Annotated in this window: 44 protein-coding genes; 21 read left to right on the forward strand and 23 right to left on the reverse strand. The window is 45.7% G+C overall.

Features of this window, described 5'->3' with window-relative positions; translation table 11 throughout:
* Positions 1-218 precede the first annotated feature (218 nt).
* Complete coding sequence (locus QUA78_RS22325) at positions 219-587, reverse strand: Lin0512 family protein (protein ID WP_172193088.1); 369 nt, start codon at positions 585-587, stop codon at positions 219-221.
* Between the two features lie 388 nt (positions 588-975).
* On the opposite strand from QUA78_RS22325, the gene QUA78_RS22330 reads away from it, so the two are divergent.
* Complete coding sequence (locus tag QUA78_RS22330) at positions 976-1,890, forward strand: branched-chain amino acid transaminase (RefSeq protein WP_333303543.1); 915 nt, start codon at positions 976-978, stop codon at positions 1,888-1,890.
* A gap of 187 nt (positions 1,891-2,077) precedes the next feature.
* Here QUA78_RS22330 and fghA read toward each other — a convergent pair whose 3' ends face one another.
* Together fghA and QUA78_RS22340 are read right to left on the reverse strand one after the other, a co-directional pair.
* Entirely contained in the window at positions 2,078-2,932 is an 855-nt protein-coding gene (fghA, locus tag QUA78_RS22335) for an S-formylglutathione hydrolase (RefSeq protein WP_333303542.1), read from the reverse strand.
* Between the two features lie 199 nt (positions 2,933-3,131).
* On the reverse strand, positions 3,132-4,241 hold the full coding sequence (locus QUA78_RS22340; protein ID WP_333303545.1) for an S-(hydroxymethyl)glutathione dehydrogenase/class III alcohol dehydrogenase: 1,110 nt from the start codon (positions 4,239-4,241) through the stop codon (positions 3,132-3,134).
* Positions 4,242-4,319: 78 nt separating this feature from the next.
* Here QUA78_RS22340 and QUA78_RS22345 point away from each other — a divergent pair, with 78 nt between their 5' ends.
* The 4 genes from QUA78_RS22345 to QUA78_RS22360 all read left to right on the forward strand — a co-directional run bounded on the left by QUA78_RS22345 (position 4,320) and on the right by QUA78_RS22360 (position 8,565).
* Positions 4,320-5,003: an SDR family oxidoreductase gene (locus QUA78_RS22345; protein ID WP_333303541.1), complete on the forward strand. Its 684-nt coding sequence runs from the start codon at positions 4,320-4,322 to the stop codon at positions 5,001-5,003.
* Between the two features lie 144 nt (positions 5,004-5,147).
* A complete protein-coding gene (gene fni, locus QUA78_RS22350; RefSeq protein ID WP_333303540.1) occupies positions 5,148-6,197 on the forward strand; it encodes a type 2 isopentenyl-diphosphate Delta-isomerase in 1,050 nt (349 codons plus the stop codon).
* A 287-nt stretch (positions 6,198-6,484) separates the two neighbouring features.
* The gene (gene sppA, locus QUA78_RS22355; protein WP_333303539.1) at positions 6,485-8,305 is read left to right on the forward strand and encodes a signal peptide peptidase SppA; all 1,821 of its coding nucleotides are present in this window, start codon (positions 6,485-6,487) and stop codon (positions 8,303-8,305) included.
* Positions 8,306-8,442: 137 nt separating this feature from the next.
* Complete coding sequence (locus tag QUA78_RS22360) at positions 8,443-8,565, forward strand: hypothetical protein (RefSeq protein WP_333303538.1); 123 nt, start codon at positions 8,443-8,445, stop codon at positions 8,563-8,565.
* A 103-nt stretch (positions 8,566-8,668) separates the two neighbouring features.
* Here the strand turns inward: QUA78_RS22360 and QUA78_RS22365 are convergent, their stop codons facing one another.
* Positions 8,669-8,938, reverse strand: a complete 270-nt coding sequence (locus QUA78_RS22365; protein WP_333303537.1) for a GlsB/YeaQ/YmgE family stress response membrane protein — start codon at positions 8,936-8,938, stop codon at positions 8,669-8,671.
* A gap of 299 nt (positions 8,939-9,237) precedes the next feature.
* On the opposite strand from QUA78_RS22365, the gene QUA78_RS22370 reads away from it, so the two are divergent.
* Complete coding sequence (locus tag QUA78_RS22370; RefSeq protein WP_333303536.1) at positions 9,238-10,425, forward strand: tetratricopeptide repeat protein; 1,188 nt, start codon at positions 9,238-9,240, stop codon at positions 10,423-10,425.
* 124 nt (positions 10,426-10,549) lie between these two features.
* On the opposite strand, the gene QUA78_RS22375 is transcribed toward QUA78_RS22370, so the two are convergent.
* On the reverse strand, positions 10,550-11,260 hold the full coding sequence (locus QUA78_RS22375) for a carbonic anhydrase (protein ID WP_333303535.1): 711 nt from the start codon (positions 11,258-11,260) through the stop codon (positions 10,550-10,552).
* A 367-nt stretch (positions 11,261-11,627) separates the two neighbouring features.
* On the opposite strand from QUA78_RS22375, the gene QUA78_RS22380 reads away from it, so the two are divergent.
* Positions 11,628-12,443, forward strand: coding sequence for an MOSC N-terminal beta barrel domain-containing protein (locus QUA78_RS22380; RefSeq protein WP_333303534.1), 816 nt, complete (start codon positions 11,628-11,630; stop codon positions 12,441-12,443).
* Positions 12,444-12,462: 19 nt separating this feature from the next.
* Here QUA78_RS22380 and ylqF read toward each other — a convergent pair whose 3' ends face one another.
* Entirely contained in the window at positions 12,463-13,317 is an 855-nt protein-coding gene (gene ylqF, locus QUA78_RS22385) for a ribosome biogenesis GTPase YlqF (RefSeq protein ID WP_333303533.1), read from the reverse strand.
* 172 nt (positions 13,318-13,489) lie between these two features.
* Positions 13,490-13,903: a universal stress protein gene (locus QUA78_RS22390; RefSeq protein WP_333303532.1), complete on the reverse strand. Its 414-nt coding sequence runs from the start codon at positions 13,901-13,903 to the stop codon at positions 13,490-13,492.
* Positions 13,904-14,087: 184 nt separating this feature from the next.
* On the opposite strand from QUA78_RS22390, the gene QUA78_RS22395 reads away from it, so the two are divergent.
* Positions 14,088-15,287 carry a phosphoglycerate kinase gene (locus QUA78_RS22395; RefSeq protein WP_333303531.1) on the forward strand — a complete coding sequence of 400 codons (1,200 nt, stop codon included), beginning with the start codon at positions 14,088-14,090 and terminating at the stop codon, positions 15,285-15,287.
* 191 nt (positions 15,288-15,478) lie between these two features.
* Positions 15,479-16,195 carry a pentapeptide repeat-containing protein gene (locus QUA78_RS22400; protein ID WP_333303530.1) on the forward strand — a complete coding sequence of 239 codons (717 nt, stop codon included), beginning with the start codon at positions 15,479-15,481 and terminating at the stop codon, positions 16,193-16,195.
* Positions 16,196-16,421: 226 nt separating this feature from the next.
* Here QUA78_RS22400 and QUA78_RS22405 read toward each other — a convergent pair whose 3' ends face one another.
* The 4 genes from QUA78_RS22405 to QUA78_RS22420 form a co-directional block, all read right to left on the reverse strand.
* Complete coding sequence (locus QUA78_RS22405; protein WP_445302379.1) at positions 16,422-17,153, reverse strand: response regulator transcription factor; 732 nt, start codon at positions 17,151-17,153, stop codon at positions 16,422-16,424.
* 247 nt (positions 17,154-17,400) lie between these two features.
* The gene (locus tag QUA78_RS22410) at positions 17,401-18,744 is read right to left on the reverse strand and encodes an EAL domain-containing response regulator (RefSeq protein ID WP_333303529.1); all 1,344 of its coding nucleotides are present in this window, start codon (positions 18,742-18,744) and stop codon (positions 17,401-17,403) included.
* 585 nt (positions 18,745-19,329) lie between these two features.
* A complete protein-coding gene (locus QUA78_RS22415; RefSeq protein WP_333303528.1) occupies positions 19,330-19,596 on the reverse strand; it encodes a hypothetical protein in 267 nt (88 codons plus the stop codon).
* Positions 19,597-19,676: 80 nt separating this feature from the next.
* Positions 19,677-21,578: a serine/threonine-protein kinase gene (locus QUA78_RS22420; RefSeq protein WP_333303527.1), complete on the reverse strand. Its 1,902-nt coding sequence runs from the start codon at positions 21,576-21,578 to the stop codon at positions 19,677-19,679.
* Positions 21,579-21,881: 303 nt separating this feature from the next.
* Here QUA78_RS22420 and QUA78_RS22425 point away from each other — a divergent pair, with 303 nt between their 5' ends.
* From QUA78_RS22425 to QUA78_RS22435, 3 genes are all read left to right on the forward strand, one after another.
* Positions 21,882-23,411, forward strand: a complete 1,530-nt coding sequence (locus QUA78_RS22425) for a phenylacetate--CoA ligase family protein (RefSeq protein WP_333303526.1) — start codon at positions 21,882-21,884, stop codon at positions 23,409-23,411.
* An 85-nt stretch (positions 23,412-23,496) separates the two neighbouring features.
* Positions 23,497-23,913, forward strand: a complete 417-nt coding sequence (locus QUA78_RS22430; protein ID WP_172187789.1) for an element excision factor XisH family protein — start codon at positions 23,497-23,499, stop codon at positions 23,911-23,913.
* Entirely contained in the window at positions 23,901-24,236 is a 336-nt protein-coding gene (locus QUA78_RS22435) for a XisI protein (RefSeq protein WP_333399022.1), read from the forward strand. The genes QUA78_RS22430 and QUA78_RS22435 overlap by 13 nt, the downstream gene beginning before the upstream one ends.
* Positions 24,237-24,276: 40 nt before the next feature.
* On the opposite strand, the gene QUA78_RS22440 is transcribed toward QUA78_RS22435, so the two are convergent.
* Both QUA78_RS22440 and QUA78_RS22445 read right to left on the reverse strand, forming a co-directional pair.
* Positions 24,277-25,014: a Uma2 family endonuclease gene (locus QUA78_RS22440; RefSeq protein WP_333306264.1), complete on the reverse strand. Its 738-nt coding sequence runs from the start codon at positions 25,012-25,014 to the stop codon at positions 24,277-24,279.
* A gap of 153 nt (positions 25,015-25,167) precedes the next feature.
* The gene (locus QUA78_RS22445; protein WP_333306262.1) at positions 25,168-26,262 is read right to left on the reverse strand and encodes a Rho termination factor (modular protein); all 1,095 of its coding nucleotides are present in this window, start codon (positions 26,260-26,262) and stop codon (positions 25,168-25,170) included.
* A 172-nt stretch (positions 26,263-26,434) separates the two neighbouring features.
* On the opposite strand from QUA78_RS22445, the gene QUA78_RS22450 reads away from it, so the two are divergent.
* Complete coding sequence (locus QUA78_RS22450; RefSeq protein WP_333399023.1) at positions 26,435-26,665, forward strand: hypothetical protein; 231 nt, start codon at positions 26,435-26,437, stop codon at positions 26,663-26,665.
* On the opposite strand, the gene QUA78_RS22455 is transcribed toward QUA78_RS22450, so the two are convergent.
* The 4 genes from QUA78_RS22455 to QUA78_RS22470 all read right to left on the reverse strand — a co-directional run bounded on the left by QUA78_RS22455 (position 26,660) and on the right by QUA78_RS22470 (position 30,865).
* On the reverse strand, positions 26,660-27,589 hold the full coding sequence (locus QUA78_RS22455) for a ParB N-terminal domain-containing protein (RefSeq protein ID WP_333306258.1): 930 nt from the start codon (positions 27,587-27,589) through the stop codon (positions 26,660-26,662). The two genes, QUA78_RS22450 and QUA78_RS22455, sit on opposite strands and share 6 nt — an antisense overlap.
* A complete protein-coding gene (locus QUA78_RS22460; protein WP_333306256.1) occupies positions 27,589-29,091 on the reverse strand; it encodes an AAA family ATPase in 1,503 nt (500 codons plus the stop codon). Before QUA78_RS22460 ends, QUA78_RS22455 begins: the two co-directional genes overlap by 1 nt.
* Before the next feature lie 182 nt (positions 29,092-29,273).
* Positions 29,274-30,326 (reverse strand): fatty acid desaturase, encoded by a 1,053-nt coding sequence (locus tag QUA78_RS22465; RefSeq protein ID WP_333306254.1) that lies wholly within the window; start codon positions 30,324-30,326, stop codon positions 29,274-29,276.
* Between the two features lie 257 nt (positions 30,327-30,583).
* A complete protein-coding gene (locus QUA78_RS22470; protein WP_333306252.1) occupies positions 30,584-30,865 on the reverse strand; it encodes a hypothetical protein in 282 nt (93 codons plus the stop codon).
* Positions 30,866-30,985: 120 nt separating this feature from the next.
* On the opposite strand from QUA78_RS22470, the gene thrC reads away from it, so the two are divergent.
* Both thrC and purU read left to right on the forward strand, forming a co-directional pair.
* A complete protein-coding gene (thrC, locus tag QUA78_RS22475) occupies positions 30,986-32,110 on the forward strand; it encodes a threonine synthase (protein ID WP_333306250.1) in 1,125 nt (374 codons plus the stop codon).
* A gap of 183 nt (positions 32,111-32,293) precedes the next feature.
* The gene (gene purU, locus QUA78_RS22480; protein WP_333399024.1) at positions 32,294-33,148 is read left to right on the forward strand and encodes a formyltetrahydrofolate deformylase; all 855 of its coding nucleotides are present in this window, start codon (positions 32,294-32,296) and stop codon (positions 33,146-33,148) included.
* Between the two features lie 150 nt (positions 33,149-33,298).
* Here purU and QUA78_RS22485 read toward each other — a convergent pair whose 3' ends face one another.
* Complete coding sequence (locus QUA78_RS22485) at positions 33,299-33,913, reverse strand: hypothetical protein (RefSeq protein WP_333305925.1); 615 nt, start codon at positions 33,911-33,913, stop codon at positions 33,299-33,301.
* A gap of 146 nt (positions 33,914-34,059) precedes the next feature.
* Here QUA78_RS22485 and QUA78_RS22490 point away from each other — a divergent pair, with 146 nt between their 5' ends.
* Positions 34,060-35,085, forward strand: coding sequence for a YihY/virulence factor BrkB family protein (locus QUA78_RS22490; protein ID WP_333305927.1), 1,026 nt, complete (start codon positions 34,060-34,062; stop codon positions 35,083-35,085).
* 44 nt (positions 35,086-35,129) lie between these two features.
* Here the strand turns inward: QUA78_RS22490 and QUA78_RS22495 are convergent, their stop codons facing one another.
* Entirely contained in the window at positions 35,130-35,294 is a 165-nt protein-coding gene (locus tag QUA78_RS22495) for a hypothetical protein (protein WP_172187764.1), read from the reverse strand.
* Between the two features lie 22 nt (positions 35,295-35,316).
* Between QUA78_RS22495 and QUA78_RS22500 the strand changes: the two genes are divergently transcribed.
* Positions 35,317-35,979 (forward strand): hypothetical protein, encoded by a 663-nt coding sequence (locus QUA78_RS22500; RefSeq protein ID WP_333305931.1) that lies wholly within the window; start codon positions 35,317-35,319, stop codon positions 35,977-35,979.
* A gap of 166 nt (positions 35,980-36,145) precedes the next feature.
* Here QUA78_RS22500 and QUA78_RS22505 read toward each other — a convergent pair whose 3' ends face one another.
* The 3 genes from QUA78_RS22505 to QUA78_RS22515 all read right to left on the reverse strand — a co-directional run bounded on the left by QUA78_RS22505 (position 36,146) and on the right by QUA78_RS22515 (position 37,954).
* On the reverse strand, positions 36,146-36,838 hold the full coding sequence (locus tag QUA78_RS22505) for an MAE_28990/MAE_18760 family HEPN-like nuclease (protein ID WP_333305933.1): 693 nt from the start codon (positions 36,836-36,838) through the stop codon (positions 36,146-36,148).
* A 106-nt stretch (positions 36,839-36,944) separates the two neighbouring features.
* On the reverse strand, positions 36,945-37,478 hold the full coding sequence (locus QUA78_RS22510) for a DUF262 domain-containing protein (protein WP_333305935.1): 534 nt from the start codon (positions 37,476-37,478) through the stop codon (positions 36,945-36,947).
* A gap of 227 nt (positions 37,479-37,705) precedes the next feature.
* The gene (locus tag QUA78_RS22515) at positions 37,706-37,954 is read right to left on the reverse strand and encodes a hypothetical protein (protein WP_333305937.1); all 249 of its coding nucleotides are present in this window, start codon (positions 37,952-37,954) and stop codon (positions 37,706-37,708) included.
* Positions 37,955-38,146: 192 nt separating this feature from the next.
* Between QUA78_RS22515 and QUA78_RS22520 the strand changes: the two genes are divergently transcribed.
* The 3 genes from QUA78_RS22520 (at position 38,147) to QUA78_RS22530 (ending at position 39,237) form a co-directional block, all read left to right on the forward strand.
* Positions 38,147-38,323, forward strand: coding sequence for a ribbon-helix-helix domain-containing protein (locus tag QUA78_RS22520; RefSeq protein WP_333305939.1), 177 nt, complete (start codon positions 38,147-38,149; stop codon positions 38,321-38,323).
* Between the two features lie 157 nt (positions 38,324-38,480).
* The gene (locus tag QUA78_RS22525) at positions 38,481-38,771 is read left to right on the forward strand and encodes a hypothetical protein (RefSeq protein WP_333305941.1); all 291 of its coding nucleotides are present in this window, start codon (positions 38,481-38,483) and stop codon (positions 38,769-38,771) included.
* 7 nt (positions 38,772-38,778) lie between these two features.
* Positions 38,779-39,237 carry a hypothetical protein gene (locus QUA78_RS22530; protein WP_333305943.1) on the forward strand — a complete coding sequence of 153 codons (459 nt, stop codon included), beginning with the start codon at positions 38,779-38,781 and terminating at the stop codon, positions 39,235-39,237.
* Between the two features lie 80 nt (positions 39,238-39,317).
* On the opposite strand, the gene clpB is transcribed toward QUA78_RS22530, so the two are convergent.
* Positions 39,318-41,933, reverse strand: coding sequence for an ATP-dependent chaperone ClpB (gene clpB, locus QUA78_RS22535; RefSeq protein WP_333305945.1), 2,616 nt, complete (start codon positions 41,931-41,933; stop codon positions 39,318-39,320).
* Positions 41,934-42,128: 195 nt separating this feature from the next.
* Between clpB and QUA78_RS32955 the strand changes: the two genes are divergently transcribed.
* Positions 42,129-42,230: a type II toxin-antitoxin system RelE family toxin gene (locus QUA78_RS32955; RefSeq protein ID WP_445302406.1), complete on the forward strand. Its 102-nt coding sequence runs from the start codon at positions 42,129-42,131 to the stop codon at positions 42,228-42,230.
* The last annotated feature ends 110 nt before the right edge of the window (positions 42,231-42,340 follow it).

The following is a 42,340-nucleotide window of genomic DNA, read 5'->3' on the forward strand; positions in this document are numbered from 1 at the left end:
TTATCATTATTATTCCATAATATTTCTATCCCAAGAGGTATTGACAAAATCTACTCCCTTCTAACTTGTTACCAATGAGATCTCCGGGGCACCCTACAACTTAGTCTAAATTAATCATTTTTTAACAGACAGGCGTTCCATCCCCGATCGCGGAAACAAGGAAGTGCGATCGGGCGATCGTACTTCACCGCAGATTTATTCAAACAATACAAAATTAATTAGTCTTCAGTTTCCACAAAAACACTCACAGCCGCCACAGCGATTAGCATTTCATCATTTTTATCATTCAGAGAAGCGATCGCCCTGCCTGCCACAATCATGCCCCCTTGCTCCACAATCAGAGTTTTGCTGCCAAAAGGTAGCACCGCCAACACCTCCTCGGCCCGCACTTGTTCCGGGTAAGGAACAGCCACCTTAACCTCAACAATCATCTGATTGGGGTCGCTCAAACCAGCCACTTCCCAGACGCCTAGGAGAGCATTATTGGCGATCGCATTCCGTACAGCCCTTGCACAGGCTACAGTCGGTTCCTGCCCGTGCTGGTCTATACCCATCCCCATTTCAATGATGAAACATTTGCGTGCCATAGTTGCCCCTTGGTTGATTTTTGTTTGTAGTCGATCGCACTTTTTCCCAAAACAATTATCAACCAAACAGACCGCTCTTGATATTATTTTATAAATAGATATAACCAGATAATAATCCCAGTTAAAAAAAACAATGCAACTGTGCGCGATCCAAACTTATAGCAGTTCTCAATCTTGGTGAGGTATGCCCTATGCCCTATGCCCTATGCCCTATGCCCTATGCCCGCTTATCGAGAGCACCTCATGTTACTGAGAAAGGCTATATATCGAATCAGTCATTTCCAATTCTTCAATTCTTTAATCTCAAATCTAAAATGGTATAACTTATGGTAATATAACCAAATTCACCATTCCTCGCGGACTGCAAAACTCATCGCCAGCTTGAATCATGGATAGTTTTCTGCCAATTGCCTACTTTCAAAACCAATTTCTCCCATTTACCGACGCCAAAATTTCCATAGCCACCCACGCACTGCACTACGGAACCGGAGTTTTAGGCGGGTTGCGGGGAATTCCCGACCCCCAAAATGCCGATCGAATCTTGCTATTTAGATTAGACCGCCACTGTCAAAGATTAAGTCAAAGTGCCAGATTCCTCCACTGCGATTTACCAGCCAGCAAAATCCAACAAATAATTATTGATTTTGTCCAGAAAAACCAACCCACAAAATCATTTTATATCCGCCCTTTCGTCTACACATCCAGTTTAGGAATTGCCCCCCGACTGCACAACGTAGAAACCGACTTTTTTGTTTACGGATTAGAACTCTCAGACTATTTGCCCAAACAAGGAGTCAACTGTAGAATTAGCTCTTGGTACCGCCAAGAAGACCGCAGTTTGCCCTTAAGAGGTAAAATTAGCGGTGCTTACATCACGTCAGCTTTAGCCAAAACAGAAGCAGTAGAATCCGGCTTCGACGAAGCAATTATGATGAACACTCAGGGAAAAGTCAGCGAAGCTTCAGGAATGAACATATTTGTCGCCAGAAACGGTAAATTAGTTACTCCCGGTTTCGATCAAGATATTCTCGAAGGAATTACCAGAGACAGCGTTATAACTATCGCTAGAGACTTAGGAATTGAAGTCATAGAAAGACCCGTTGATAGATCGGAACTGTTGATTGCAGACGAGATTTTCCTCTGCGGAACCGCCGCCAAAATTACGCCAATTAACCGAGTTGAAAACTATCAATTGCCCAAAAACCGACCCATCACCGAAAAGATTTTGGACAAACTAACCGGGATTATCGAAAATCGCGACAGCAAGTATAAAGACTGGGTATTTCCGATCGATCTTAATTAACCGAAAATACCTGTCGTAGAAGCGAGTTCACTCGTTACCAGGCAGAGCCTGGTAAAGCAGATCGGGAGGCTCTGCCTCCACATTTCATGGCAGCCATTCGAGGCAGAGCCTCTGGATATCGGTTCCCAGGCAGAGCCTAAGAACCAGTTGTTGTGGAGCAGGCATCTTGCCTGCTTCCTGCTAGGAACTACCCGCACAAAACAGCAGCATGATGCCGAATGTGATCCTCCATAAAACTTGCTATAAAATAATAGCTGTGATCGTAACCTTCCTGCATCCTTAAAGTTAGCGGCTGTCCCGCTTTTCCACAAGCTTCCGCGAACACTTCCGGCAACAACTGCCCATCAGCAAGAAACGAATCAGCCGTCCCGCAGTCAATCAGAATCTGGCGGTTATATTGCGCTGCCACAACCAATTCGCTAGCATCCCAAGCCCTCCAAATATCTTGGTCGCTGCCGAGGTAGTTTGCCAACGCTTTTTGTCCCCAAGGGCAGCGCATTGGCGCGGAAATAGGCGCAAAAGCGGAAACTGAAAGATAGCGATCGCCATTTTTCAAAGCGCAAATTAACGCCCCGTGTCCGCCCATCGAATGACCGAAAATCCCTTGTTTTTCCGGTATCGCTGGAAAATTTTCGGCGATTAAATTCGGCAATTCATCAACCACATAACTGTACATTCGATAGTGAGCCTTCCAAGGTGCGGCTGTCGCATCCACATAAAAACCCGCACCACTTCCTAAATCCCAATCGTCATCTTCCCCAGGAATGCCAGTCTGGCGCGGGCTAGTGTCGGGCGCAACCAGCATTAACCCGTATTTTGCCGCAAATTGTTGCGCTCCCGCTTTTGCCATAAAGTTCTCTTCTGTGCAGGTTAAACCTGATAGAAAATATAGGACGGGTACGGGTTGAGATAAAGCTTGCGGGGGCTGGTAAACAGCGAATTTCATCTCACTCTTGCAAGCGGAGGATTGATGACTGTAAAAGCCGAGTTTGCCACCGAAACTTTTATGTTCTTTGTGCAGTTTTAGGGATTCTGATATCATATTAATTCTATTTCTTTTGTGAATTAGATTTTTTTTATTAACCGCAGAGGGCGCAGAGGACGCAGAGGAAGAGAGAATAGAGAAAATAAAAGTTATGGTGCGCATTACGCACCTTACCGCTTAATCTTGCATCTTCCCTCGAACCTCTATCGGTTAAATCCCATACATCGATTGTTGCCGAACTTCTTACTTCAAAAAGTCAAAAAGTCAAAACTGTACGAATTACTTCACCTTTGTGCATTAAATCAAAGGCTTCGTTAATTTGGTCGATCGGCATTACCCGAGATACCAGACTGTCAATATCAATTTTACCGTCCATGTACCAATCAACAATCTTAGGAACATCAGTTCTGCCTTTTGCCCCCCCAAAAGCCGTGCCTTTCCAAACTCTGCCAGTTACTAGCTGAAACGGGCGGGTACTAATTTCTTGACCCGCTCCCGCTACCCCGACAATTACGCTCACACCCCAACCTTTGTGGCAGCATTCCAAAGCTTGACGCATCACATTAATGTTGCCGATACATTCAAAACTGTAATCAGCTCCGCCTTTGGTTAAATCTACTAAATAAGGCACTAAATCGCCTTCCACTTCGCGAGGATTGACAAAGTGAGTCATGCCGAATTTTTCCGCCATCTCTCGCTTGTCGGGGTTCAAGTCTACGCCGACAATCATGTTAGCTCCCACCATACGAGCCGCTTGAATTACATTCAAACCCACGCCGCCCAAACCGAAAACTACCACATTAGAACCAGGCTCTACTTTCGCCGTATTGATGACAGCGCCGATGCCAGTTGTTACGCCGCAGCCGATCAAACAAACTTTATCAAAAGGAGCATCTTCGCGAATTTTTGCTACCGCAATTTCTGGCAATACTGTATAATTAGCGAAGGTAGAAGTTCCCATGTAATGGTAAAGTTTCTGCCCATCTATAGAAAACCTACTCGTGCCGTCGGGCATCACTCCCTGGCCTTGAGTCACGCGAATTGCTTGACAGAGATTTGTTTTGCGGCTCAAACAATATTCGCAGTTGCGGCATTCGGGAATGTAGAGAGGAATTACCCGATCGCCCACTTTGACACTCGTTACTCCCGGCCCAACTTCTGCGACAATCCCGGCTCCCTCGTGGCCTAAAATAGCCGGAAACAAACCTTCAGGATCGGCGCCGGAAAGAGTGTAAGCGTCAGTGTGACAAACACCCGTAGCTTTAATTTCCACCAGCACCTCTCCAGCCCTCGGCCCATCCAGATCCACTGTTTCAATGCTCAAAGGTTTGCCGGCACTGCGAGCAACTGCTGCTTTTACTTTCATGCTTTCTCCCTGCGATCGATTTGTCAATTGACCAGTCAATATGTATTGTATTACTTAATGTCAAAATTCAGCAAATCTATGACAAAATTAATTGTAATTACCGGAGTTAGTCGCGGTCTTGGTCTTGCCATGACCGAAAAGTTTATTGAATTGGGACATAGAGTTGTGGGATGCGCCCGTTCTTCCGAAGCGGTGGAAAAACTCAACCAAAAATATAGTACGCCCCACCATTTTACTTGTTTGGATGTCACCAACGACGAGCGAGTAAAAGCTTGGGCAACAGAAATTATGGCAAAAAAGGAGCCACCCGATTTGCTCATCAACAATGCAGCTTTAGTCAACCATCCCGCACCGCTTTGGTTAGTCAGCAGCGAAGAATTTTCCCAGCTAATAGATGTTAATATTAAAGGTACGGCTAATGTAATTCGCCACTTTGTCCCGGCAATGATTGCTCGAAAAAACGGCATAATTGTCAACTTTAGTTCTGGTTGGGGAAGGTCAACTTCGCCGGAATTTGCGCCCTATTGCGCTTCTAAGTGGGCAATAGAAGGACTTACGCGCTCGCTCGCTCAAGAATTGCCCGCAGGTATGGCAGCAGTTTCTTTGAATCCGGGGATAATTCACACGGATATGCTGGACATTTGTTTCGGCGAAGATGCGGCAAGTTACACATCAGTCAAAGCCTGGGTGCAAAAAGCAGTTCCTTTTTTACTCAAGTTAAAACCTTCCGATAACGGAATGCCGCTGACTGTTCCTGGATAATACAGCAACCCTGGCAGGATTTGCGAACATCTCTCTTTTCTTCTCCTCTGTGCCCTCTGCGCTCTCTGCGGTTCATTAAAAAATTCAAAAATGAAATAAAATTGCTATATTCCCAAATCACAACTCTTTCCCCAAATAGCCACTGTGAACTTGCCGCTAACCTCCCCGTCGCAAACCGAAACCCGCAAAGCAGACCACCTGCGGATCTGCCTCGAAGAAGACGTACAATTTCGCGAAACTACCAGCGGCCTCGAACGCTACCGTTTTGAGCACTGCTGTTTGCCAGAACTCGATCGCACGGAAATCGATTTAACCTCCACATTTCTCGGCAAAAAACTAGCCGTTCCCCTGCTAATTTCCTCAATGACCGGCGGCACAGAATTAGCCCAGACAATCAATTATCGCCTCGCCGATGTCGCTCAAGAATACAAACTGGCAATGGGAGTCGGTTCCCAGCGAATCATCGTAGAACAACCTCAACTAGCTCCTACATTTGCCGTCCGGCGCCGCGCTCCAGATATTCTGCTATTTGCCAATATCGGAGCCGTTCAATTAAACTACAATTATGGTTTGGAAGAGTGCCAAAAAATTGTTGATATTTTAGAAGCAGACGCACTAATTTTGCACCTCAATCCGCTGCAAGAGTGCGTTCAAACCGAAGGCGATACTAACTTTAAAGGACTGCTAGATAAAATTGCCACATTGTGCGATAAATTACCAGTACCAGTTATTGCTAAAGAAGTCGGCAACGGTATTTCAGGAAAGATGGCACAGAAATTGCTCGCCGCCGGGGTAGGTGCGATCGACATTGCCGGGGCCGGAGGTACTTCTTGGGCAAAAATAGAAGGAAAGCGAGCTAAAGATGGCAAGCAGCGCAGGTTGGGCGCAACCTTTGCCGACTGGGGAATACCGACAGCCGAGTGCATTGTCAGCACCCGCGCCGTAGCGCCGGATGTTCCTCTGATTGCCTCTGGAGGCTTGCAGAATGGGTTGGATGCAGCGAAAGCCCTCGCCCTCGGCGCGGATATTGCGGGACTGGCGCGGCCGTTTCTGCAAGCGGCAGCGGAATCGGAATCAGCCGCAGGCGTTCTAGCTGAGGTCTTAATTGCAGAAATCGCCACAGTGATGTTCTGTACGGGCTGCGGTAATTTGGATGAGTTAAAACATTCTGGGGTTTTGGAAAGGTTAAGATAAAAGTGAGTCAGCAGTCAACAGTCATTAGTCAGCAGTCAACAGTCATTAGCTAATAACTAACGACAGCGGATAATTGCTAAATCCTAGTTGCAGGAATTACCAATAATATCGTTTCCGCTGGTATCGGAATAATATTTTTCCGAGTGCAGTGCGAGCGACCCGCTCGCACGCTCGGTATCGTTCCGCTATAAGCGGATTCGATCTAACTAATAACTAATGACTAAGGACTAATGACTAAGGACTAATGACTAATAACTAATGACTAATTACCAATAACCAATTATCTAATGAGAGATTTCCTAAAATATACCTGTGCAAGTTTGCTGGGAACCTTCCTCGGATTGTTGCTGCTGGGCAGCATAGGATTAGGGGGACTGGTACTGCTAATTGCTGTCGCGGCATCGTCGTCTAAAGATTCAGGCCCGCAAGTTAAAGATAAGTCTGTATTGGTATTAGACCTTTCTTTAAATATCACTGACAGCAAACCGAGCCGCAGCACTAGCGCGGCGATTGAAGAAGTGCTTTCGGACGATTCCGGCGATACAGTGACGCTGCGGACTGTTTTAGACGCGATCGAATCTGCGAAAAAAGACCCGAAAATCGTTGGCATTTATCTCGAAGGCAGCTCAGATTCGAGCAGCAGCGGGTTTGCCAATCTCAAAGAAGTTCGATCGGCATTGCAGCGTTTCCGAGATGCCAAAAAACCCATTTTTGCTTACCAGATGGACTGGACAGAGCGAGATTATTACCTCGGTTCCGTTGCTAATACAATTGCAATCAACCCTTACGGGGCTTTGGAACTCAACGGTTTTAGCAGTCAGGCAATGTTTTTCACCGGTGCTTTGGAGAAATACGGTCTGGGAGTCCAAGTGACTCGTGTCGGCAAATACAAGTCAGCCGTTGAGCCGTTTTTGCTCACAAAAATGAGTCCCGAAAATCGCCAGCAAACTCAAAAGTTGCTCGGAGATATGTGGGGAGAATACCTGAAAACTGTCGGGCCGAACCGTAAAGTGACTGTTCCGCAACTGCAAGCGGTTGCAGATAAGGGCGGAACTTTGATGGCTGACGAAGCTCTCAAAAGCAAGTTAGTTGATAAAGTTGTATACTTTGACGAAATTGCGAGCGAACTTAAAAAACTTACAGGAACCGATCGCGAACACAAATCTTTCAAGCAAATTAGTTTGAAAAACTACGCCAGAATTGCTGACGATAAAAACTCAACTCGCGCTGACAAGAAAAACCAAATTGCTATACTTTACGCCGAGGGAGAGATTGTAGACGGGGAAGGGGGCCCGACTCAAGTAGGAGGCGATCGCATCGCTCAAGAAATGCGGAAAATCAGAGAAGATGACGACGTAAAAGCAGTTGTTTTTCGGGTCAACAGTCCCGGAGGCAGCGCGACGGCGGCCGAAGTCATCGGGCGCGAAGTTATGCTGACGGGCAAAAAGAAACCAGTTATCGTTTCGATGGGCAATTTAGCAGCTTCCGGCGGCTATTGGATTGCGATGGGTTCCAGCCGCATTTTTGCCGAACCCAATACGATTACGGGTTCTATCGGCGTTTTTGGAATGCTGTTCAACGCCCAAAAGTTGGCTGCTAACAACGGCCTGACTTGGGACGTTGTGAAAACCGGCCGCTTTGCGGATACTAACACGGTTTCCCGCCCGAAAAATCCTGAAGAATTGGCGAATATTCAGAGAATAGTCGATCGCATTTACGATCGATTTATTACTAAAGTCGCCGACTCCCGCAAACTGCCGAAAAACAAGGTACAAGAAATTGCTCAAGGCAGGGTGTGGTCGGGTACGGCCGCGAAACAGTTGGGTTTAGTCGATGAAATTGGCGGCCTTGAAGATGCTGTCACAGAGGCGGCGAAGCAAGCTAAACTCGGCGACGATTGGCAGTTGGAAGAATATCCAAAACGCCGCAGTTTCGAGGAGCGAATTTTGGAAAGACTTTCAGGCGTTCGCGTTTTGAAACCAGCCACCAAACTCGACCCACTGACTGCTGAAGTTAAGAAAATGCAGGATGAATTGGCTGCGATCGAGTCGATGAACGACCCGCAGGGGATTTATGTTCGCTTGCCTTTCAATTTGCGGATTGATTAATTAATTGATACCAAATCCGGGATTTTTACCCCTTTATTCTTCAGTCCCCCTCAGCTCGCACTGAGAGGTTGCACCATTCTCAATAAGCCTTTTGCGGGCGGGTTCTCCTGCCCACCCCCCAATAAAAGGCACTTTTTGTGGAACAGGCATCTTGCCTGTTCTTGAGAATGGTGCAAGATGTGAGTTCTGACGAAAGTTTGACTCTTGAGCCGTTTCAACCGCTGAGTCCGATCGGGGTTTTTAACGCGGATTTGGTATGAGTAGGCTGAAGCACCCTACAAACCACTGAAAAACCCGGTTTCTTATAGAAACCGGGTTTATGAATACCCTAAAAGTCGATCGACTGGGAATTGGCAATATTTGTTATGCAGCACGCTGAGTTAACAGTCCCCAGATGAAAAGTAGAACGATCGCACCTATGACGGCAAAAGCTATGCTGGGTAGAGTCAATGCTCCGAAGGATGCTCCCCCGCTAGTCCCCACGAACATTTGACCTAGATAACCTCCCACTAGCGCGCCCAAAATTCCTAAACCTGTTGTGGCCAGAAAACCGCCACCTTGAGTTCCCGGATAAATGGCTTTGGCGATCGCACCGGCAATCAGTCCTAAAACAATCCAAGCAATAATTCCCATTTCTCTTTCTCCTGAATCCTTAACTTTTCTCGTGCCTTGTCTTATGTTCTTAGAATAACAACCCCTATCCCGCCCTTACCTCTACCGCAGGGATGAACTGAGAGTGGTAGGATTTCTCATGAATCGTCGGAGTTTGAGGCTTTTTAATATCTCAAAAGAGTTAACCCAATTTTTCTAGGGAAAAAAGGTACTTATGCCCAAGGCAAAAGGGAAATAGGAGAATTTTTTCAGGGGCTTTTTGTGTTTTACTGGTTAAAAAAATTACAATATTTCTGTGAAATAAGGAAAGTTTGCGCCCGATGGATCTGACTCTGTGCATGATTGTGAAGAATGAAGAGGCAACACTGTCGCGGACTTTGGACAGCGTTAAGGGTGTTGTTGACGAAATGGTGGTGGTAGATACGGGATCGGGCGATCGCACCCGTGAAATCGCCCGAGAATTCGGGGCGAGGGTTTATGACTTTGAGTGGTGCGACGACTTCGCAGCGGCGCGCAACGAGTGTCTGAAGCACGCCCAGGGCGACTGGATTTTGGTGTTGGATGCCGATGAGGTGTTGGTACCGGAGATTGTACCTCCAATTAAGCAGGGCATTCAGAGCGATCGGCTGCTCCTAATAAATCTCATCCGCCAAGAAATCGGTGCCTCTCAATCTCCCTATTCCTTAGTGTCTCGATTGTTTCGCAATCGCCCCGACATCCGCTTTTCTCGCCCTTACCACGCAATGGTAGACGACAGCGTGGCTGAGATTTTGCACAGGGAACCAAATTGGAAAATAGCTTCTCTCCCCGATGTGGCGATTTGGCACTCTGGTTATCAAAAAGATGCGATCGCAGCAAAAAGTAAATTCCAAAAAGCTCAAGCAGCAATGGAACGCTATATCGCTTATTATCCAAACGATGCTTATGCTTGTAGCAAATTAGGCGCTTTGTATGTAGAAACAGGGCAAATTGGGCGGGGAATAGATTTATTAACTAGGGGCTTGACTGCTGCGGCAATTGATGATTCTATTCTTTACGAACTCAACTATCATTTGGGAATTGCTTACCGCCAGCAGCAGCAATTTGTTAAAGCCAAAGAACACTATCAAGCGGCAATTAATACAGATGTGATGCCGGCGCTCAAGTTGGGCGCTTACAATAATTTGGGCAATTTGCTCAAAGATGAAGGAGATTTGAAATCTGCTGAAAAAGCTTACAAAGCAGCTTTAAAAATTGACCCCAGTTTTGCCACAGGTCACTACAATTTGGGACTGACGCTGAAGGCAGCCGGAAATTTAGCAGATGCGATCGCCTATTACCGACAAGCGATTAAAATCGATCCCGAACACGCGGAAGCTCATCAAAACTTGGCAGTAGCGCTGCTGAAAATTGGCAAAATGCCAGAGAGTTTAGCAGAATTCAAAAGAGCGATCGCCCTTCACGAACAGCGCCGCCCCTTTGAAGCAGAACGCCTGCGCCGGGGACTGCAAGAAATGGGTTTAATCTAAACTTGGATATCTACTCGATCGTTACCTAGTAATTTGTAGGGGCAATCCCCGGTGGTTGCTCCTCGATGCCCAAGGGTAGGCACTCTTGGCACTACCCTACAACTTCTGAAAATTACCAGCAAAATCAAGCAATTATCTCTACTTTGCCGCTATCCAAATCGTAGCGGCCCCCAACAACTTTAAGCTTGCCCGCTTTGACTGCTTCAGCTAAAATAGGCGACGAGGATTGTAACTTATTTACATTCATTTTCACATTAGCTCTGACTGCGTTATCCCACGCATCGCCCCCTTGATTTTTTGTGGTATCAACTGCGGGTTTAATCGCCGCCACCAAAGTGCTAATGTGACCCGGCACAGCTTTGCCATCTAAAGCTGCTTTAACAGCACCGCAGCGTTCGTGCCCCAGAATTACTAATAGTGGCACGCCTAATTCTAAGGCCGCATATTCTATATTTCCGAGAACCACATCGTCGAGAAAATTGCCAGCTACTCGAATATCAAATAAATCCCCCAATCCTTGGTCGAAAATAATTTCTGGAGCAACCCTCGAATCAGAACAGGCCAGGATGGTTGCAAACGGATGTTGACCCTGTGCTACTTCTACAATCCGCGATCGAGCTTGGTCGGGAAATGTTCGCTTTTGCTCAATGTAGCGTTGATTCCCCTCCATCAATTTCTTGAGAGCACCGTCGGGAGTAATGCCAGAGATTGCCTCTGCCTTTGCGGCTTGGGCTTGCAAAAGCGCTGGTGTAAAGCTTGCCGCCAGCATCCCTGCACCAGCCTTCAACATTAAATTGCGTCGCGAAATCATACTTTTTCTTCCGCTTTCAGTCATTGCTTGCAACTCGGTTTAATTTTGGGTATTTTCTAGCATAAGATATACCACAAGCTGAACCCTACTTCTTTACTTTTTTTTTACAAGTAGCTCCCGCAAAATTTAAACTTAAAAATTCAAAAAAGTTGCCCCTTTCTATTTCAGATTTTATTTCCTAAAGGCAACTGCGGTCATCCTTCTGCCGGCAGGGGATGCTAAAATGTATCTAAAACCAATACTTCGGACAGTTTTTGATTGCCAACCGTAGGATAAAGGCTTCAAGGCGATTCGGCAAGTTCGCTACCAACGGAAAATCGCGGGTTTCAGACTACCAACTAAAAACTGTCGGGACTATTGTAAAACTACAATTATTTATCAATGGATCGAAATGTCTTACGTCGCCAGTATTCATATCTATCCGGTCAAGTCCCTTGACGGCATAGCTGTCAGTCAAGCAACTATTCTTGCCAGCGGAGCTCTAGAAGGCGATCGCTCTTTTGCAATCTGCGATGAAGCAGGAGAATTTGTTAACACTAAGCGCAACAGCGGAGTCCATTTTCTGCGCTTATCCTTTGACATCCAAAAGAGAATGGCCGGCCTGAAAATACAAGACACCGAACAAGAAATTTTTTTTCATGTAGATAGAGAACGCCCAGGGATAGAATATTGGTTGAGCAACTACTTCGGTTTCCCCGTCAAGTTAATGGAAAACTTGCTCACAGGCTTTCCCGACGATACCGCTGCGCCCGGGCCAAGCATAATAAGTACCGAAACAATTGCTGAAGTTGCATCTTGGTTTCCGAGAGTTTCCGTTAACGAAATGCGCCATCGCTTGCGAGCTAATATTGAAATAGGAGATGTCCCGGCTTTTTGGGAAGACCAACTTTTCTCAGAAGCGAATGAATTTGTCACGTTGAAAATAGGGACTGTAATATTTGAAGCTATTAATCTCCGTCACTCCTGTATCCGATGTACGCAAAATTATGCCGCGAAAGCAGCCGATACAAATTTTCAAAATCTACTAAAAGCCAAGCAGAAGGAAATCATGCCTGACTTGGTAAAGAGAGGGTCTTTAAATCACTTTAGTCGACTGATAGTTAGTATGCGAGTCTCGGGTCAAGCAGCGGGAAAAATATTACAGATAGGAGATGAAGTTCAAATTAGTAGCGCGAGCAAATCCCTCTTTAATACCATTCCTGATTAGTTGTATGGCACGAGTCTTATCAAGCCGGCGGCAACTCCAAAGTAAGCTGACCCAACACACCCGTTCTAAAATCGTTTAACATTTGCCGCGCCGTTCGTTCGACATCTCCTTTATACCTGTCTTTTGCTATCTCGTGCAAATAATCTTCACCATTACTAGATGCTGCATCTAATTTATACCTGGATTTGAAACCAGATAGTGATATCAACGTGTCATCAGCCGCCTCCAGCCCTAGGAGCAAATCTACCATCGCTGCTGCTACTACCTGATTGTCGTAAGCTGCTTCGCCAATATCTTCGCAAATAGCTAATTTGAGCGCATTTTCTTGATTGTTAATGCGAGTGGGAATCACTCCGGGGGCGTCTAATAATTCAATTTCGTCAGAAATGCGAATCCATCGGAGCGATCGAGTTACTCCAGCTCTGCGGGCACTGTCCACCACTCTCCGCCCTAACAGCCGATTAATTAAAGCAGATTTTCCGACATTTGGAAAGCCCATCACCACTGCGCGGACTGGACGGGGCAGCATACCTCGATCGAACCTTCTTTGATTTAGCTGCACCCCAGCATTCTGCACGGCATCCGCCACAGCGTCTACTCCTTGACCGTGCTCGGCATTAGTAAAATAGGCAGTTTCTCCCTGGGCCTCAAACCATGTTTCCCACGCCTCGCGCGATCGAGCTGTAATCATATCCATGCGGTTAATGACCAATACTCGCGCCTTGCCGCCCACCCAACTCGGCATTTGGGGGTGGTAAGTAGCTAATGGAATGCGGGCATCTCGGACTTCGAGCACCACATCTACCCGCTTTAGCTGTTCTTTTAATGCCCGTTCAGCTTTGGCAATGTGACCGGGATACCAGTGAATTTTCATTAGTTATTAGTTATTAGTTATTAGTTATTAGTTATTAGTTATTAGTCATTAGTCAGTTGGCAGTTGGCAGTTGGCAGTTGGCAGTTGGCAGTTGGCAGTTGGCATTCAACCAATAACCAATAACCAATAACCAATAACCAATAACCACTGACCACTGACTAATGACTAATGACTAAGGCACAATCAAAACTGAACAAGGAGACAGATTGATCACCCGATTGGTAACGCTGTCAGACGCCCCATCATCGGTTAAACCCATCCCCCGACAGCCCATCACAATCAAATCGGCCCCAATTTCGTCAGCCACATCACAAATCGTGAAAGCCGGTTTGCCTTCTCGCTCAATGATTTCAGCTTCGATTCCCTGCTGGGAAAACATCAATTGGGCCTCAGACAGCAGTTTGGCGACTGCTTCCGGGGAACTCATCACCTCTGACTGTGGGGTGGCACCCTCCTCGGCTGGGGGTTCGACTACCGAAAGAATAACTAAACGAGAAGTGTAGGTTTTCACAATATTGATAACCTTTTCCGCGGCTTCGCGGGCTTCTCGGCTTTGATCGACAGGAAATAAGACAGTCTTGAACATAGTGCGCATCTCCCGGACGCGGACTCCGATAAAATGTTTACGTTGAGCCAATCAGTGCCGTTTGTTTCATCTTCCGTTTTTTGTACGGACGCGGTTGAATGCGTCCGAGGCCCCAAGTGCAAGTGACCAGTGCCGCCATTTCAACGGAATTAGACAAAAACACACATATTAGGAGGTTAATCCTGTGACCAAAAAAACTGTAGCAAATTTATCGGCATCGGACTTATCGGGCAAACGGGTATTGGTGCGGGCGGACTTTAACGTGCCGCTCGACAACGGCAATATCACCGATGATACTCGCATCCGGGCTGCTCTGCCGACAATTCAAGATTTAGCGTCCAAGGGTGCTAAGGTCATTTTGTGCAGCCACTTCGGGCGTCCCAAGGGTGTGACGGAGAAGTTGCGCTTGACGCCGGTTGCTAAGCGGCTGTCGGAATTGTTGGGCAAAGAGGTCAAAAAGACTGACGACTGCATCGGCGATGAAGTCGCTGCTACAGTGGCCGCGATGCAAGATGGCGATGTAGTTTTGCTGGAAAATGTCCGCTTCTACCCAGAGGAGGAGGCAAACGACCCAGAATTTGCTAAGAAGTTAGCTTCTGTGGCCGATTTGTATGTCAATGATGCTTTTGGTACGGCTCACCGGGCTCACGCTTCTACTGAGGGCGTTACTAAGTATCTGAGTCCTTCTGTGGCTGGGTTTTTGATGGAGAAGGAACTGCAATATCTCGGCAGTGCGATCGACAATCCCCAGCGTCCTTTGGCTGCTATTATCGGCGGTTCTAAGGTTTCTAGCAAGATTGGAGTCATTGAAAAACTGCTGGAAAAGTGCGACAAACTGCTGTTGGGCGGCGGCATGGTTTTCACGTTCTACAAAGCTCGCGGCTTGAACGTTGGCAAGTCTTTGGTGGAAGATGACAAGCTGGAATTGGCTAAGTCTTTGGAAGCTAAGGCGAAGGAACGGGGAGTTACTTTTCTGTTACCTACTGATGTGGTAGTTGCTGATAAGTTTGATGCGCAGGCTAACACTCAAACTGTCTCTGTGGAAAGCATCCCGGAAGGTTGGATGGGTTTGGATATCGGTCCGGATTCAGTAAAAACTTTCCAAGATGCTTTGGCCGATTGCAAAACTGTAATCTGGAACGGGCCGATGGGCGTGTTTGAGATGGAGAAGTTTGCTGCTGGAACTGAAGGTATTGCTCGTTCTTTGGCTGGACTTACTCAAACTGGTACTACCACAATTATCGGTGGTGGTGACTCGGTGGCGGCTGTGGAACAGTTGAATTTAGGCGAACAAATGAGCCACATTTCCACTGGTGGCGGTGCTAGTTTGGAACTGCTCGAAGGTAAGGAATTGCCTGGTGTTGCTGCTTTAGATGAGGCTTAATTAAGTTAAGTAGGGCGGGCTTGGCCCGCCTTGCTGTAAGCAGGTCTAAATCCTTGGCTGCGAATCAGTTTTTTGGGGATTTACCGCAGAGGGCGCAGAGAACGCAGAGCAAGAGAAAAGAGAGAAGGACATGGGTTTAACTTCTACAGTTTGCTAGTATAATTAATCCGAAGTAGCAGTGAGGTTTGTTTGTGAAACTTAAAATCTTGGCAACTGTAACGGCAAGTTTAGCTTTGTTTTGGCTTGCAGCTCCCGTTAAAGCTCAAAATTCAGATCATGTCAGGCAATTGCTGGAAAGTAATGAGTGCGAAGGCTGTGACTTGAGAAATGCTGATTTATTCAAGGCTAGCTTGTACAGAGCTAATTTAAGAGGAGCAGATTTAAGCGGAGCAAATCTCTATGAAGCTAATTTGTTAGAAGCGGATTTAAGTGATGCTAATTTGTCTAACGCTAATTTAATCAACGCCGAGATGTACGGTGCTGAATTGAATGGTGCTAATCTGCGAAATGCGGATTTGTCTAATGCTTTTTTGGGCCGAGCGAATCTGACGAGTGCGGATTTGCGCGGTGCTAAACTTTTTAATGCGAATCTGGGTGAAGCTTATCTGTTACAAGCTAATTTGTCGAATGCCGATTTGAGGCGATCGCTGCTGTTTAGGGTTAATTTAAACCGTGCGAATTTAAGCGGAGCGGATATGTCTTTCGCGGATGTGCGCGATACTAATTTGCAGAATGCTATTTTGTCAAATACTAGGCTTCCTAAGGCTCAATTGAGCGGTACAAATATCGATGCGGCTAATAACGTGCGGCAGGCTGATTTGGAACGTGCCAACTTGCGGGGTACGAATTTGGGACCGGGGGTTTGCGTGATAACTAATTTTCCTTATTGTGTTTTGAATTTGGAATAATCGGCCTGCTGAGTGCGTCAGCCGCGATTAATTTGGCAGTTACGGGAGTTTTTGACTGGCTGGCGCGCCCTAGGTTTATATCATGTCCGCCTAAATGCCAGTCATTGCAAAGTTTACGACAGCAGAGGCAAGCAATCTTAAGCCCCTGGGATTGCTTCACTTCACTTCGTTCCGTTCTCTTGGGACATATCGTAAGTAATTTGCCGGACATGATATCAGAGCTGAGCTAAGTTTGCGGTGGTTTGTATCCGTTTTCTAGGGCAAATCTCACAAGCTGAGCCCGATTTTCTAGCTGTAATTTGCTGAAAATGCTGCCTAAATGAGCTTGCACAGTCCGGGGACTAATAAACAGCCGATCGCTAATTTGTTTGTTAGTATAACCCTGAATAACTTCCCAAAAAACTCTTTCCTCGGCTGGTGTTAAAGGCAAAGGTGCAGGTGCTGGCAATACTGCCACAACTTTTGGCTCCACTGCCGTAGCGGTAGAAGTTTGAAGCAATCGCACAATCTCGGCGTGAATGCGGTGAGAGCGCTCTAACTGCGCCTTCACCTTAGCTAAGATTTCTTCAGAATGAAAAGGTTTTACCAGATAATCGTCAGCGCCGATCGAGTGACCTTCAACTTTTGACTCAATCTCGCCTTGACCTGACAAAAATATAAACGGCACCAACTGTCCCAAACGTGTAGTTCGCAAGCGGCGGCAAAACTCAAACCCGTCCATTTCCGGCATCATGACATCTGAAATTACCAAATCTGGGGGGGCGTTCTCAAAAATCGAGAGCGCCTCAAGCCCAGAATTAGCGCATTCAACCCGGTATCCCTGGCTTTCCAGGTACATTGCTAAGACTATTTGACAGTCTGCTTCGTCGTCCACTACTAATATTCTTTCCATGACAGGCTTGCACCAAATCCAGTTGGACAGTTCTTGAAACTGCGGCTCCCAAAGTAGGAACTTCAATTAGTTTACCTGCTCCAACTTGATAAAAGCTCGCAATTTCAAAACGCCACAATTGCTCCCATAGTCGAATTACGGGCGCGATTGCATAAAATGCTAAGAAGTTAAGGAATGTTGGGCTAAAATTTCCTTCTTCAATTCATCTCTCCAAAAAAGCTACAACTTTTTATGATAGAACGTCAACTTTTATGCATAAAATCCAAGGTAAAAGAAATAATTTTTTTGTATTATACAGAAATATTCGTGATACTTAAACTATTCCTAGACCAGACATTGAAAGGTTTTTAGATTTTTCTGGTTCGGACACAGGTACAAAAGGGACAACGCGAGCAGGTGCTGCTGGGGGCTGCGCGAACAAACCCGGGTCGGCAACCAACATACTTTCAATTATCGCTGCTGGTTCGGGGCGGCTGAACAGATACCCCTGCATGATATCGCACTGATGTTGTTTCAAAAAATCTAGTTCTGCTTCTGTTTCTACTCCCTCAGCAATTACTGTCATATTCAAACTATGACCCAGTAAAATTACTGCTGTAGTAATAGCAGCATTTTGAGTATCTTCATTGGCATTACGGACGAAAATTCGATCGATCTTTAAACTGTCAAAAGCAAATTGCTTGAGATATCCTAAAGTAGCGTAACCGGTGCCGAAGTCGTCAATAGCAATCCGAATTCCTAGAGCTTTAAGTTGGTTTAAAGTAGCGCCTGCTACTGTCGCATTTTCTACCAAAGCGCTTTCGGTCATTTCTAATTCTAAATTAGCAGGCTCCAAGCCTGTAGTTTCCAATATTTGCACGATTCGCGCCTTGAGTTCCGGGTCGGACAACTGCCGGGCCGACAAATTTACTGATATTGTAAAGGGCGAAAACCCTGCAGCCAGCCAACTAGCGGCTTGAGCGCAAGCTGAAAGCAGTACCCACTCCCCAATCTGAATAATTAAACCTGTTTCTTCTGCTAAGGGAATAAATTCTCCGGGAGAAATTATACCTCGATCGGGATTTTGCCAGCGCACTAAAGCTTCGGCGCCGATAACTTGGCCGGTAGCAATATTCACCTGGGGCTGATAGTATACCTGAAACTCACCTTGTGCCAAAGCATGGCGCAGCAAAGCTTCGAGAGCAAACTTTTCAGGAGAGAGAGTCGTAACCTTGGTCGAGTCGTTAACTAAATCTTTGAGTCTGGCTTCTGCTTGGTGAAGCGCAACTGTCAGCGGTTGAGTAATAGTTTGCCGTTTCAAGACGCGAGAAGCAATCGCTCCCAGCAATTCAGCCTTGGTAAACGGCTTTGTCAGGTAATCGTCGGCTCCCAATTCCATCCCCCGACGAAAATCCGTTTTGTCACTTTGAGCCGTGAGGAAAATAAATGGAATTGTTGCAGCTAGCGAGTTTTGCCGCAGAGTCCGCAACACGTCATAACCGTCGAGTTCCGGCATCTGCACGTCGCACAAAATTAAATCAGGTATCTCCGAAAGTGCCATCTGCACCCCTACTCGACCGTTTTCGGCCGCAATGACCCGGTAGCTGTGAGATTCCAGGAGTTGCAGAAGAGTTTCCCGGATTAATTCGTCGTCTTCAATCACCAAAATTTTGAGCATGATAATTAGATAACAGATGGCACTATATCTCTGAACCTGACTAACTCTAGCATACTCAAACTAACGAATTAGTAATTCGGCCAATTAGCCAATAAATGATTAGCCAAATGGCTGAATTTTTTCCCTCGGTTCTTAAGTCACAATAAAAGAACTGCCCAAATAGGGAAGAGTTCGATATCTTTCAAGAGCAGAAAACTGCTGCGCCCGACTCGTTTGATAAACTTTTATTACAAAATAACCGTAGTTTCTCATAAAAAAATGCCACCAACACTGTCACTGCGCGGATGGTCGCAATCACTCAGGCAATCACTTATATGATGTCCGGTTAATTGCTCATAATTAGCCCGTGTTTGTAATTAGGACTTTGGTTTCGTCTCGATGGATGAATCAGGAGGCAGCCTCCTGACCCCAAAAACGGATACTTGCCAACAGCAACAGTCGTGGAGAGATCAAACTTTTAGACCCTAGTTTAAGCTCCCAGATTCATCTGTGAAGTAAATCTAAAATCTACAATCTAAAATCTACAATCGACTGACGGAGATCTTAATTATGGTTGTATAACTGGACATCATATTATGCACTGTTTTAATTCACAGGCTTAGTGGAATTAGCGCAATATTTTTCATCTACAATTGCAGAAGTGATACTGACAGCCTGCATAGATGACGGAATGATTAGGTCTTGCGGAACTACCACCGTCTTTTTACAAACAAGCTCGCTACTGCCTACAGAGGCAAAGTTCCAAGCATAAAATTCGGGAGTGCTGACTGTCGCATTGGCTGGATGTAAACCTAGTGCAGTCACCAATACTAATCCTAAAGTTACTAAAGCTACGATCGCGAATTTCAGCATATTCTTTGTTTGAACCGGACAACTTACCCGATCGGTATTACCTTATTATTGCCTGGGTCGATCGGGAGCGTCAATAGCAGTTATTCCGCCGTCAGATTCAACTGGTAAGCGATCGGCTCGGATGCCTGAGAAACTACCACGAATTCATAATAACCCGCATCATCCAGCAATCCAGACCAACTAACCCCCTCTGCATCTTCCAGCAAAGCTCGCGCGCCCTTTGTCCGCCCCGGAGTATAAATTGACAGCAGAGTAGATTTGGGCGGTGCTTGCAAATTAACGCGCAAAGTTTGATTTTGAGCGAACCTGGCAATGTAAGCTTTCCCTTCTCCGGGTTTGAGATTGCCTGTGAGGCTTTTGCTGTTCGACAGGCGGTCAAATTCAACGCTTTCGACAGTTGCTCCAGCTTGCAAAGATGCGAGGGCGTCAGCGGTAATTGCTTGCCAAATTTGTCCGATCGGCAAACCGATGATATTGCGATCGCGCGGCTGTTCTGGAAACCAATAAAAGAACTTAGCATCAGCCAAATCGTACAAAGCCCGACTGCTCAAATTCAGCTTGTTAACCTCAGTTTTCCAGCGATCGATATCGGCGGTGTCGTAAGTGCCCAACCGTGCTCTAGCGTCGCTGCTGAGGTTTTCCAGCTTGTCGAGCAACTCGTCGCCGATTTTCTGCCACCTTTCGCGCCACTGGCGATCGTCATCGCCTTCTTTTAACAGCCGTCCGCCCAATTCCGGGTATTTGGCATAAAAAGTCTCGTCCACAAGGTTGACGTAACCGCTATAGAATCGATCGTCAATTTTGAGCTTGACAAAGCGATCTTGCAAAGCATCTTCTTGCTGCTGCTTCGGGCTCGGACTCTGGGGAATTTTCTGGACTTGTGATTGCAGATTTAACAAATAATTGCCCGCAAACCAGCCAACTCCCCCCATACTTGAGAGCACCGCCACCACAAACAAAACCATTTTCCAAGCAGGCATCTTTTGCTGATTGCCCATCGCACCTCGCACCGGAGTTCCCGGCAGTTTTGGCGCGGGGGCGGGCACGGGTATAGGCGAGTGCTCCGGTGGCTGCGTGGGCCCAAAATCCGGGGCTGGTGGCAAAGGTGGCTGTAAAGGCGGATTGCCGGAGAGAGCGAGCATTACCTCGCGAGCCGAAGAGTAACGCTGGCTCGGCTGCCCGGCGAGCATTTTATCGAGCACCAGGGACAAATTCGGAGACAGAGAACATTCCGCCCGCCAGTTCCAATTCAGCGTATGGCTGTCGAGCAACTGATGCGGTTCCTTCCCAGTCAGCAACACTAAAACAGTCGCCGCCAGAGCGTACAAATCGCTGTGGGGATAGACAATGCCCATCTGCATCTGTTCGACGGGAGCATAGCCGAGCTTGCCGATGCGAGTCGCGGGGGCGGGAGTGCCGTTAGCCTCAGCGAACAGAGACTCTACGGTGGCGGCGACTTGTTTTACTCCGCCGAAGTCGATCAGCACGGGCATCCCGTCAGAACTCCGCAGAATCAGGTTGTCCGGGGAGATGTCGCGGTGAATCACTCCCAAAGAGTGAATGTATTCGAGCACGGGCAAAATCTGGAGTAGCAGTTGATTGATTTCTGCCTCTATGAACCGCAAACCCTGACGCTTGCGGGCGTCGAGCAAAAAGCGGTAAGTTTGACCGGGAACGTAGTCTTGGACGAGAAATAGGTAGCCTCGATCGCTGATACTGACGCGGAAGAGTTCGCGGAAGCGCGGGATTTGATTGTGTTGCAGCTTGTAGAGAACTCCCGCTTCCCGCTCGAACAGTTCCTCGGATTTTTGTAAAGCGTAACTTCCGTGTACTTGGGGCGCAAATTCTTTTAAAACGCAGGGTTCGTTAAATCGGTGGGCATCTTCAGCGAGGTAGGTGCGTCCGAAGCCTCCGTGTCCCAATTCGCGGACGATGCGGTAGTGATTGTTGAGAGTTATGCCGGGGTAGATGGGATTGTTCATTGGAACTTGCTGCGTCGGATTTTCACGCTTGACTGAGACTGAGGATTTTGGGCGATCGCTTAATTAATCTTGACATAGTGTGTCAGTGTTTATTAGTCGATCGGCAGCTTGCCTATCCCCTGTGGTTATTGTTAAAAAAGCGGTTTCGTGGTATTGAAGTTTATCCACTGCGCCATCTTTTCGATCGACCTGAAAATGTGTTCAAATTTTTAGTACCCGACCTAATGTGCCGCCCGGCTGTTAGCGTTACTAATTGAATCTCGATCGATCGAGGTGCAAAATACGCATTTTAAGGAGCAAATCATGCAGCCAGAACAGCGTCAGCGAGCAATTGGGGCGTTTGAAGAGTTTTTGAGGGCGCCGCTTGAGGAACGATTGCAACACCAGCAGAGTCGAGTTGCCGAATCCGGGGCGATCGCGCTTTTTCAAAAAGTCGCGGCCACAGTACCAGCTTACCAGACTTTCCTAGCTGCACTCAACATCAATCCTGCCTCAATTCAAACCTTTGAAGACTTCCAAAAATTGCCGCTAATTACCAAAGAGAATTATTTACGCTCTCACCCGCTACCTCAGTTGTGCTACCAGGGCAAATTAGAAACTTGCGATTTCATTGCTGTTTCATCGGGTTCGACAGGAAACCCGACATTTTGGCCGCGTTTTATCAGCGACGAGTTGCAAATTGCAGCTCGTTTTGAACAAATATTTCACGACAGCTTTTTCGCTGACACTCGCCGCACTTTAGCTGTCATTTGCTTTGCGTTGGGAACTTGGGTAGGCGGAATGTACACGGCGAATTGCTGCCGCTATCTAGCTAGTAAGGGTTATCCCGTTACAGTTGTAACGCCTGGGAATAATAAGAGTGAGATATTTCGAGTTGTGCAGGAACTTGGGGAGCATTTCGAGCAAGTAGTATTGTTGGGATATCCGCCGTTTATCAAGGATGTGATTGATAGCGGAATTGCTGGGGGTGTGGAGTGGCAAAAATATCGAATTAAGATGGTGTTTGCGGGGGAAGTGTTTAGCGAAGAATGGCGGAGTTTGGTGAGCGATCGTACTAATTCTGACAATCTATATTACAACTCTGCGAGCCTTTACGGTACTGCCGACGCGGGCGTTTTGGCCAACGAGACACCGCTGAGTATTTGCATCCGCCACTTTTTAGCAAACAATCCCGAAGCAGCACGCAATTTATTCGGGGAATCGCGGTTGCCAACGCTCGTGCAGTACGATCCGAAAAGCCGCTTTTTTGAAATAAATAATGACGGCACGCTGTTATTTTCTGGCGACAACGGCATCCCGCTAATACGCTATCACATCTCTGATAACGGCGGTTTAATTTCTTACGAAGCAATGCTCAATTTTTTGGCAGAATGGGGATTTAACCCTGTGACACGTTTGCAGCAAGCAGCAGCTATGAAAGTTTCTGAGTTCCCCAGAGGAATTCGCTGCTTGCCATTTGTCTATGTATTCGGGCGATCGCACTTTACCGTTTCCTACTTCGGTGCTAACATTTACCCAGAAAACGTCACCGTAGGTTTAGAAGTTCCCACCATTCGGGAATGGGTGACGGGAAAATTTGTGCTGCAAGTCAAGGAAGATGCGGATCAAAATCGGTGTTTATCGGTGGTTGTGGAATTAGCAGCGGGGGTGGAGGGCGACGAGGAGATGCAGCAGGCGATCGCATCTTCAATTCTCGCGCAATTGCGGCGGCTAAACAGCGAATTTGCTAATTACGTTCCGCCAGAATATCAGTTACCTGTGGTGACATTAACTGCGATGGGTGATGCGGAGTATTTTCCGATTGGGGTGAAGCACAGATACACGCGGCAATAAGTAGTTTGAATTGATGAGCTATCAGTTTTCAAAAGTCTTGTGTTATTCTATAATTAGGGTGACATTTGATGGTTCAGCTTAGAATATGCCAGCAAAAGACATCTACCACAATACTGTCAGAACAGCTCTAGAAAAAGACGGGTGGACGATAACAAACGATCCGCTACCCTTAAAAGTTGGTAAACGTACTCTCAGTGTTGATTTAGGTGCAGAAAAACTATTTGCTGCCGAAAAGCAAGGTCGCAAAATTGCTGTAGAAGTTAAAAGTTTTGTGAGTGCTTCACCAGTTCATGACTTAGAACAAGCTGTTGGACAGTATATTGTTTACGAAGATATTCTACAGCGAGCGGAACCTGAACGGATAATATATCTGGCAATTCGTGCAGAAGTTTATGCAGAAATCTTTTCTGAACCTATCGGGCAGATTTTGTTAGAGAACAAGAGATTTAAACTAATAGTTTTTGATTCATTAAAGGAGACAATTGTCAGATGGATAGACTAGATGAATATCGCCAAATTGTTCGCAATGTTTTAGATAGTTATGCCCAGATTTCTTACGGACACGGAGAAATTAAAAGCAGCGTTATTGTTGACAGCGAACAAAACAATTTTTTACTAATGCACGATGGCTGGCAAGGGCATAAAAGAATTCACGATTGTATCGTTCATGTGGAAATTATCGACGGCAAAATCTGGATTCAACAAGATGGTATAGAAACGGGAATTACCCCAGAACTTGTAGAATTAGGAGTGCCTAAAGACAAGATAGTTTTAGGGTTTCATCCGTATCATGTTCGGCAACATACGGGATATGCGATCGCCTAAACCAGCTTAAATACAGGAAACTTGAAGGAAAGGGCGATCGCTAAATTGTATCGGGATCGATATTTAATTCTCGCAGTTTCGCGGCCAGGCGATCGGCTCGTTGAGCCTCTTGTCCGGCTCGTTGAGCCTCTTCGTCGGCTCGTTGAGTCTCTCTTTCTGCAACCTCTTCAGGAGTAGGGACAAGCTCTCCTTCTGCTGTAAAGAAACGCAATTTTCCGCCACAAATCCCGAGACTCAAATCGAGTTGTTGACTCCACAGATGGCCGGATTCGTTCGGTGCGATCGGTTGATATTCCCCGTCAAGTAAATTAAACCCAGCTAATTCTAAAGTTTCTGGGTCAAACCAAAAGTAGTCGTGAGTGCGAAAAGTATCTTGATAGAGTTGTTTCTTAAAGTTTTTGTCTATATCCGCTGTTTTGGGAGACAGGATTTCTACGATAATATTGGGGTACTTTCCCTCTTCATCCCAAACTACCCAGCTTTTCCGAGTTTTTCGTTCTGTTCCGAGTACCACAAAAAAGTCTGGGCCTCGGAAATCCTTCGATTTAAGTTGATTGGAACAGTAATAAATGGTGAGGTTTCCAGCAGCATAGAAATTGTTTCTATCTCGCCACAGCCATTCTAGGGATTGGAGGAGTAGGATTATTTGTCGCAGGTGCAGTTCTGTTTCTACGGAATGTTCATCACTGTATAAATCGCCGGGAGGAAAGATAAAGTTTTCCGGTATCTCTTGTTCTAGTATCTCTTGGGTAGTAGCTAATTCTGCGGTTGCGGACATGGCTGCTGGGTGAGGAGTAAGAGGTTGTGTGTCTATTTTAGCAAGCTTTTCATATCTCTGCCGAGGACTATTGTGAAAGCCCGATCGCGCTTTTTGCCGAAAAACGCGATAGAACACCAAAAAATTAGTTTTTAACTATTAGCAACTACCCCTTTATTTGCCGTCAGTTGCTCTGAGAGCCTCCAGAATTTCCGGTCGTTTCATGCGCGCGTAGCCCCGAATTTTCCGGTCTTTGCCGATCGCCTTCAAGCGCCTCAGCGAAAGAGTTTCGTAGTCTTCCTCTGGGGACGGGGACGGAAACGGCAACTCTAACTGCAACTGCGGTAGCTGAGGTTTCTGCTGTGCTTTCGAGTGCTTCTTGGGCTGCGTTTTTGACGGCGTTTTAGGTTGTGCCTCTGGCTGTATTTCTGAGTGCGTCGCGGCGGTTCCTAGTTGGCGGCGGAGCGTTTCAATTTGATTTTTCAAGTCATTTTCTACGTCTTCAATGGCGTCGGAAACAAACTGATTAATTGTCTGAACTGTGCGTTCTAATTTTTTTGACAGCAGTTTTTCTAGTTCATCTAACTGTCTCAACGCACCTTCAAGATTTACCTCAGAAATAACAGCCGATGTCGGCGGACTGTTGCTGCTCGATTGTTCAATTTTTTTAGCCATTTTATCTACCTTTTCATGAAATGTTTTTTCAACTTGTTCGAGCAAACGCTTAATCTGTTCTATTTGCTCGCGATCGAAGTTATGCTCAGTTAGAGCTTTTACTTGCTTTTTGAGCAGGTCTTCATTTTTTTTAACAGATTGTTCTATTTGTTTTGTGAGAGTTTCTATCTTTTTTTGAAATGATACCTCAAATTGTTGCAGTAGAGTCTCAATTTGTGCTGTTTTATGAGTCGGTTGCGGAGCTAAATGTTCCATTTCTGCTTGAGCAACAGCTACCTCCTCGTCGGTCATTTCAAATACCCACGCCCACATTTGCTCGATGCCGAGTTCTTTTGCAACAATACACCAATCTGAGCCGCAGACTACTTCATATTCTTCTTCGTTGCTGTAAGCTTCAGTGGGGCGTACAATTAAAGGAATCAAGTTGCTGCCTTGCTCGATCAAACTTCTCCTGAGAGCTTCGCGGCGATCGCGAGGAATTTCGCCCCGATGAGGCTCTGGTATGGCAATTTGGGAAGTGTAAATCTGACTGTGACTAATTGGCTTAATCCGCAAATATTCAACTATTCGGTTTTGATCGGACGATCGATCCATCTTGTTACAAGTCCCCTTTTGTCATTAAAATCTGCTGTGTAGGTATTTGTGTATATTGGCACTTTACAGCCTCAGTTTTAAGTGATGCAGGACTAACCCAAAAACTCTAATTGTCGGGTGGGCTACAAGCACTTTGCCCAAACTGCGATCGAACTTGGTTATCTGGGGAGATATGGCGTTGCTGCTGTACCTGTGCGGCTGGCTGTGCGGTGACAGGCCGGGCGATGGCGTCCCGCCCCGCAAGCTACGGCAAAAGTTACTGCAATTCCTAAAAAAAGCGACTGTGAAGAGTTTAACTGCCTACGGGACACCAATGATCCACTGCTTTACTCATCTTTACTTATTTTGGCGTCAGGGCGATCGGGCTGGCGTTGCGAGTTGCGGCAGGAGTTGCGAGTTATGAGTATTTTTGCCACTTGTCAATTATTTTAATCATTGTTTTGTCGGTTAACCCTTTAACACGTTCCACCACATTTGCAAATGAGACAAACGGCCGCACATCTCGCTCTTTGAGTATTATTTGGATTATAGGAAGCTTCAAGCCAGCATCTTTCAAATTAGCCGACAGTTGATTTTTATCTAAAGTATTGAGTGCTTCCAACAGCGACATTGATTCGGAAGCTAAGTTTTCAACTTCGGGTCTCCTCTCTACCACCGCTTGTTTTTCGGGTGGCAACTCTGATTTCAACTCATTAATTCTGTTTGCTAACCCAGCTTCAACTAACAGAGGTACTTGTTGTAAGATTCGGTTTTCAAGTTCTTGTATACTCTGGGCTAAAACTTTTTGTTCACGGGCGTACTCGGCTTTTAATTCATTGATTTGACTTGCAAACTGAGCTTCAATATTTGTTAGTCGCTGTTCTAAACTAGATGAATCTTCGGGAGTTTCATTTTCACATAAATTAGGGACTTCGACCAAAGAAACCGGGGTTTTTATGGAATCTGCGGGCTGCGACGAAGTATTTTCGTACAAAACCCCGGTTTCTGGGTTCTCAACTAAATTCTCAGTGATTGCGGTTTTTCTGAGAATTTCAAGTTGTTCGAGGAGAAGCTCTTCATTTTCTTCTTCCAGGATGAATGCTCCGATTGTCTCGCCTTTGAGAGATTCTAATTCCTTTGCTCTCACCGCCGCATAGTATTCAAAGTCTCCGTCTACTATCTCGTAGGCATCCATACCGTTGCGGCGGACAATTATCGGATTAATCAATCCTCCTGACTCTAAAATCAGTCTGGCTAATTTATCCAACTCAGGCTCTGCAAAATTGGAACGTGGCACTGCGGATGTAATTCTTTTGACTGCAACCAGTGACGGAAATAATTTTTTCATTAGTTTTTACCAATTTTTTCTAAAACTTCGATTGCTAGCATTTCAAATTCTTGGGAAGCGATGGAATCTGGTTTAAAGTCCAGCACTGAAATCGGATCGGCGATTTCCATGTTTCCCACGATTTGAAATTGTTCTGCACACTTTGCTAAATCGTCTCTTTCGTAAATTACGCTGTCCATGATTTCAAGACCGTAGCGTTTGGGAATTGCCTCCCTCCGCTTGGGCAAACTGTACTGTACAAATTTAGCATTAGCGGAGATTTTGCAAGGGAGTACGCCTAAAATTGCGATCGGCTGTTTGCCGATTTGTTTTTTGAATCCATTGATTTTTTTGATAAAATCCTTGACATTAATCAGTCCTTGATTGGCAAAAGGTTTTAAGTCAGAAGGAATAATTAAATAATCCGCCGTAATCAGGGCAATTCTGGCGTAAAGATTCAAAGAGGGCGGCGTATCGATCAGTACAATATCATATTTATCCTGTACTACTGCTAGTTTCTGAATTAAAATCATTCGGCTGAAATCTAGGTTATTGATTTCTGTTTCATATTGCATTAAATCTATATGGGAAGGAACCACATCTATTTCGGGATGGCAAAAATTAGACTTGCGAGCTACTTGTGCGATCGAGTAAAACTCTTCTGATTGCAAAACTTGAAGAATATTACTATCTTTCAAATCATCTTGTTCTTCATCTTCAAATTTAACTAAACCTGTCGCAAAGGTTGTATTAGCCTGACTGTCTAAGTCTATAACTAATACTCTGTTACCTTTCTTGCTGAGCGCTGCGGCTAAATTGACTACTGTTGTAGTTTTGCCGACGCCGCCTTTATTGTGGTAAACTGCAATGATTTTCATAGTATTTTGCCTTTTTTGGGGAAGAATTACATCGGATTTAACTTGAATATTAACTGAACTATTTTCAGGTATTTGTTCCGTTTCTGATATTTGACTTGGCTCAGGTTCTGCGGTGGTGGGATTGTTTTGTTGTAAGGGTACTGTACTAATTAACTCAGGAGTTACTAAATTATTTTTATGTTCTTTAAGTTGAAGAGCATGTTGAATTTTTATAGATTTTAAATAATCTCTGCCAATTAAACCTCTAATTTCATCAATTTTAGTTTCCACGTCTTGTCCAGCACACTTAAATACTAGCTGAATCTCTGAGGCGACTCTTTGGTAGATTCTAATTTCTTTAGCATTGGTGATCAATCCGTAGCGAATGCTTAAACTTGTTAAGTAACGCTTCAGTCTCCTGATGTGGCGGTCTAAATTTTCCTTGGGATGTTTCGCCTCAATTATCACACTCATCGGCGAGTCTGCATCGAGAACTAGGGGAATAACTTGGGTTCCAAATGAGAGGAAGTCTAGACGAATATTCCCAAAGGTGACTTCTTGGTGCCAAGTTTCCGGGGTATAGCCTAGTTTTGGTAGCAGATAGCTGACAATCAGTTTGCTTTCTACTTCGCTTTCGTTGCGACAGTTATTGGGATTGAAAGTCATTCGATTTTAGATTTTAGATTTTAGATTTTAGATGGGGAATGACTGATTTAATAATGGTACGGATTGTGATATTGACAGTAGGGCGCGCATTCCGCCCCTGACAAAGGCTACGGATTGTAATATCGAAAAACCCGGTTGTGTTTTACAAACCGGGTTTTTCGGGCATTTATCGCGTTGAAAATTTACTTTGTTTTAGCGTTAAATTCCTGCAATGTTTGATAGCCGCCAGCGGGATTGTACAAGTGACAGTTGTCGGCAATCCGCTTCATTAAAGACCAAGAAAATTCTGTTTCGTAGAGATGATCTTGCCAATTGTCCTTTAAGCTGCTGTGGGCGAGGCGCAAATTGTACCAGGGAATAGCAGTTGAAAGGTGATGGGGAACGTGGACGTTAATGTCGTGGCACAGAAACTCTACCCAGCGGGGATAATCGCAGTGAACTGTTCCCGATAGTTGCGCTTGGGCTTCGTTCCATTCTTCCGGTTCTTTAAAAGAAATGTCTGGTGCTGTGTGGTGAACGATCGTAAAAGTGCTCATCCAGAAATGGTAAACCAGCCAGGGCATCAACCAAAACTTGACAAATCCCCAAATGCCTGTTGTGGCAATTAAAATCGGGAATCCGATCGCAGCACCGATTAAAACTACAAAAACAGAAAACCGGACTTGTTGTTGTTTTTGTTGGCCTTTGAAGCGCCACCACATAAAGTGTACTTTTGCCCAGTGGGCGATCGAGCCGATCCACCACATCCGACCGAATATTAAACTATAAGCTATTTGTAATGCTTTGGGCGCGCCAGCGTAGTCTGCTGCTGTCATCGGCTGCCAAGCATTATCCTCGCCAATTTTATTGGTGTGTTTGTGGTGATAATTGTGACCGTGCCGCCATGCGTGAAACGGGAAAATTAACGGCAAAAATGCAATATGTCCGACTAAATCGTTTACCCAGCGGCGGTTAGCAAATGACCGGTGGCCGCAGTCGTGCCCGATCACAAAAAAACCGGTTAATCCGGTACCTGTGAAAATCCACATCAGGGGTAGTAGAAACCAAGGCGATACTGCTATGCCCCAGTAACCGACAGCAACTAAAAGAACGTTGACGATGACTTTTGTCCAAGCTTTGCGGGGGTTTTTGACGAATACTTCCCGCGGCAGGGTTTTGAGAATATCTTTGAGGCGCAAGTTGGAGGTGTCACTTGCGGATGTCAAATTTAGTGGTTTTTCGATCGATGCTGTCATAAACTGATTTCGATTCTCCGTATGCTATGAGCATGGCTTAACAAATTAGCGCAATAAAAAAGCGCCATAAAATACCAGCTCGTTGCCAGCAAGCAGCAGACGAGTTGAGCAGTAGGCAAGCGCGTTTTAGCAAATGCTAGCGATCGCTATCCGCAGTTAGGAATTTCTGGCACTTTCGGCAAAAAATACTGCGGGTAGCAAAACCTTTGTTTTTATAACACAGGGGCAGCACAGTTAGCATTAGCGACTGTTGTCTGCTAATTGCTGTTGCTGCCAGAAATGGGGTCGAGAGCCGGCAAGCCAGCGATCGAGCGTTGCTGTTTGAGGCTTTGCACTTCCAGCAGCAAGGATTCGATTTCTGCTTGCAAGTGCAGGAACTTAACTTGCTGGTCGGCTTGGTAGGGGCACTTCACCGAATCTACTTTGCGGGCAAAAGTGGTCGATAGGGTAGAAGAACTAGCCATTTCGGGATTGCTCGCGGTAACTTGAGGCCGGGAAAGAGTGGATGAATTATTTGACATTAGTAATTGAGTAGACATATCTACACATTCACACCATTAAGTTACTTTAACCTGAACCGATCGTATTAAACATCAAATTAACCGATCGAGCTAAAATTAGTGTAAATTCCTCGGCCATTGCCTAAAACCATTGACATCGTGACCCTGATTCTACCTGCTACTGACTCTGCTGCTAACTCCGCTGCCCGCGCAGCCTCGCCGAAACGCTACGGGTGGCCGGGCTTGATCGAAGCTTATCGCCCCTACCTGCCGGTGACGGAAACCACGCCGGTAGTGACGCTCCAAGAAGGCAATACTCCCCTGATTCCAGCACCGGCGATCGCCTCTCTCATCGGTCGAGACGTGCGCGTCCTGGTGAAATACGACGGCCTCAACCCCACTGGTAGTTTCAAAGACCGGGGGATGACAATGGCGATTTCCAAGGCAAAGGAAGCTGGTGCGGAGGCAGTAATTTGCGCCAGTACCGGCAATACTTCGGCGGCGGCCGCCGCCTACGCCAGACGCGGGGGAATGCGAGCTTTCGTATTGATTCCCGAAGGTTACGTGGCTTTGGGCAAGCTGGCGCAAGCTTTGCTTTACGGTGCGGAAGTCATTTCGATTGGCGGAAATTTCGATCGCGCCTTAGAAATTGTCCGCGAAATGGCTGTTAACTACCCCGTGACCTTGGTAAATTCGGTGAATCCTTACCGCTTGGAAGGTCAGAAAACCGGAGCTTTTGAAGTGGTGGACGCTTTAGGCGATGCCCCAGACTGGCTGTGCATTCCGGTGGGAAATGCGGGAAACATCACAGCATACTGGATGGGTTTTTGTCAATACCACCAAGCCAAAAAATGTTCGCGCTTGCCGCAGATGATGGGATTTCAAGCAGCCGGAGCCGCACCTTTAGTAACGGGCCAACCAGTGGCGAACCCAGAAACCCTGGCGACGGCGATTCGGATCGGCAACCCGGCTAGCTGGAAACAGGCGATCGCAGCTTCCGAAGCCAGCCGCGGCAGTTTTGCCGCAGTCACCGATGCCGAAATTCTCGACGCTTACCGTTTGTTAGCATCCGAGGAAGGAATTTTCTGCGAACCGGCGAGTGCAGCTTCTGTGGCCGGCTTGCTGAAGGTAAAAGACCAAGTTCCGACTGGGGCGACGGTGGTTTGCGTCTTGACTGGTAACGGTTTGAAAGACCCGGATACCGCAATTAATCACAGCAACAATCAGTTTAAAAGTGGAATTGCTCCGAGTTTGGATGCGGTAGCTGGAGCGATGGGATTTTAGAAGAAGGAAGAGGGAACAGGGAAGAAAGAAGAAGGAAGATAGAAACAGGCAAGATGCCTGTTCCACTCTTAGTTAAAATCTCTTGTGGGGTGGGCATCTTGCCCGCCCCTAAGCGTATCAATAAACCCCTGTGAGATCGCTTTTTTCTCGATCGACTCAGCGAGACAATTTTTTCATTATATTATGACTAAACCTACTGCAACCCTGTTAATTGCCTGTCCCGATCGCAAAGGACTCGTCGCCTTACTTGCTAACTTTATCGCATCCCACAACGGCAATATCATCCACGCGGATCACCATACAGATTTTACCGCCGGATTATTTCTGAGCCGGCTAGAATGGCAATTAGATGATTTTGACTTAACCACCGAACAAATAACACCTGCTTTTAGTGAAATTGCCAAGGATTTAGAAGCTAATTGGCAATTGCATTTTTCCCATCAAATTCGGCGGATTGCCATTTTTGTAAGCCGTCAAGAACACTGTTTATTAGACTTGATTTGGCGACAGCGATCGCAAGAAATCAGAGGTGAAATCCCCCTGATTATCAGCAACCATCAAAATTTAAAGCCCATTGCCGCACAATACGGTATCGACTTTGAGTATATTCCCATTACTAAAGACAATAAAGCTATTCAAGAAGCACAACAGTTAGAAATTATTAAGAAATATAAGATTGATTTAGTAGTTTTGGCTAAGTATATGCAAATTTTGAGTCAAGACTTTATCAGAAAATTTCCCCATGTGATTAATATTCACCATTCATTTTTACCCGCGTTTGTGGGTGCAAATCCCTACGAAAGGGCTTATGAAAGAGGGGTAAAAATTATCGGTGCAACAGCTCACTACGTTACACCAGATTTAGATGCTGGCCCGATTATCGAACAAGATGTTGTGCGCGTTAGTCACCGCGATGAAGTGTCGGATTTGGTTCGCAAAGGTAAAGATTTAGAAAGGGTTGTGTTAGCAAGGGCGGTGCGATATCATTTACAAAATCGTGTTTTAGTTTATGGCAATCGGACTGTTGTTTTTGCTTGAAAATTAGGCGTCATATTAAGTCCGGGTTTGTCACTTTTGTTGATAGACGATTGAAATCGCTCCCTGCAAAATGAAGTCCGCCTCCGCCGACTGAAGAAAAGACGGATGATAAAAGCGGATTTGGTATGATTAATGACTACTGACTACTGACTACTGATTAAAAGGTGGTAGCTGAAGTAACTGGTTTTTAGAAGGCGGAAGTTGAGCGGGATTGTGGCGGATTTCGATCGCACTTTCGCCTGGATTTCCCGTGGTAACAGGTACTATCTCTAAAGAGTATGCTGTCTCGGTTTTTGCAGGGACAGGATTTTGGGCTTTGGTGAGCAAGTCAACAGCATCTCCGAGGGCGCTAGTCAAATTTTTGCTAGTTTCGGCGTGACGGGCTTCTTCTTGTTTGAGGGCTTGAGTGAGTTGTTTAACTTGTTCGATCGCCCGATCGCGCTCTTGAAGAACTTCTGCTAACTTAGCTTTAAGTTCGCCTACAGTTTGCAGTTGTGCGATTTCCTGCTGGCGAGCAACCCCAGCATCGTCGCCTTCGGGCACAAGGGGGGAAAAATTTTGTAATTGCTCTATTTGTGCTTCCAGAGAAGCGATGCTTTGCTGAGTTAATTTAGCATCATTCCGCCGCTGCTCGGCTTCGGTATTGTAGAGTTGGCGCCACTGAGCGGCACTTTCACCGGCCTCATCTCGATCGCGCGAAACTTCTGTTAACTGCTGTTGCAGCCGCTTGATTTCATCTAACCACTGTCTGACATCCTGAGCCATAATATTGATTTTAGATTTTAGATTTTAGATTTTAGATTTTAGATTTTAGATTAACAATGGCTTAATTAAGTAATGCTCCTTATTTCCAGTTGCGCGATCGTCCTGCATTCATTTTCCCTTTTCTAGTTCCCCGTCTCCTGTGCGCTATGAACATTTTTTACTGGTTGCGCTACCTGATTTTAGCTTTGTTTAAGGCATTTTTGAGGCTGCTTCGAGCTCTCAAAAAAAAATTTGGTGGTTTTTGGCTGTTTTGTCGGTGTTTGACTTGGGGCACGCTCAAGGAAGTCGGCGCGAAGGCAGGAGAACAGCGCTTGCCGGGGCTGTCTGCGGAAATGGCCTACAATTCTATGCTGGCGCTGTTTCCGGGGCTGTTGGCTATCTTATCTGCGATCGCTCTGTTTGAACCTTTGCAGTCAACACTTTATCAAATCGCCCGTCTTTTGGGCGAAGTTATACCCGATAACGTTCGGAATTTGATTGGCGGCTTAATCAAAGAAATTTTGTTAACTCGCAGTAAAGGGCTGTTTTCGGTGAGCTTTTTTGCGTCGGTTTGGGTATTTTCTGGAGTAATGAGCGCGGCGATGGCTGCACTCGATCGCATCCATCAAATCCCGAGCGATCGAACTCGACCATTTTGGAAAGCAAAACTTATTTCTCTGGCGCTGAGTATCGGCACAATTATACTATTAATTCTGGCATCGGGAGTAGTATTTGTCAGCGACTTAATTGTACAAGCTATTGCCCGCCAGAGTTGCCTGCTGGAGTCCGTCGCCACTTGCGATTTAAAAGATGTTCAAAATTGCTTGCTGCTCGCCGACAATTGCCCTTTGGAGTCGCAACTGTTAGGTGCTTGGCGGCTGTGGCGGTGGCCGATTTCTTTGGGAATTGTATCACTGGCTTTTGCCTTTGTTTACCGCTACGGGCCTAGCCGCCGTCAACCAGATATTCCTATTTTTTCTGGAGCAGTTTTTGCTGCTATTTTGTGGGCGCTGTTTTCAGCTTTATTTCGGTTTTATGTTTGGCATTGGGGCAATTTCAGTTGGACTTACGGGACAATAGGAACTTTTATTGTGTTGTTGCTCTGGCTCGATCTTTCTTCTTTGGTGATGCTGATCGGCGCTCAGTTGAATGTGACAGTGGGAAAGGCAATGAAACAATCAAAATTAAAATAATTGGTTAATTGTTAATTGTTATTTGTTATTTGCCGGATGCTGGCTTACCGACGGAGTAAAGTGCTGAGGATACCCGCAACAAAAGACAACAAAATCAGTATCCAGATAACAGCACCGGGAATGAATGTCAAGATGCCAACGCCTCTGAGAATCCAAACTAGGAGGGTGAAGCCCAGGATAGTCAAAAAGATGCGGGTAGATAGTCGCATTTGAAATCTAGGAGAATTAGCCATGTTGAATGTTAAAGTTTTGTCTGGATCAATGATAGCTGTTTTATTGGCGATCGGCAGTTACCTCACTTTAATTTCGGTTCCGGGTTCCGCTGTTACGCCTGGGGGTGCAAATAAGCTGGGAGAAACGGCAAATGCTGCTCAAAAAACACCTGCTGCAAGTTTAACAATTTCCGATCGCACAATTGGAGCGGCGAAGGTCGGGATGACTTTCGGACAATTGAAAAAGGCTCTGGGTTCCACGGCGCAGTTTAAGGTAGAGTCTCCTTTTATGGTAGACTTTGATGCTGTGGCTGTCAGCCAGTCGGGAAAAGTGCAATATCGGATTATTTATCCTGCGGGTACAAAGCTAAAAGATACGGATGTCATTGAACTTTTGATGACTGAGAATTCTAATTATAAAACAGTTCAGGGCGTAGGGCCGGGAATGACCCTCAAACAAGCTGAGGCAATTTACGGCAAGGCTACTTTATCTTATAACGTGGATAATGAAATGAGAGAAGGGGTTGTATTTGCCAAGCAACCCACTAGAAACATTATGTTTGTTCCCAAGGCTGAGGGGAAGCAGTTTGCGGGGGTTTACGGGGCCGGTCAAGGGGGATTTTATCAGACTAACAAGTATCAGCAGAATGCTGTGATTCGCTCTGTGATGGTGCGGAAGTAAGTTAGTAATCCTGGAGGCAAAAACCCGGTTTTTTAACGTAATTGCGTCATTTGAGGTTGATGGCGATCGCGAGAAACCGGGTTTTTTGCGGTTTCAGCAGGCTGTAGGAAGTATTCTCGCAAAAACCCGGTTTCTGGACACCTGCGCGGACTGAAGAAAACACAAATTAAGGATTACCTGCGGGTAACTCCAAATACTCTTCATTCTCAAGATAATCTTTGATATTTTCCAGTATTTGCGTCAAATACTCTACGACTTCTTCCTTCATTTCTAAAAGTTCCTCAATAGCCTGATATCCCCCCACTTCCTCAAAAGACTTAATCCCGTGCGCTAAATCATTTCTATTACTTTTAATCACTACAAGATTTTGCCCGTTTTTTGTCTTAGCAAAGTCTGTTTGATATGAAAAACCGTATTTGTCTGCTATTTCTTTAATCAACCTAGCATCCACATTCCCCGAAAACAGTTCTTCGCGTTCAAATGTAGCTGTGATGATATCAGTAGAGAGTTGGTTAATTGTTAAATAAATTTTCTTAGGAGAACGATTTTTAAGATTTTGGAGGACAATCAGTTTAATTTCTGGTTTAAGTTGGTCAAAGGAGATTGATTTATTTTTAAACTCCTCAAATATGGCTTCAATCGCATTTCGCATAGTGGATTCAACTAAGTTATACAGCAATAAAAAACCATTGGCTTTGAGCGTTTTTGCTAACTCTGGATCGAGGCTTTGTATTTTGTATGTGCCAGCAGGATCGAGTAAAGCTAACTGCGTTGTCTGTTTTTCCAGGCTGTCCAAAAATACAAAGTAATCATCCACATTTTTAGCGCGTATATTAAACTCTAAGAGTACAGTTTCCATGATTATTCTATCAGTCAAGCGCGGATATATTCTATATGCAAAAACTTTTTTTATACCAATAATTGCCGTATATTTTGTGCGTTATTGAAATCTATTTGCTTTGCTACTAAAATGATTGTATCCGTTCAAATAAATCTCTTCGGACTTCCTCATTTGCAGCTTCGGTTAATTGGATAATCCGAACTGTAGTTCGGTTGAAGTTCCTCTGACGAGGAAGCAGTAAATCAGCAAACTTAAATCCATTTAATTGCTCTAATTTTTTGAGTCCACTTAAGGTTAATTCGTTGTTGATAAATCTAGTTAGGGTAAGAATGCGTTGTGCACCGTCTACGATCTCTAAACGTGGTTCATCATTTTCATCATGACCGATATCAACAACGAATATATAAGGTATTGGTATCCCCCAAATTACAGATTCGATAAACTTTGATTGCCTTGCTTCATCCCAAACTATTTCACGTTGGTAGTCTGGAATAAACAATTTATTAGTATCATCGTTAATTCCTTCCATATATTTTTGAACGAGTATTTCGACTGGATACTGTTTCGTGTCGTAATTAATTTGCTGCCGCTTGTCCCGAATTTCCATTTCCGCAGCATTTCTGTCTTGAAGCGTAATTTGTTCTAGTTTTGATCGCATATTTTTAAGTAACGAGAAAGTGTTGTGGATACGATCATTTTACCACAGCCCAAGGTTGATAAAGTCCTGTTCGGAGAATTTTAGTTGTGAGGCTACGGCAGTGTAAATTCTGATTTGGCTAAGATGGTACGGCCGATCGCACTTATCAAAAAAAGTGCGTGAAGCGAAGCTATCCCGTAGGGAATCGCCAATGTTTAGTTAACTGAAACCGCCGCGAAAATTACCATTTATAACGCGCTGGTGACAGGATTGGAAGGACGGCCCAACGCGGATAAACGGTGACTGTCTCCACTTAAATCGAACACAACCTCAAACTTGACGTGGGGTATAGTTTGCCGCAGAAACTGAAAATGCCCGTCTGCGTCGGAACGGCTGCGGAAGCGGGCAACAATTATCCATTGCCCAGAGGGTAACAAACGGGCGATCGCCCAACAACACAAGCGGTCTTTGTATGTCAACATAGAACTCGTCTCCATTGATATTTTTGGAGCCAGAGCCAGCCCAGAACCTTGGACAGTTGAGGGGCTGGCTTTTGACTGTTTACAGGTGGCATTATAACACGTTATGACGTACAATAAGATAAAATGACTTAAAATGAGATATTTTTATCGGTCTTAACTCAAAACAGCGTAAGATGGACTGTGTTGAGATGTTTTGCAGTGCAACGAATGGCTTCACGGGGACGAGTTACCGCATACTTGCCAGAGGAGATTCAAAAAGCTCTGGAAGAATGGGCAGAAGAAGACAGCAGATCCGTTAGCAGTTTGGCAACGTACCTGCTGACGAAATCTGTTAGAGAGCGCCAAGAGCAGAAAAAGGACGAATCCCGGAGCGATCGCCCTTAAGCGATGGCCACAGTCTATATCTTTAACCACCGAGGAGACAACACTGCCAGAAGACTACACAGAAGCAGAACTTTTCAGCAATCCTGAAGGCATTGCCCGAAGGCGAGCGATCGCCTTACAGCAAGCTCTATCACCACCCGCGCAATCTAGAGTAACAATGGGTGCTGGGGTTGTTGAAGACGCCCAAAAAAACCGCAGAGTAGCGATCGGAACCAGCGAACCCAATGGTTACTTGCGCCCGGGAGTAAAGTCTGCACTCCTATTCGGAGAAACCGTTATTCCCGGTTTGGGCCATGCGGAAGCTAACATAGTTGCTTGGGCCGTTAAAAATGATTGTAAAGTAATTGCAGTAGCAGCAGGGCGTCCTATTTGTGAAAACTGCGTCCAAACGATAGAAGGCGCTGGCGGCTTAGTCGCAAGTCCCCAAAAATCTAATCCAAGGAGTTAATTACACAATGACAGAAAATCGCTTAGAATTTATTGATGCTGAACAATCGGAAATGCTGAAACAAGCAACTATTTCCGAACAGCGAAATGCAGCAAAAGCCGCTTGTAAATTCGCAATTGAACGCACTAGATTAAGTCACCCAATTCTTGACGAAGGATTAGAAGCGCTAGAAAAAAGTCAATGCGGTGATGTTTCACTTCAAAACAAACTTAAATCCTTGGTCGATCGACTCGATGAGATTCAGTGGGACTTGCAAGAAAAAATGGGAGAAGGCCATATAGAATTATCAGATTATTTAGCTGCATTTCACACAGCGCGCGCAGTTAATTCACTCTATTTTGCCCTTTCTGCAGATCCTTTTGTAGCAGCATCTGAAGCTATTTATGAAGCTCATGCAGCTACAGATGAGTTAGTTACTTTGAAACAAAAGATTTTAGAAGTTTTTCAAGCACCTACCGTGATTTAGAGAAAAAAAGGCCGCGCAGCTATCCCGTAGGGAATCGCCCCTCAAAAAAATAAGGTGGGCCGCAGCCCACCCTACTCATATTATTTCGCAGTCACCAACTGAGCCGGCAGGCGCTTAAACGCCAACCTTTCATTCTCGATATCCACAAAAATCGTATCCCCGTCAGCAAAATCTCCCCGCAAAATACCCTTCGCCATTTGCGTTTCCAACTCGCGCTGAATTCCCCGCTTCAAAGGCCGCGCACCGTACACCGGATCGTAACCTATTTCTGCTAAGAAGTCGATCGCAGATTCCGACAATTTCAGAGACATTTTGCGTTCAGCTAACCGTTTTTCCAACCGCTTCACTTGCAACAGCACAATCTGCCGCAATTCGCGCTTGCTCAAACCGTGGAAGATAATCATCTCATCAATCCGGTTCAAGAATTCTGGGCGGAAAGTTCCCCGCATCGCTTCCATCACCCGACTGCGCATTAGTTCGTTATCTCCCGCCACATCTAAAATGTATTGAGAGCCGACATTCGATGTCATAATAATCACAGAATTCTTAAAGTCTACTGTGTGACCTTGAGCATCGGTAACGCGGCCGTCATCCAAAATTTGCAGCATGATGTTGAAGACATCCGGGTGCGCTTTCTCGATTTCATCGAATAGAATCACTGAGTAAGGACGGCGGCGCACAGCTTCAGTTAATTGTCCGCCTTCATCGTAGCCGACGTATCCCGGAGGCGCACCAATTAACCGGGAAACTGCGTGTTTCTCCATGTATTCCGACATATCAATTCGCACGATCGCCTCTTCGGTATCGAACAGATAAGCGGCTAATGCTTTCGCCAACTCAGTTTTGCCAACACCCGTGGGGCCGAGGAAGATAAAACTTGCAACCGGACGATTTGGATCGGCTAAACCTGCGCGCGATCGCTGAATTGCATCTGCAACCGCCGTCACCGCTTCATCCTGTCCAATTACCCGCTTGTGCAGTTCATCTTCCAAATGCAAAAGTTTCTGCATTTCCGATTCAACCAACTTGCTGATCGGAATTCCCGTCCACTTAGAAATAATTTCGGCAATGTCAGCTTCCGTGACTTCTTCCCGCAGCAAACTTTTACCTGTGGTTTGAGTTGCTGAAAGTTGAGCTTCTGCTTCTTGCAGTTGTTTTTGCAATTCGGTTAACTTGCTATATTTCAACTCAGCAGCGCGGTTCAGGTCATATTTTAATTCAGCTTGCTGAATTTCAATATTCACCTTATCAATCTGTTCTTTAATCTTTTGAATGCTGCCGATGACACCTTTTTCCGATTGCCACTGGGCATTCAAACCGTTTTGCTGTTCCTTGAGGTTTGCTAAGTCTTTTTCCAGTCTTTCCAAGCGTTCGATCGAAGCAGAGTTACTTTCTTTTTGCAGCGACAGTCTTTCCATTTCTAGCTGCAAAATCCTGCGGTCGATTTCGTCTAGTTCTTCCGGCTTGGAGGTAATTTCCATTTTGAGTTTAGCGGCTGCTTCGTCCACTAAGTCAATGGCTTTGTCTGGAAGGAAGCGATCGCTAATATATCGAGTAGACAAAGTAGCCGCCGCCACGAGGGCGCTGTCAGAAATTTTCACACCGTGGTGAACTTCGTACCGTTCTTTCAAGCCCCGCAAAATCGAGACAGTATCTTCAACTGTCGGTTGGTCAACATAAACTTGTTGAAAACGGCGTTCTAAAGCCGCATCTTTTTCGAGGTACTTGCGGTATTCGTCGAGAGTTGTTGCACCGATACAGCGCAATTCTCCCCTCGCTAACATGGGTTTGAGTAAGTTGCCGGCATCCATCGAGCCTTGAGTTGCACCCGCACCGACAACGGTGTGAATTTCATCGATAAATAAGATGACTTTACCGTTGCTGTCGGTAACTTCTTTGAGTACCGCTTTCAAGCGTTCTTCAAATTCTCCCCGGAATTTTGCACCAGCAATTAACGCGCCCATATCTAAGCTAATTAATTGTCGGTCTTTGAGAGATTGCGGCACATCTCCGGTGATAATTCGCTGGGCGAGTCCTTCGGCGATCGCAGTTTTGCCGACTCCCGGTTCCCCAATCAATACCGGGTTATTTTTGGTGCGGCGGCTCAAAATTTGAATGGTGCGGCGGATTTCGTCATCCCGTCCGATTACTGGATCGAGTTTGCCTTGACGCGCGGCTTCAGTCAAGTCTCGGCCGTATTTTTCCAGCGCTTCGTATTTGCCTTCTGGATTTTGATCTGTCACTTTGTTGTTCCCCCGGACTTGGGTAATGATATCTTTGAGCTTCGCTTCATCTAGTTTAAATTCTTGTAGCAAATTTTTGCCGAAGCGATCGTCCTTAACGTAACCTAGTATCAAATGCTCGATCGAAATAAATTCATCGCCGTAGTCTTTGCGATAAGTTTCGGCGCGATCGAGCAAAGTGTCGAGAGAACGACCTAGATAAACGTTGCCGCCGCTTCCAGTGATTTTGGGCTGGCGACTGATAAACTCATCAGTGCGATCGCGCAATTTTGCTACAGAAACTCCAGCTTTGTTAAACAAGCTGCTAGCCAGTCCCGATTCTTGTTCCAGCAAAGCTTTCATCAAGTGTTCGCTTTCTAGCTGCTGCTGCTGAGCTGCTTTGACGAGTTCGGGAGTGCGGGCGAGGGCTTCCCAGGCTTTTTCAGTAAATTGGTTTGGATTATTTGGTTGCATAAATTTTAATTCCCTGCATTAAAAATGATGGCTGCTGTAGAGGCAATTGCTTGATTCCTCGTACAATTGTCATTGTAGGGAGTTAATGGCGGGCGATCGGATCGGTGTTCCCCTCTCTGTAGATAGGTATTTCCGTCCTATGTAGGAGTGTCGCGCAGGGAAAAGGAAACTGTCGCGCCTCAAAGTTGCACTTTGATGAATTACCAAGTTGAGTTTAAGCCGAAAGCGATCGAAGATTTAGTATCTTTGCCAGCGGAAGTACAAAGCCGAGTTTTGACTAAAATTGAGTTGATGTAAAATAACCTAACGGGGGATATGAAACGCTTAACAAACTGTAGTTTAGACTAAATAAAGATGAGAACGGTGGCTTTCAGAAGAACTAGAGCCACCGCGCCGGGAGAGAATAA

It is taken from the genome of Microcoleus sp. K4-B3, assembly GCF_036704615.1.
Taxonomy (GTDB): domain Bacteria; phylum Cyanobacteriota; class Cyanobacteriia; order Cyanobacteriales; family Microcoleaceae; genus Microcoleus.

Excerpts from the sequence above, each read along its gene's own strand:
- QUA78_RS22325 (WP_172193088.1), bottom strand. The coding sequence starts at position 587 with ATGGCACGCAAATGTTTCATCATTGAAATGGGGATGGGTATAGACCAG.
- QUA78_RS22330 (WP_333303543.1), top strand. The coding sequence starts at position 976 with ATGGATAGTTTTCTGCCAATTGCCTACTTTCAAAACCAATTTCTCCCA.
- fghA (WP_333303542.1), bottom strand. The coding sequence starts at position 2,932 with ATGATATCAGAATCCCTAAAACTGCACAAAGAACATAAAAGTTTCGGT.
- QUA78_RS22340 (WP_333303545.1), bottom strand. The coding sequence starts at position 4,241 with ATGAAAGTAAAAGCAGCAGTTGCTCGCAGTGCCGGCAAACCTTTGAGC.
- QUA78_RS22345 (WP_333303541.1), top strand. The coding sequence starts at position 4,320 with ATGACAAAATTAATTGTAATTACCGGAGTTAGTCGCGGTCTTGGTCTT.
- sppA (WP_333303539.1), top strand. The coding sequence starts at position 6,485 with ATGAGAGATTTCCTAAAATATACCTGTGCAAGTTTGCTGGGAACCTTC.
- QUA78_RS22365 (WP_333303537.1), bottom strand. The coding sequence starts at position 8,938 with ATGGGAATTATTGCTTGGATTGTTTTAGGACTGATTGCCGGTGCGATC.
- QUA78_RS22370 (WP_333303536.1), top strand. The coding sequence starts at position 9,238 with ATGGATCTGACTCTGTGCATGATTGTGAAGAATGAAGAGGCAACACTG.
- QUA78_RS22375 (WP_333303535.1), bottom strand. The coding sequence starts at position 11,260 with ATGACTGAAAGCGGAAGAAAAAGTATGATTTCGCGACGCAATTTAATG.
- QUA78_RS22380 (WP_333303534.1), top strand. The coding sequence starts at position 11,628 with ATGTCTTACGTCGCCAGTATTCATATCTATCCGGTCAAGTCCCTTGAC.
- ylqF (WP_333303533.1), bottom strand. The coding sequence starts at position 13,317 with ATGAAAATTCACTGGTATCCCGGTCACATTGCCAAAGCTGAACGGGCA.
- QUA78_RS22390 (WP_333303532.1), bottom strand. The coding sequence starts at position 13,903 with ATGTTCAAGACTGTCTTATTTCCTGTCGATCAAAGCCGAGAAGCCCGC.
- QUA78_RS22410 (WP_333303529.1), bottom strand. The coding sequence starts at position 18,744 with ATGCTCAAAATTTTGGTGATTGAAGACGACGAATTAATCCGGGAAACT.
- QUA78_RS22415 (WP_333303528.1), bottom strand. The coding sequence starts at position 19,596 with ATGCTGAAATTCGCGATCGTAGCTTTAGTAACTTTAGGATTAGTATTG.
- QUA78_RS22420 (WP_333303527.1), bottom strand. The coding sequence starts at position 21,578 with ATGAACAATCCCATCTACCCCGGCATAACTCTCAACAATCACTACCGC.
- QUA78_RS22425 (WP_333303526.1), top strand. The coding sequence starts at position 21,882 with ATGCAGCCAGAACAGCGTCAGCGAGCAATTGGGGCGTTTGAAGAGTTT.
- QUA78_RS22430 (WP_172187789.1), top strand. The coding sequence starts at position 23,497 with ATGCCAGCAAAAGACATCTACCACAATACTGTCAGAACAGCTCTAGAA.
- QUA78_RS22435 (WP_333399022.1), top strand. The coding sequence starts at position 23,901 with ATGGATAGACTAGATGAATATCGCCAAATTGTTCGCAATGTTTTAGAT.
- QUA78_RS22440 (WP_333306264.1), bottom strand. The coding sequence starts at position 25,014 with ATGTCCGCAACCGCAGAATTAGCTACTACCCAAGAGATACTAGAACAA.
- QUA78_RS22445 (WP_333306262.1), bottom strand. The coding sequence starts at position 26,262 with ATGGATCGATCGTCCGATCAAAACCGAATAGTTGAATATTTGCGGATT.
- QUA78_RS22450 (WP_333399023.1), top strand. The coding sequence starts at position 26,435 with ATGGCGTTGCTGCTGTACCTGTGCGGCTGGCTGTGCGGTGACAGGCCG.
- QUA78_RS22455 (WP_333306258.1), bottom strand. The coding sequence starts at position 27,589 with ATGAAAAAATTATTTCCGTCACTGGTTGCAGTCAAAAGAATTACATCC.
- QUA78_RS22460 (WP_333306256.1), bottom strand. The coding sequence starts at position 29,091 with ATGACTTTCAATCCCAATAACTGTCGCAACGAAAGCGAAGTAGAAAGC.
- QUA78_RS22465 (WP_333306254.1), bottom strand. The coding sequence starts at position 30,326 with ATGACAGCATCGATCGAAAAACCACTAAATTTGACATCCGCAAGTGAC.
- QUA78_RS22470 (WP_333306252.1), bottom strand. The coding sequence starts at position 30,865 with ATGTCTACTCAATTACTAATGTCAAATAATTCATCCACTCTTTCCCGG.
- purU (WP_333399024.1), top strand. The coding sequence starts at position 32,294 with ATGACTAAACCTACTGCAACCCTGTTAATTGCCTGTCCCGATCGCAAA.
- QUA78_RS22485 (WP_333305925.1), bottom strand. The coding sequence starts at position 33,913 with ATGGCTCAGGATGTCAGACAGTGGTTAGATGAAATCAAGCGGCTGCAA.
- QUA78_RS22490 (WP_333305927.1), top strand. The coding sequence starts at position 34,060 with ATGAACATTTTTTACTGGTTGCGCTACCTGATTTTAGCTTTGTTTAAG.
- QUA78_RS22495 (WP_172187764.1), bottom strand. The coding sequence starts at position 35,294 with ATGCGACTATCTACCCGCATCTTTTTGACTATCCTGGGCTTCACCCTC.
- QUA78_RS22500 (WP_333305931.1), top strand. The coding sequence starts at position 35,317 with ATGTTGAATGTTAAAGTTTTGTCTGGATCAATGATAGCTGTTTTATTG.
- QUA78_RS22505 (WP_333305933.1), bottom strand. The coding sequence starts at position 36,838 with ATGGAAACTGTACTCTTAGAGTTTAATATACGCGCTAAAAATGTGGAT.
- QUA78_RS22510 (WP_333305935.1), bottom strand. The coding sequence starts at position 37,478 with ATGCGATCAAAACTAGAACAAATTACGCTTCAAGACAGAAATGCTGCG.
- QUA78_RS22515 (WP_333305937.1), bottom strand. The coding sequence starts at position 37,954 with ATGGAGACGAGTTCTATGTTGACATACAAAGACCGCTTGTGTTGTTGG.
- QUA78_RS22520 (WP_333305939.1), top strand. The coding sequence starts at position 38,147 with ATGGCTTCACGGGGACGAGTTACCGCATACTTGCCAGAGGAGATTCAA.
- QUA78_RS22525 (WP_333305941.1), top strand. The coding sequence starts at position 38,481 with ATGGGTGCTGGGGTTGTTGAAGACGCCCAAAAAAACCGCAGAGTAGCG.
- QUA78_RS22530 (WP_333305943.1), top strand. The coding sequence starts at position 38,779 with ATGACAGAAAATCGCTTAGAATTTATTGATGCTGAACAATCGGAAATG.
- clpB (WP_333305945.1), bottom strand. The coding sequence starts at position 41,933 with ATGCAACCAAATAATCCAAACCAATTTACTGAAAAAGCCTGGGAAGCC.
- QUA78_RS32955 (WP_445302406.1), top strand. The coding sequence starts at position 42,129 with ATGAATTACCAAGTTGAGTTTAAGCCGAAAGCGATCGAAGATTTAGTA.